The sequence below is a fragment of the Micromonospora citrea genome (assembly GCF_900090315.1).
GTDB lineage: Bacteria > Actinomycetota > Actinomycetes > Mycobacteriales > Micromonosporaceae > Micromonospora > Micromonospora citrea.
Map to the genome: position 1 here is coordinate 2,855,656 of NZ_FMHZ01000002.1, position 57,671 is coordinate 2,913,326.

47 protein-coding genes and 1 riboswitch (2 of these 48 only partly in view) are annotated in these 57,671 nt (G+C 74.5%); of the genes, 21 read left to right on the forward strand and 26 right to left on the reverse strand.

Annotated features, from left to right (window positions below; all coding sequences use genetic code 11):
• From GA0070606_RS13060 to GA0070606_RS13080, 5 genes are all read right to left on the reverse strand, one after another.
• Window positions 1–71 carry the 5' end (the start) of an ABC transporter substrate-binding protein gene (locus tag GA0070606_RS13060; protein ID WP_091098615.1) on the reverse strand. The gene continues 1,522 nt to the left of window position 1, outside the view, so only the first 71 of its 1,593 coding nucleotides appear in the window; its start codon is at window positions 69–71; its stop codon lies beyond the left edge, outside the window.
• 337 nt (window positions 72–408) lie between these two features.
• Window positions 409–1,167 carry an SRPBCC family protein gene (locus GA0070606_RS13065; RefSeq protein WP_091098619.1) on the reverse strand — a complete coding sequence of 253 codons (759 nt, stop codon included), beginning with the start codon at window positions 1,165–1,167 and terminating at the stop codon, window positions 409–411.
• Between the two features lies 1 nt (window position 1,168).
• Window positions 1,169–1,798: an ArsR/SmtB family transcription factor gene (locus tag GA0070606_RS13070; RefSeq protein WP_091098623.1), complete on the reverse strand. Its 630-nt coding sequence runs from the start codon at window positions 1,796–1,798 to the stop codon at window positions 1,169–1,171.
• A gap of 208 nt (window positions 1,799–2,006) precedes the next feature.
• Window positions 2,007–3,251 carry a hypothetical protein gene (locus GA0070606_RS32490; protein ID WP_176737311.1) on the reverse strand — a complete coding sequence of 415 codons (1,245 nt, stop codon included), beginning with the start codon at window positions 3,249–3,251 and terminating at the stop codon, window positions 2,007–2,009.
• Window positions 3,252–3,375: 124 nt separating this feature from the next.
• Window positions 3,376–3,783 (reverse strand): four-helix bundle copper-binding protein, encoded by a 408-nt coding sequence (locus GA0070606_RS13080; protein ID WP_218106011.1) that lies wholly within the window; start codon window positions 3,781–3,783, stop codon window positions 3,376–3,378.
• A 115-nt stretch (window positions 3,784–3,898) separates the two neighbouring features.
• On the opposite strand from GA0070606_RS13080, the gene yidD reads away from it, so the two are divergent.
• From yidD to GA0070606_RS13115, 7 genes are all read left to right on the forward strand, one after another.
• Window positions 3,899–4,291: a membrane protein insertion efficiency factor YidD gene (gene yidD, locus GA0070606_RS13085; protein WP_245724674.1), complete on the forward strand. Its 393-nt coding sequence runs from the start codon at window positions 3,899–3,901 to the stop codon at window positions 4,289–4,291.
• A 48-nt stretch (window positions 4,292–4,339) separates the two neighbouring features.
• Complete coding sequence (locus GA0070606_RS13090) at window positions 4,340–4,795, forward strand: ATP-binding protein (RefSeq protein WP_091098630.1); 456 nt, start codon at window positions 4,340–4,342, stop codon at window positions 4,793–4,795.
• Window positions 4,796–4,861: 66 nt separating this feature from the next.
• Window positions 4,862–5,695 carry an MEDS domain-containing protein gene (locus tag GA0070606_RS13095; protein WP_091098634.1) on the forward strand — a complete coding sequence of 278 codons (834 nt, stop codon included), beginning with the start codon at window positions 4,862–4,864 and terminating at the stop codon, window positions 5,693–5,695.
• Entirely contained in the window at window positions 5,692–6,657 is a 966-nt protein-coding gene (locus tag GA0070606_RS13100) for a sensor histidine kinase (protein ID WP_091098637.1), read from the forward strand. The genes GA0070606_RS13095 and GA0070606_RS13100 overlap by 4 nt, the downstream gene beginning before the upstream one ends.
• A 220-nt stretch (window positions 6,658–6,877) precedes the next feature.
• Window positions 6,878–8,116, forward strand: a complete 1,239-nt coding sequence (locus GA0070606_RS13105) for a DUF2786 domain-containing protein (RefSeq protein ID WP_091098640.1) — start codon at window positions 6,878–6,880, stop codon at window positions 8,114–8,116.
• A 97-nt stretch (window positions 8,117–8,213) separates the two neighbouring features.
• Window positions 8,214–8,582: a YciI family protein gene (locus GA0070606_RS13110; RefSeq protein WP_091098644.1), complete on the forward strand. Its 369-nt coding sequence runs from the start codon at window positions 8,214–8,216 to the stop codon at window positions 8,580–8,582.
• Entirely contained in the window at window positions 8,579–9,823 is a 1,245-nt protein-coding gene (locus GA0070606_RS13115) for an RNA polymerase sigma factor (protein ID WP_091098647.1), read from the forward strand. The genes GA0070606_RS13110 and GA0070606_RS13115 overlap by 4 nt, the downstream gene beginning before the upstream one ends.
• A 118-nt stretch (window positions 9,824–9,941) precedes the next feature.
• On the opposite strand, the gene GA0070606_RS13120 is transcribed toward GA0070606_RS13115, so the two are convergent.
• The 8 genes from GA0070606_RS13120 to GA0070606_RS13155 all read right to left on the reverse strand — a co-directional run bounded on the left by GA0070606_RS13120 (window position 9,942) and on the right by GA0070606_RS13155 (window position 17,188).
• Window positions 9,942–11,402, reverse strand: a complete 1,461-nt coding sequence (locus GA0070606_RS13120; RefSeq protein ID WP_091107680.1) for an alpha/beta hydrolase — start codon at window positions 11,400–11,402, stop codon at window positions 9,942–9,944.
• A 202-nt stretch (window positions 11,403–11,604) separates the two neighbouring features.
• Window positions 11,605–11,874, reverse strand: a complete 270-nt coding sequence (locus GA0070606_RS13125) for a hypothetical protein (RefSeq protein WP_091098651.1) — start codon at window positions 11,872–11,874, stop codon at window positions 11,605–11,607.
• A 5-nt stretch (window positions 11,875–11,879) separates the two neighbouring features.
• Window positions 11,880–12,233, reverse strand: coding sequence for an ArsR/SmtB family transcription factor (locus GA0070606_RS13130; protein WP_091098655.1), 354 nt, complete (start codon window positions 12,231–12,233; stop codon window positions 11,880–11,882).
• Between the two features lie 368 nt (window positions 12,234–12,601).
• Window positions 12,602–13,102: a hypothetical protein gene (locus tag GA0070606_RS13135; RefSeq protein ID WP_091098659.1), complete on the reverse strand. Its 501-nt coding sequence runs from the start codon at window positions 13,100–13,102 to the stop codon at window positions 12,602–12,604.
• A gap of 183 nt (window positions 13,103–13,285) precedes the next feature.
• Window positions 13,286–13,459: a CsbD family protein gene (locus GA0070606_RS13140; RefSeq protein ID WP_091098663.1), complete on the reverse strand. Its 174-nt coding sequence runs from the start codon at window positions 13,457–13,459 to the stop codon at window positions 13,286–13,288.
• Between the two features lie 225 nt (window positions 13,460–13,684).
• Window positions 13,685–15,934: a heavy metal translocating P-type ATPase gene (locus tag GA0070606_RS13145; protein WP_091098667.1), complete on the reverse strand. Its 2,250-nt coding sequence runs from the start codon at window positions 15,932–15,934 to the stop codon at window positions 13,685–13,687.
• A gap of 11 nt (window positions 15,935–15,945) precedes the next feature.
• Window positions 15,946–16,950, reverse strand: coding sequence for a hypothetical protein (locus GA0070606_RS13150; protein ID WP_091098671.1), 1,005 nt, complete (start codon window positions 16,948–16,950; stop codon window positions 15,946–15,948).
• A 28-nt stretch (window positions 16,951–16,978) separates the two neighbouring features.
• Window positions 16,979–17,188 carry a heavy-metal-associated domain-containing protein gene (locus GA0070606_RS13155; RefSeq protein WP_091098675.1) on the reverse strand — a complete coding sequence of 70 codons (210 nt, stop codon included), beginning with the start codon at window positions 17,186–17,188 and terminating at the stop codon, window positions 16,979–16,981.
• A 149-nt stretch (window positions 17,189–17,337) separates the two neighbouring features.
• Between GA0070606_RS13155 and GA0070606_RS13160 the strand changes: the two genes are divergently transcribed.
• A complete protein-coding gene (locus GA0070606_RS13160; RefSeq protein ID WP_091098681.1) occupies window positions 17,338–17,640 on the forward strand; it encodes a metal-sensitive transcriptional regulator in 303 nt (100 codons plus the stop codon).
• 146 nt (window positions 17,641–17,786) lie between these two features.
• Here the strand turns inward: GA0070606_RS13160 and GA0070606_RS13165 are convergent, their stop codons facing one another.
• Together GA0070606_RS13165 and GA0070606_RS13170 are read right to left on the reverse strand one after the other, a co-directional pair.
• Complete coding sequence (locus GA0070606_RS13165; protein ID WP_091107682.1) at window positions 17,787–18,410, reverse strand: DUF305 domain-containing protein; 624 nt, start codon at window positions 18,408–18,410, stop codon at window positions 17,787–17,789.
• A gap of 82 nt (window positions 18,411–18,492) precedes the next feature.
• Window positions 18,493–19,170, reverse strand: a complete 678-nt coding sequence (locus tag GA0070606_RS13170; RefSeq protein ID WP_091098685.1) for a hypothetical protein — start codon at window positions 19,168–19,170, stop codon at window positions 18,493–18,495.
• Window positions 19,171–19,496: 326 nt separating this feature from the next.
• Between GA0070606_RS13170 and GA0070606_RS13175 the strand changes: the two genes are divergently transcribed.
• The gene (locus GA0070606_RS13175) at window positions 19,497–20,849 is read left to right on the forward strand and encodes a YibE/F family protein (protein ID WP_091098688.1); all 1,353 of its coding nucleotides are present in this window, start codon (window positions 19,497–19,499) and stop codon (window positions 20,847–20,849) included.
• A 166-nt stretch (window positions 20,850–21,015) separates the two neighbouring features.
• Window positions 21,016–21,146, forward strand: a riboswitch (cyclic di-AMP (ydaO/yuaA leader).
• Between the two features lie 4 nt (window positions 21,147–21,150).
• Window positions 21,151–22,170, forward strand: a complete 1,020-nt coding sequence (locus GA0070606_RS13180; RefSeq protein ID WP_091098692.1) for a coiled-coil domain-containing protein — start codon at window positions 21,151–21,153, stop codon at window positions 22,168–22,170.
• Window positions 22,171–22,234: 64 nt separating this feature from the next.
• On the opposite strand, the gene GA0070606_RS13185 is transcribed toward GA0070606_RS13180, so the two are convergent.
• Window positions 22,235–23,014, reverse strand: a complete 780-nt coding sequence (locus GA0070606_RS13185) for a carbonic anhydrase (RefSeq protein WP_091098695.1) — start codon at window positions 23,012–23,014, stop codon at window positions 22,235–22,237.
• A 195-nt stretch (window positions 23,015–23,209) separates the two neighbouring features.
• Here GA0070606_RS13185 and GA0070606_RS13190 point away from each other — a divergent pair, with 195 nt between their 5' ends.
• Window positions 23,210–23,548, forward strand: a complete 339-nt coding sequence (locus GA0070606_RS13190) for a helix-turn-helix transcriptional regulator (RefSeq protein ID WP_091098700.1) — start codon at window positions 23,210–23,212, stop codon at window positions 23,546–23,548.
• Window positions 23,549–23,623: 75 nt separating this feature from the next.
• Here GA0070606_RS13190 and GA0070606_RS13195 read toward each other — a convergent pair whose 3' ends face one another.
• The 3 genes from GA0070606_RS13195 to GA0070606_RS13205 form a co-directional block, all read right to left on the reverse strand.
• Window positions 23,624–24,316 (reverse strand): hypothetical protein, encoded by a 693-nt coding sequence (locus GA0070606_RS13195; RefSeq protein WP_091098703.1) that lies wholly within the window; start codon window positions 24,314–24,316, stop codon window positions 23,624–23,626.
• Window positions 24,313–25,740: a type VII secretion protein EccE gene (eccE, locus tag GA0070606_RS13200; RefSeq protein ID WP_141721670.1), complete on the reverse strand. Its 1,428-nt coding sequence runs from the start codon at window positions 25,738–25,740 to the stop codon at window positions 24,313–24,315. The genes GA0070606_RS13195 and eccE overlap by 4 nt, the downstream gene beginning before the upstream one ends.
• Window positions 25,741–25,894: 154 nt before the next feature.
• Window positions 25,895–27,574: a right-handed parallel beta-helix repeat-containing protein gene (locus tag GA0070606_RS13205; protein ID WP_091098709.1), complete on the reverse strand. Its 1,680-nt coding sequence runs from the start codon at window positions 27,572–27,574 to the stop codon at window positions 25,895–25,897.
• 283 nt (window positions 27,575–27,857) lie between these two features.
• On the opposite strand from GA0070606_RS13205, the gene GA0070606_RS13210 reads away from it, so the two are divergent.
• Genes GA0070606_RS13210 through GA0070606_RS13220 form a run of 3 tightly spaced genes read left to right on the forward strand, consistent with a single transcriptional unit; the run spans window position 27,858 to window position 29,979 of the window.
• On the forward strand, window positions 27,858–28,241 hold the full coding sequence (locus tag GA0070606_RS13210) for a YwqJ-related putative deaminase (protein ID WP_245724676.1): 384 nt from the start codon (window positions 27,858–27,860) through the stop codon (window positions 28,239–28,241).
• The gene (locus GA0070606_RS13215; RefSeq protein ID WP_091098717.1) at window positions 28,238–28,723 is read left to right on the forward strand and encodes an SUKH-3 domain-containing protein; all 486 of its coding nucleotides are present in this window, start codon (window positions 28,238–28,240) and stop codon (window positions 28,721–28,723) included. The genes GA0070606_RS13210 and GA0070606_RS13215 overlap by 4 nt, the downstream gene beginning before the upstream one ends.
• The gene (locus GA0070606_RS13220) at window positions 28,717–29,979 is read left to right on the forward strand and encodes an SseB family protein (RefSeq protein ID WP_091107684.1); all 1,263 of its coding nucleotides are present in this window, start codon (window positions 28,717–28,719) and stop codon (window positions 29,977–29,979) included. Before GA0070606_RS13215 ends, GA0070606_RS13220 begins: the two co-directional genes overlap by 7 nt.
• A gap of 69 nt (window positions 29,980–30,048) precedes the next feature.
• On the opposite strand, the gene GA0070606_RS13225 is transcribed toward GA0070606_RS13220, so the two are convergent.
• The 5 genes from GA0070606_RS13225 to eccCa all read right to left on the reverse strand — a co-directional run bounded on the left by GA0070606_RS13225 (window position 30,049) and on the right by eccCa (window position 38,515).
• Complete coding sequence (locus tag GA0070606_RS13225; RefSeq protein ID WP_091098720.1) at window positions 30,049–30,480, reverse strand: hypothetical protein; 432 nt, start codon at window positions 30,478–30,480, stop codon at window positions 30,049–30,051.
• Window positions 30,481–30,576: 96 nt separating this feature from the next.
• Window positions 30,577–31,932 carry a type VII secretion-associated serine protease mycosin gene (mycP, locus tag GA0070606_RS13230; protein ID WP_091098724.1) on the reverse strand — a complete coding sequence of 452 codons (1,356 nt, stop codon included), beginning with the start codon at window positions 31,930–31,932 and terminating at the stop codon, window positions 30,577–30,579.
• A 100-nt stretch (window positions 31,933–32,032) separates the two neighbouring features.
• Window positions 32,033–33,799, reverse strand: coding sequence for a WXG100 family type VII secretion target (locus GA0070606_RS13235; protein WP_091098727.1), 1,767 nt, complete (start codon window positions 33,797–33,799; stop codon window positions 32,033–32,035).
• A gap of 35 nt (window positions 33,800–33,834) precedes the next feature.
• Window positions 33,835–34,449 (reverse strand): hypothetical protein, encoded by a 615-nt coding sequence (locus GA0070606_RS13240; RefSeq protein ID WP_091098731.1) that lies wholly within the window; start codon window positions 34,447–34,449, stop codon window positions 33,835–33,837.
• 109 nt (window positions 34,450–34,558) lie between these two features.
• On the reverse strand, window positions 34,559–38,515 hold the full coding sequence (gene eccCa / locus GA0070606_RS13245) for a type VII secretion protein EccCa (protein WP_091098736.1): 3,957 nt from the start codon (window positions 38,513–38,515) through the stop codon (window positions 34,559–34,561).
• Between the two features lie 141 nt (window positions 38,516–38,656).
• On the opposite strand from eccCa, the gene eccD reads away from it, so the two are divergent.
• On the forward strand, window positions 38,657–40,045 hold the full coding sequence (eccD, locus tag GA0070606_RS13250; protein ID WP_091098740.1) for a type VII secretion integral membrane protein EccD: 1,389 nt from the start codon (window positions 38,657–38,659) through the stop codon (window positions 40,043–40,045).
• Between the two features lie 49 nt (window positions 40,046–40,094).
• Here the strand turns inward: eccD and GA0070606_RS13255 are convergent, their stop codons facing one another.
• Entirely contained in the window at window positions 40,095–40,841 is a 747-nt protein-coding gene (locus tag GA0070606_RS13255; RefSeq protein WP_091098743.1) for an SUKH-3 domain-containing protein, read from the reverse strand.
• A gap of 140 nt (window positions 40,842–40,981) precedes the next feature.
• Between GA0070606_RS13255 and eccB the strand changes: the two genes are divergently transcribed.
• The 3 genes from eccB (at window position 40,982) to GA0070606_RS13270 (ending at window position 43,210) form a co-directional block, all read left to right on the forward strand.
• Window positions 40,982–42,409: a type VII secretion protein EccB gene (gene eccB, locus GA0070606_RS13260; RefSeq protein ID WP_091098745.1), complete on the forward strand. Its 1,428-nt coding sequence runs from the start codon at window positions 40,982–40,984 to the stop codon at window positions 42,407–42,409.
• A gap of 166 nt (window positions 42,410–42,575) precedes the next feature.
• A complete protein-coding gene (locus GA0070606_RS13265; RefSeq protein WP_091098749.1) occupies window positions 42,576–42,905 on the forward strand; it encodes a WXG100 family type VII secretion target in 330 nt (109 codons plus the stop codon).
• A gap of 17 nt (window positions 42,906–42,922) precedes the next feature.
• Window positions 42,923–43,210, forward strand: coding sequence for a WXG100 family type VII secretion target (locus GA0070606_RS13270; RefSeq protein ID WP_091098753.1), 288 nt, complete (start codon window positions 42,923–42,925; stop codon window positions 43,208–43,210).
• A 121-nt stretch (window positions 43,211–43,331) separates the two neighbouring features.
• Here the strand turns inward: GA0070606_RS13270 and mycP (GA0070606_RS13275) are convergent, their stop codons facing one another.
• Entirely contained in the window at window positions 43,332–44,624 is a 1,293-nt protein-coding gene (mycP, locus tag GA0070606_RS13275) for a type VII secretion-associated serine protease mycosin (RefSeq protein WP_091098757.1), read from the reverse strand.
• A gap of 153 nt (window positions 44,625–44,777) precedes the next feature.
• On the opposite strand from mycP (GA0070606_RS13275), the gene GA0070606_RS13280 reads away from it, so the two are divergent.
• The 3 genes in view from GA0070606_RS13280 to GA0070606_RS32495 are tightly spaced (at most 45 nt apart) and all read left to right on the forward strand, a layout consistent with a single transcriptional unit that may run on beyond the window.
• The gene (locus GA0070606_RS13280; protein ID WP_091107685.1) at window positions 44,778–45,170 is read left to right on the forward strand and encodes a YbaB/EbfC family nucleoid-associated protein; all 393 of its coding nucleotides are present in this window, start codon (window positions 44,778–44,780) and stop codon (window positions 45,168–45,170) included.
• Window positions 45,167–45,508: a hypothetical protein gene (locus tag GA0070606_RS13285; RefSeq protein WP_091098761.1), complete on the forward strand. Its 342-nt coding sequence runs from the start codon at window positions 45,167–45,169 to the stop codon at window positions 45,506–45,508. The genes GA0070606_RS13280 and GA0070606_RS13285 overlap by 4 nt, the downstream gene beginning before the upstream one ends.
• A gap of 45 nt (window positions 45,509–45,553) precedes the next feature.
• Window positions 45,554–57,671 carry the 5' portion of a YwqJ-related putative deaminase gene (locus tag GA0070606_RS32495; protein ID WP_091098765.1) on the forward strand. The gene runs 1,814 nt beyond the window's last position, so 12,118 of the gene's 13,932 nt are visible here — the first part of the coding sequence; the start codon lies at window positions 45,554–45,556; the stop codon falls past the right edge of the window.

Here is a 57,671-nt window from a genome sequence, read left to right on the forward strand (position 1 = left end):
GCGCAGCCGGCCACGGCCAGGACAGCGCCGACGGCCAGCGCCGTCACGCGCACGGACACGGGCGTACCCATCACATGCTCCCGGGGTCGGTCGTCGCGCGGCCCCGACGCTTCCGGCGCCGACGTCGTGCGGTGGGTCGGCCGTGGTCGCCGCCGATGGCGGCCGGCCGGGCGGCGACCGGATCGACTCCGCGCGGCGCGGGCCAGCCCTCGCCGCGCGGAACAGACGATCTTCAGCCGCCGCTAACGCCAGCATTCCGTAGTTGCCAAAGATATGCAAGAAGCCGCCCGGCCGACGGACGGAGGCGGCCCCCGGAAGTTCCGGGGGCCGCCTCCGCCACCCACGGGCGACGAGGGGCCGGCGCGGCGCCGGTCGGGCCGGTGACCCGGGCCGGGCGCCGCCGGCGGCTCAGCCGATGGGCAGCGCCGTCACCCACTCCTGCCAGGCCCGCTCCGCCCGGGCCGGGTCCTGGTCGTCGGCGAAGAGGTGGTGGCCGAGGACCAGGGCGTCGCCCCGCTCCGCCCCGGAGTAGAGGAACCGGTAGAGACCGTCGGCGGTGCGCACGCCGACGTACGTCGGGAGGCCGGCGAGGTCGACGACGCCCTCGATCGGCGGCAGGCCGTCGACGGCGAGCCGGACCGACTGCCCCTCGGCGACCGGGCCGGCGAGGCCGAAGGCCCGGGTCACCGCCGCCCACACCGCGTCCGGCCCGCCGGCACCGGGACGGAACGCCGAGACCGGGGCGGCCGTCCGGCCCGGGAAGTGGGCGAGGTACGCGGCGAGCGTCCCCAGGTACATGTCCCAACCGACCTTCATCGCCTCGTACTCGGTCTCCCAGTTGTCCCCGAGCACCCCGCTCTGGACGAGGCGCAACACCGCGCCGCCCTGGTCGCGGCCCTCGATGAGGTATTCCATCGCCGTGAAGGTGCCGTCCGGCCCCGGCTCGGTGCGGTCCGCGAACCGCTTCCCGGGCTCCCACGCCGTGATCGTCGCCTCCTCGACGTGCCCGGCCATCGTCAGGCGGGTCCGCCCGCCCTCGCCGGGCTCGATCTCGCTGCGACCCATGAACCAGGAGTCGATGCCCGGGCCGGTGGCGATGGCCTCCCACACCTGCTCGGGGGTGGCGGCCAGCTCGACGTCCTTGTGCAGCTCGAAGCGGTGTCCCATGTCAGTGTCCTTCGGTCGGTGTGTCGGTGTCGGTGTCGGACGAGGTCGGGGCGGGGTCGGCGCCGGGGTGCAGCGCGAGGACGACACGGTGGTCGCGCCCGCCGGGGGTGCTCTCGTCGTGGTACCTGGCGACGAGGCTGGTGATGGTGGCGGCAAGCTCGTTGGCGAAGGCGGCGCGGTCGGCGGCGGTGGCGAAGCGGACGGTGGCGTCGACGGCGAAGGTCGCGACGCGCTTGTCGGCGCGGTCGGCGCCGGTGACGAGGGAGCCGACGTCCTGGACGAGGCGCGCGGCGAGGGCGAGCAGCCATCGCGCGGAGAGCCGGTCGGGGGCATGGGAGGGGTCGGGGCGCACGGCGGCCAGGGCGGTCGGCGAGATGACGTAGGAGGCCGCGGTGGCGCGCATGACGCGTTCGGTGACGTTGCCCTTGCGGCGCTCCTCGACGAGTTCGACGAGGCCGTGCTGCTCGAGTGCGCGCAGGTGGTAGTTGACCTTCTGCCGGGGCAGACCGACGCGTGCGGCGAGCATGGTCGCCGAGGCGGGCTCGGCGAGCGCGGCGAGCAGCCGGGCCCGGGTCGGGTCCAGCGACGCCTCGGCCGCCGCCGCGTCCTCGATCACTGCGATGTCGAACATGACCCGACCCTGTCACCGACAATTCTTTTTGTCAAGACAGAAAATATCGTCGGTGGCGTGCGGGCGGACCGGGCCGGACCCGGGGCGGCGCGCCGGTCCTTGGAGCGGTCACCGGGGCCGGCGGGCACGAGCGGGGCGATCAGCGGGATCGCCGAGGCGGGTGGGTCAGCCGGGGCGACGAGTCGAGCCGCCGGGCGGGAGGCGTCGCTCAGGGACCGGTCGGCGGGCAGAGGAGCCGATCCACCAGGGGCAGCCGCAGGAGGTCCAGGCAGAGGCCAACCGCGGAGGGCTCGGGTGCGGGTGACGCGGTGGTCGGCGCCGGCGCGACGGGGGCCGGCGGCCCGGTGGTCGGCGCCGGAGCGGCTGGGGCGGCCGGCGCGGTGCTCGGCACCGGGGCGGCCTGTGGCGGCGCCGGAGCCGTCCCCGGGAGCGGCCCGCCCGGACCCGCCGCCTCCTGCCGCAGGACCGGCGTCCGCGCACCGGCGGCGAGGCGGGCACGGGGAACCGCCGTCACGCCGGCGTCCGGCCCGACCGCCTCCGGCGGCGCCGGCTCCCGGACGGTGGGCGGGGTGGTGGCCGCGTCGACGGCCGGTTCCGCCGTGGTGGCGGGGACCTTCCCCGGGCCCCCGTCCGCCCGGTACGGCGGGCCGGCCCGCTCCGGCCCGAAGGCGCCGGCGGTCAGCGTCGCGTACGCCAGGGTGGCGACGGCGGCGGCGAGCGCCGTCCGGCGGTCGGGCCGCAGCGCGGTCAGCGGGGCCTGGGCCGGCACGACCGGCGGCGGCGGTGCCGGCCGCGCCCGCCGGTGCGCGGCGAGCAGTGCGTCGAGTTGCGCTTCGACGACCGCGCGTTCGCCGGTCGCGGCGGCCAGGGCGAGCGTGAGGTAGAAGCGGAAGTTCACCGTGGCGGTGACCGGCACCCGCAGCCCGGCGAGCCGGCCGCCGTCGCCGGTGTGCAGCAGGGCCACCGGCGCGTCGGGGTGGTGCGCGACGCCCAGCATGTCCGCGTACGCCCACTCGCGCCGTCCCGCGCGGCCGGCGAACGCCACCCTCCGGTCGGTCACGACGGCCAGGCCGACGTCGACGGGCCGCAGCCCCTTCGGCAGCGCTCGACCGTCCCCCACCACCTCGGTCGCGGCCACGTCGAGCCCCGGCGCGGGCAGTCCGGGCACGTGCCGGGCGTCGGCCTCGACCAGCTCCGCCGCCGGCAGCACCCGGAACACGACCTCGTCGACACCGAGGTCGACCGGCAGGCCGGTACGCGGCTGCGCGCACCCGAGGAACCCGGCCGCCTCGATCCGCAGCCGGATCAGGTGGTCGTCGCGCCGGCGCCAGGCGTCGACGTCTGCGTCGTACGCGCGTGAGCGCCGCCCACTCTCACGCTCCGCCCACCGGACCCGCCAGCCCGGGCACGCCGCCGCCGGGCTCATGATGTTGGTGCGTGATTCCGCCGTCACGCCCGGTACAACCGTCGCCCTCCGGCACAGGACACGCACGGCGATCGATACTTCCGATTGTTCCCGACTGATGGGGATTGGCCCGGGACGGCCGGCCGGGCATACCCCCCACACTTCCCCGTCGTCAGCTCATCGTGGCGAGCAGCTCCCGGCAGGCCCGCTCGCAGGCGCGGCAGGCGTCGGCGCAGACCCGGCAGTGCTCGTGCTCGTCGGCGTGGCCGCCGCACTCGTCACCGCAGGACCTGCAGGCGGTGGCGCACGCCTCCAGCAGGCCACGGCTGATGTTGGCGTCGTAGCCGGTGTGCCGGGACAGCACCCGGGCGGTCGTCGTGCAGATGTCCGCGCAGTCCAGGTTCGTCCGTACGCACCTGGTCAGCTCGCCCACCATGTCCTCGCTCAGGCAGGCGTCGGCGCACGCCGTACAGGCCTGGGCGCAGTCGTTCAGGGCGTCGATGACGGCGGCCAACCGGGCCCGGTCCAGGTTGATCGACTTCGGGTACGTGTCGAGCATCGGCTTGGTGGTGCTGGGCACGGCAGTCTCCTCTCGGTCGTCGCTACCGCCCTACCCGCGACGGTGGCGGGCATGCGTCGGTCCACCGGCCGGGGCACCGGCGCGCCGGTTGCGGCACCCGGCCATGATCGAGCGCGTGTTCAGGCGGATGTGGGAGACGGCCCGCGAGAACCGGCGGGAACAGGACCGGATGTTCAAGTCCGGGGCGGCGAGGTCCAGGAACCCGGAGGGCTGCTGCGACTGCTGCGACCTCGGGCTCTTCTCCACACTGCTGATGCTGGGGTCGGCCACGGCCGCCGCGACCCGTGCGCCGGCGCTGGACCGGGCCGGGGTGGCGGCCATCCGGGGCTACCGCCGGTGGCTGTCGCCGCACTGGCCGGGCCGGTGCCGGTTCACGCCGACCTGCGGGGCGTACGGGCTGACGGCGGTCGAGCGGTACGGCCTGGCGCTCGGCGGCCGGATGGCCGCCGAGCGGGTGCGTCGATGCCGGCCCGGCGTGCCACGCGGCACGCATGATCCGGTGCGCTGACCGGTATGTCCGAGCTTGAGCCGGGCGGAGATCGGGTACAACGAAGCCATGGGCCGACTGAGCAGCTCGCCACCCCCGCCGCAGTCCGTCGAGCTGCGGCGGTGGACGTTGTCCGAGGCGGTACACCTGCGCGGCCTGCGCGCGTCCCTGCACGAGGAGCTGACCGGCGACGTGCTCGGCGAGGGTGAGGCCCTGGAGGAGGTCCCCGAGCTCGTCGTCCTGATCGCCACGGAACTCGCCACGAACGCCCTGCGGCACGGGATCCCGCCGACCATCGTCCGGCTGCTCGCCACCGAGGACTGCCTCATCCTCGACGTCGCCGACCACGACCTCGGCTCGCTACCGGAGCTGACCGACGCCCAGCCCGACGGCGCCGGCGGCCGCGGTCTGCAACTCGCCCGCGCCCTCTCCCTCGACGTCGGGTGGTACGCGACCGACCGGACCAAGAACATCTGGGCGTCCTTCCCCCGCACCGCGCGACTGAGCGGCTCCCGGCCCTCCTGACCGGGCGCTCGCCGGGCCGGGGCGGGTATCGCGGCGGCCTACACTCGTAGCCATGAGGCAGTCAGCGTGATCATCAGACAGCGGCAGGTCGCGGCGCAGGGTCACCTCTGCTGGTCGTACGACGACCCCGGGTCGCTCGCCACCCAGGCGGAGCGCTACCTGCTCGCGGGCCTCGCCGCCGGTGCACGCGTCTGGTACGTCACGCCACAGCCCGCCGACCCGGTGGCCGACCGGCTGCACGCCCTGCCCGGCTTCGCGGCGGCCGTGCGCCGGGGCGCCGCCGCCGTGATACCCCTCTTCTCGACGTACTCGCACGGTGACGTCGTCGACCCGCCGACGCAGGTCGCCGCCTACGCGGCGGCCACCGACGAGGCGCTCGCCGCCGGTCACACCGGGCTGCGGGTGGTCGCCGAGGCCACCGAGATGGTCCGCACCCAGGCCCAGTTGGAGAGCTTCGCCCGCTACGAGCACCTCGTCGACCGCTACATGCGGACCCGACCGTTCTCGGCGCTGTGCGCCTACCACCGGTCCGAGCTGGGCGACCGGGCGGTCGCCGAACTGGCCTGCATGCACCCGGAGACGAACGCCGAGGACGTGCTGTTCCGGCTGTACGCCGCGCCACCCGGCGACGGGCACGCCGCGCTGACCGGCGAGCTGGACCTGTCCAACCACGAGCTGTTCCGCACCGCCCTCGACCGCGCCGACCTGCGCCCCACCGACGGCGAGCTGGTCCTGTCGGCGACCGGGCTGCGCTTCCTGGACCACCGCGCCCTGGCCCACCTGGGCGAGTACGCGCGCCGTCGCGGCGCGACCGCCGTGCTGCACACCGCCCGCCCGACCGCGGCGCGCCTGGTCGACCTGCTGGACCTGCCCGGCATCCGGGTGGAGGTCGCGCGATGAGGACCGGCGCGCCCGCCCAGCACCACGGTTACTACCACGAGGCCGTGCGGTACGACCGCGACGACGAACTGCTCGCCGTGGTGGTGCCGTTCCTGCTCGGCGGCGTCGATGCCGGCGAGCCCACCTACGTGGCCCTGGGGGAGCACACCGCCGCGCTGGTCCGCGCGGCGCTGCCGGCCCGGTGCGGGGTCGAGTTCCTGCCCGGCGGCGAGATGTACGCCCGGCCCGCCTCCGCGATCCGGTCCTACCGCCAGCTCCTCGCCGAACAGGTGGCCGCCGGCGCCCGGCAGATCCGGATCATCGGCGAGGTGCCCCGGAGCGCGTTCGGCGCGACCTGGGACTGGTGGGCCCGTTACGAGTCGGCGATCAACCACGCGTACGACGACTTCCCGCTGTGGAGCATGTGCGCGTACGACGCCCGGGTCACGCCGCCGGAGGTGCTGGCGGACGTGGCGCGGACCCATCCCCGCTTCGCGACCGCCGACGGTCGGCACGTGCCGAGTTCGGCCTGGACGCCGCCCACGGCGTACCTGCGGGAGAACCGGGCGATCGTGCCCGACCCCCTCCAGGCGGGACCGCCGACGATCGAGTTGGCCGACCCGACGGCGGCTGCGGCGCGCGCCGCCGTCCACCTGGCCGACCGGGGTCAGGTGCCGGCCGACGACCTGGACGACCTCGTCGTCGCGGTCAGCGAGACCGTCACGAACGCGCTGCGTCACGGCCGGCCGCCGGTCCGGCTGCGGGTCTGGTCCGGCGCCGACCGCATCGTGGCGACCGTCGGCGACGGCGGCGACGGCCCGGCGGACCCGTTCTGCGGGCTGCTTCCCGCCTCCCACGACGACGCCCCGGGCGGGCTCGGCCTGTGGATCACCTACCAGTCGTGCAGCCACGTGACCTGGCACCGGGACGACGACGGTTACACGCTGCGGCTGACGGTGGGAAACCTGCCCACCGGCGGCTGACCGCCCGGCCGGCGACCGCCCCCACGGCGACGGGCCGGTCGGCCCTCACCGCCCGGCGGGTCGCCGCGCGGCGACGGGACGGCCCGCCGCGCCGTCGCCGAGGGCGGACCGGTGGCGACCGTCACGACCGGCGGGTCGGCGGGCGGGCCCGGAGGTACCTTCGGCGGGCCGGCGACGAACGTTTCGCCGCGCGCCTGAACAGACCCGGGAGGACGCGGCCGTGCCGGACGCCGAGGAACTGATCAGCGACGCCCTGGCGGCGGCGCGCGGCACCGACGTACGCCTCGCGGAGCGACAGCTGGACCGGCTGATGATCGGCACGGGCGCGGCGGAGAGCGCGGCGGCCGTCGACGCCGCGCTGCTGCGTCGCCTCGCCCGCGGTGTCGGCCGGCTCACGTCGCGCGGCTGGCAGCCGGTGGACCTGGTCCGGCTCGCCACCCGCCGGCTGGGCGCCCGGTCGGCGGGGCTGGTGGCCGACGCGCTCGCCGCACACCGCCGCGACCTGGCCGGGCCGGTGCCGCCGTGGTGGGACGACCAGCTCCGCGACCTGGACGCGCGGGTGTGGTGGGACGGCGACGGGGGCCACCTGGCCGCCCGGTCGGCCCGCGCCGGATGGGACCGGTTCACGGCCCTGCGCGCGGCGGTCGACGCGCTGGCCCTGGTCGAGGGGCTCCCGCCGATCGCCGTGCTGCGCCCGCCGCCCGGCGCGACCGGGGCGGGCGCCGCGCGGGGCGCGTCGACCGGCGGGTCCCGGATGCTCGACCGGGTGCGGGCGCTGCTGGCCAAGGCGGAGTCGACCACCTACCCGGCCGAGGCGGAGGCGCTGACCGGCAAGGCCCAGGAGCTGATCGCCCGGCACAGCATCGACCAGGCCCTGCTGGCGGGCGTCGCCGAACGCGCCGACCAGCCCGGCGGGGTGCGGCTCGACACCGACCCCCCGTACGCGGGCGCGAAGGCGCTGCTGGTGCAGGAGGTGGCGGCGGCGAACCGGTGCGAGGCGGTCTGGTCCGACGACCTCGGCTTCACCACGGTGCTGGGCTGGCCGGCCGACCTGGAGGCGGTCGAGCTGCTCTACACCTCGCTGCTGGTGCAGGCCACCGCCGCGATGCTGCGCGGTCGGGGCGAGCGGCGGGCCCGGGGTGCCGGCCGGCGCACCCGCGACTACGACGAGTCCTTCCTGAACGCGTTCGCGCTGCGGATCGGCGAGCGGCTGCGGGCCGCCACCGAGGACGCGGACCGGCGGGCGGCCGCGGAGACCGGGCCGGAGCGTCTGCTGCCGGTGCTCGCCAGCCGCGCCGAGGCCGTACGGGAACGCCTCGACACGCTCTTTCCCGGCGTCACGCGGGCGCGGCTCACCGTCCGCGACGCCGACGGCTGGTCGTCGGGCACCTCCGCCGCCGACCGCGCCACGCTCGGCCCCGCCCCCGCCCCGGAGCGCCAGGTCCGCGGCCGGCGCTGAGATTTCTCCCCGGCGCTGTCGGAACCGGCCGGTCGGCTCCGACCCCTCACCGGAACCGCGCCATCATGGGCGCGACCGAGCAGACGAGGAGCGCCCGATGAAGTACATGCTGCTGATCTGGAACCGTCCCGGGTTCGTCGAGGAGCTGTCCGAGCAGGAGCGCACCGCGCTCTTCGGCGAGGTCGACGAGATCATGCGGGAGTTGACCGAGTCCGGCGAGCTGGTCGGCGGCCAGGCCCTGGCCGACCCGTCGCAGGCCCGCACGGTCCGGCCGGCGGGCGACCGGCCGGAGGTGACCGACGGGCCGTTCATGGAGAGCAAGGAGCAGTTCGCCGGCTATCTGATGGTCGACTGCGACAGCCTCGAACGGGCCGCCGAGATCGCCGCCCGCTGGCCGGACGTACGGCGTGGCTTCGGCGCCCTGGAGGTGCGGGCGGTCATGGACGAGTCCGGGACGGACGTGTGAGCGGACGGCACATCGAGGACCTGCTGCGCGACCTGGCGCCGCAGGTCCTCGGCCTGCTCGTGCGCCGGCACGGCCAGTTCGACGCGGCCGAGGACGCCGTGCAGGAGGCGCTGCTCGCCGGCGCGACGCAGTGGCCCGGGCAGGGCGTGCCGGACAACCCGCGCGCCTGGCTGCTGACCGTCGCCGGCCGCCGGCTGACCGACGAGTGGCGCAGCGAGCGGGCCCGCCGGGACCGGGAGGCCGCGGTGGCCGTCCGCGAGCCGGCGTACGCGACGGTCGCCCCCGCCGCCGACGAGCAGCCGCCGGCCGGCGACGACACGCTGACGCTGCTCTTCCTCTGCTGCCACCCGGCGCTGGCCCGGTCCGCGCAGGTCGCGCTGACGCTGCGCGCGGTCGGCGGCCTGACCACCGCGCAGATCGCCAGGGCGCACCTGGTGCCCGAGGCGACCATGAGCCAGCGCATCCGCCGCGCCAAGCAGCGGATCGAGGCGGCCGGCGCGCGGTTCACCATGCCGGCGCCCCGGGAGCGGGACGAGCGGCTGCGGGCCGTGCTCCAGGTGCTCTACCTGATCTTCAATGAGGGCTACACCACCTCCGGCGGGCCGGAGCTGCACCGGGCCGACCTGACCGCCGAGGCCATCCGGCTGGCCCGCATGCTGCGCCGGCTGCTCCCGGACGACGGCGAGGTGGCCGGGCTGCTGGCGCTGATGCTGCTCACCGACGCGCACCGGGCGGCCCGGACCGGGCCGGCCGGGGAGCTGGTCCCGCTCGCCGAGCAGGACCGCGACCGCTGGGACCGCGCCGCCATCGCCGAGGGGATCGCCCTGGTCACCGAGGCGTTGACCTGGTCACCGCCCGGTCCGTACCAGCTCCAGGCGGCGATCGCCGCGGTGCACGCCGAGGCGCCGTCGGCGGACCGGACGGACTGGCCGCAGATCCTGGCGCTCTACCGGTTGCTCGCCCGGATCGCCCCGAACCCGATGGTCACCCTCAACCAGGCGGTCGCCGTGGCGATGGTGGACGGCCCACGCGCCGGCCTGGCCCTGCTCGCCCCCCTCGACGCCGACGACCGCACCGCCGGGCACCACCGGCTCGCCGCCGTCCGCGCCCACCTGCTGGAGCTGGCCGGCGAGCCGCGGGCGGCGCGGGCGGCGTACCTGGCGGCGGCCCGGGGCACGACGAGCCTGCCGGAGCAGCGTTACCTGGAGCTGCGCGCCACCCGGCTGGCCGGGCACCGATGAGTTCCGGCCGCGACGGGAGTCTCTTTCATCATGAGCGGGCTGGGCGGCCCGGGTGCCGCCCTGACCGACGCGCCGGCCGGCGTGCGACACGGGGACGCACGCCGGCCGCCTCCTCACGTCACCCGCTGGTCGCCGGCACCGCCGGGCAGCTGGTGCCGTCGGCGGGCACGTCGACCGAGATCAGGTAGCGGTCGACCGCGTCCCGTACGCAGTCGCTGCGGGTGTAGTTGCCGTGCCCCCAGCCCTCGTAGGTCAGCAGCACCCCCGAGCGGCCGAGCTGCCGCGCCACGTTCGTCGCCCAGTTGTGCCCGCTGGCCGGGTCGTACCGGCTGTTGGCGAGCAGCAGCGGCACGTCGGTACGGACCCGGAGGCGGTGCTGCGGGTTGGCGACCGGGGCCGGCGTGCCGAGGCAGGTCGCGATCGCCGGCAGCGCCTGCGGGTAGCGCACGTCCGGCGCGATCCGGGCCATCCGTCGCAGGTGGGCGGCGTACTCCCGATGGTCGCGGACCGGCAGGTGCCAGTCGGCGCAGAACACCGCGAAGGGATGCGGCCGCACGGCGTCGACGTCGACGTCGGCGGCGCGGGGCCCGGCGGCGGGCGGGCTCGCCCGCAGGGCGACGATCTGCGTGGCCAGGCCGGCCCAGTCCGGGCCGTACAGCCTGCGCTGGGCCAACCGGCTGAGGCCGTACGGGGTCAGCGTCGCGCCGGGACGGTCGGGGTCCGCCAGCTCGCCCCGCTCCGCCCGGGCGAGCAGACCGGCCCAGACCGCGCGGACGTCCTCGCCGTGCAGCGCGCAGGCCGGCGTACGGGCGCACCAGGCGACGAACTCGTCGAACGAGTCCTGCGCGGCGGCGGCCTGCGTGTCGAGGAACGCCCGGGTGTCGAGGCTGTGGTCGACCACGCTCTCCAGCACCACGGCCCGGACCCGGTGCGGGAACTGTTCGGCGTACTGGGCGCCGAGCAGGGTGCCGTACGAGCTGCCGTGGAAGGTGAGCCGGGTCTCGCCGAGCGCCGCCCGGACGGCGTCCAGGTCGCGGGCGGCGCTGCGGGTGTCGACGTGGTCGTAGAGCGGCCCGGTCCGCTGCCGGCAGTCGGCCCGCAGCAGCGCGTTGTCGGCCACGGCGGCGTCGAACCGGGCCTGGTCGGCGATGACCTGCGGCTGCCGGTCGAGCAGCGCCGCCGAGCAGAGCACGGGGTTGCTCCGGCCGATGCCGCGCGGGTCGAAGCTGACGACGTCGAACCGGCGGCGCAGGTCGTCGCTGAACCGGTCGTTCAGCAGGATCCGCCGGACGCCGGAGTCCCCCGGCCCGCCCGGACCGAACACCAGCGAGCCGATCCGGGCGGCGGGGTCGGTGGCGGCGCGGCGGGCCAGGTGGAGGGTGAACCGTTCGCCCTCCGGCCGGTCCCAGTCGACCGGGAGCGACAGGGTGCCGCACTCGGCGGTGCGGTCCTCCTCGCACGGTTGCCAGGCGATGCCCGGCGTGGGTACGGGCGCGGGCCGGCCGGCCGAGGCCGGCGCGGGCGTCGACACGCCGGTCGCCAGCAGCGCGGCGGTCGCCCCGACCGCCAGTGCCCGCATCCGGGCGGGGGGCCGGCCTCGGCCCTCCCGGCCCGGACGGGCCGGGTCGCCGCCGCGAGGGGCGGACTTGCGTACGCGCAGCACGAGATGCTGTCCTCTCCTTCGAAGGAGCGTTGCGGTGAGAACTCGCCCGTGGGCGAGGTGATGCTGCTTCCACCCGGGCCGTCGAGTTGGCGCTCGACGGCCCGGGGCCTTGCCGGCGCTAGTCGACGTCCTTGAGGACGCGTTCCAGCGAGACCAGCCGGGTCTCCATCCCGCCGAGCCGGGCGTCGAGGGCCGCCAGCACCCGGGCCGCGGATTCCTGTGCCTCGACGGCGTTGCGGGCGAGTTGTCGGTACTCCTCCTCGCGAGCCCCGGCCACCCGGGCCCGCCGGGTCTTGGCGACCTGCACGATCGTCACCGTGATCACGCTGACGAGCAGGGCGAAGATCCCGATCGCCCCGACCACCTCGGTCCAGTCGTGCTCGCTCATGCCCCTCATTTCCCGTCCTCGTCCCCGTCCGGCCCCGCGCCCGGTCCGGCGGTGAGCGTCTCGGCCGCCGCCGCGACGGCGCCGGGCGTGAGCGTGTACGCGAACGGATTCACCTCGTAGAACTTCATCGCCTTCCCGTCCTCCGACAACTCCAGGTGTGCGGACACGAGGCCGGCCGCCGCGAGCTTGCGCAGGTGCACCTGCACCAGCGCGCGGCTGATGCCCAGCTCGCGGGCGAGTTGGCTGACGTACGCGCGTCGTCGCGCCAGCACGGCGACCACCCGCATGCGGTGCGGGTTGGCAAGCGTGGCCAGTACGCGCACCAGTTCGTCGCCGGTGACCGTCGGACCAGCGCTCATGACCAGCCCTTGCACATGCAAACGGACGTTAGCGGGTGCCGGCGCGGACGTCACCAGTGGACGGTCGATCTCAGGGGCCGGTGGGGGAATTCCCCGGCCCCTCCCTGAGCGTGCGGAACGCCCTCGGACGTGGGCAGGGGGCGGCAACCGTGGATCAGGCGCGGCGGTCGCGGGGCCGTACGCCTCGCGGGCCGGGAGCGGAAGCGCCGGTCAGGCGCGGCAGTCGCGGGGCCGGACGTCCCGCGGGGCTGCGGGCGGCGCTCGCGGGTCAGGCGCGGCAGTCGCGGGTCAGGCGCGGCGCTCGCGGGTCAGGCGCGGCGCTCGCGGGTCAGGCGCGGCGCTCGCGGGTCAGGCGCGGCGCTCGCGGGTCAGGCGCGGCAGTCGCGGGTCAGGCGGGGCGGGATGGCGGTGAAGGTGGAGTTCATCCAGGCGGCCGGGCGGGACGCGCGGGAGCCGGCGTCGATCTGGTCGGCGGTCTCCTCGATCAGTGCGCGGATCTCCGGGTCGGCGGCCCGGCGGGCCTGGGCGCGCACGTCGTCGGCGAGCTCGGCGAGGTTGCGCCGGAGCTGCTCGGCGACCTGTTCGCCGGTGAGGTCCCAGCTGACCGAGGCCGCCGAGTCGGTGGCGATCCGTCGGCTGCCGGCGACGATGACGCGGTCCACCTCCCGGCAGACCTCGGCGGTGTTGGCGGCCGTCGTGGCCACCGGCGACGGGCTCGGGACGGCGCTCGCCGTCGCCGTCGGTCCCGGGGCCGACGTGCCGGCAGTTGCGCCGGCCTCCTCCGGCGAGGTGTCCTGGCAGCCCATCGCCAGCACCCCGAGCGCCACTGCGGCGGCGGCGCGCCGCGCGTAGACGACGGATCGGGACATCGGGACCTCCCGTTCGCGGATCTCGGCCGTCGGCGGGACGGCACGGCTCGACCGACGCCGGGCGGCGGGACGTCGTCCTGGCAACGAGCGGGGTGGGCCCCGGGTCACGTCGGCCGTCGCGGCCCGACACGCGGGCCGCCGGGCCGGCGAGGGGGCCGGCCCGGCGGGTCCGCGTACGCGAAATCAGCTCTTGAAGGCGTCCTTGACCTTCTCGCCGGCCTGCTTCAGCTTGGCGCCGGCCTGCTCGTTGCGCCCCTCGGCCTCGAGGCGCTCGTTGTCGGTGGCCCGGCCGGCGCCCTCCTTCAGCTTGCCGGCGGCGTCCTCGCTCGCGTTGTTGATCTTGTCGTCGAAACCCATGTCAACCTCCGATTGGGCAGTGCCGGTACGCCCCCGCAGTACCCCGCCCGACCACGACCCAACCGTGCGGCCGACGGCTCGCCGCGGACGTGATGACGATGAACGGCCTCGACGACCGGCTCCAGACCGGCGAGCTGATGGCGGACGCGGTCGGTGCGGAACGCGCTGAGCCCGGACGCACCGCGCCGCCGGGCCCGGGAGGGGTCCGGCGGCGCGGTGCGGCGGTCAGGCGACCGGGCGGAAGCCGCGCAGCCGCAGGCTGTTGGCGACGACGAAGACCGAGGAGAAGGCCATCGCGGCGCCGGCGATCATCGGGTTGAGCAGCCCGGCGGCGGCCAGCGGCAGGGCCGCCACGTTGTAGGCGAAGGCCCAGAACAGGTTGCCCTTGATGATGCCGAGGGTGCGCCGGGAGAGCCGGATCGCGTCCACGGCGGCCATCAGGTCGCCCCGCACCAGGGTCAGGTCGGACGCCTCGATCGCCACGTCGGTGCCGGTGCCCATGGCCAGGCCCAGGTCGGCCTGCGCGAGGGCGGCGGCGTCGTTCACCCCGTCGCCGACCATCGCCACGGTCCGCCCGTCGCCCTGGAGCCGCCGCACCACGTCGACCTTGTCGGCGGGCAGCACCTCCGCGATCACCTCGTCGATGCCCACCTCGGCGGCCACCGCCTTGGCGACGGTGGCGTTGTCGCCGGTCAGCAGCACCGGCGTCAGGCCGAGGGCGCGCAGCCCGGCGACCGCCGCCCGGCTCGTCGGCTTGACCACGTCGGCCACCGCGAGCACGCCCCGGGCCCGCCCGTCCCAGCCGGCCAGCACCGCCGTCCGCCCCTCGGCCTCCGCCGCGGTGGCGGCCCGTGCCACCTCCTCCGGTACGTCGAGACCGTGCTCGCGCAGCAGTCGGAGCCGGCCGACCAGCACCTCGCGGCCCTCGACCGACCCGGTCACGCCGAGCCCCTCGACGTTGGCGAAGCCGGTGACCGGCGGCAGTGCGCCCGCCTCCGCCGCGCCCGCGGCGACCGCCTGGGCGATCGGGTGCTCGGACGCGGCCTCCAGCGCCCCGGCCAGCCGGAGCAGCTCCGCGCGGTCCTCACCGGCCGCCGGGAGCACGTCCACCAGGGTCATCCGGCCGGTGGTGACGGTGCCGGTCTTGTCCAGCACCACGGTGTCCACCTGCTTCGTGGACTCCAGCACCTCCGGGCCCTTGATCAGGATGCCGAGCTGGGCGCCCCGGCCGGTGCCGACGAGCAGGGCGGTCGGCGTGGCCAGCCCGAGGGCGCACGGGCAGGCGATGATCAGCACCGCCACGGCGGCCGTGAACGCGGCGGTCGCGCCCGCCCCGGTGCCGAGCCACCAGCCGAGGGTGCCCGCCGCGAGGGCGATCACGATCGGCACGAAGACCCCGGAGATCCGGTCTGCGAGGCGCTGCACCGCCGCCTTGCCGGTCTGCGCCTGCTCGACCAGCCGGGCCATCTGGGCCAGTTGGGTGTCGCCGCCGATCCGGGTGGCGGTCACCACCAGCCGGCCGCCGGCGTTGACCGTCGCGCCGACCACGGTGTCGCCCGGCCCGACCTCGACCGGGACGGACTCGCCGGTCAGCATGCTCGCGTCGACCGCCGAGGTGCCCTCGTCGACCACCCCGTCCGTGGCGATCTTCTCGCCGGGACGGACCACGAACCGGTCGCCCACGGCGAGCTGGTCGACCGGGATCCGGGTCTCCGCGCCGCCGCGCAGCACCGCGACGTCCTTCGCGCCCAGTTCCAGCAGGGCGCGCAGGGCCGCCCCGGCGGTCCGCTTCGCGCGGGCCTCGAAGTAGCGGCCGGCGAGGATGAACACCGTCACCCCGGCCGCCGCCTCCAGGTAGATGTTGCCGGCCCCGTCGGTGCGGCTGATGTCGAAGCTGAAGGGGTGGGTCATCCCCGGTTCCCCGGCGGTGCCGAGGAAGAGCGCCCACACCGACCAGCCGAACGCGGCCAGGGTGCCGAGCGAGACCAGGGTGTCCATGGTCGCCGCGCCGTGCCGCAGGTTGATCCAGGCGGCCCGGTGGAAGGGCAGGCCGCCGTAGACGACGACCGGGGCGGCCAGGGTCAGCGACAGCCACTGCCAGTACTCGAACTGCCAGGCCGGCACCATGGCCAGCGCGATCACGGGCACGGTCAGCACGAGCGAGACCCACAGCCGGGTACGCAGGCCGCGCAGCTCGTCCACCGGCTCGGCGGCCGGCTCGGCCCCGGCGGGCGTGGGCGGGGGCGGCAGGACGGCGGTGTAGCCGGTCTTCTCCACCGTGGCGATCAGGTCGTCCGGGGTGACGTCGTCGACGTACCGGACGGTGGCCTTCTCCGTGGCGTAGTTGACCGTGGCGGTGACCCCGTCCATCCGGTTCAGCTTCTTCTCGATGCGGGCGGCGCAGGACGCGCAGGTCATGCCGCCGATCGCCAGCTCGATCTGGTTCGGCGCGGTCAGCAGGGGTTTGGTGGTCATCACGGGTCCCGTCAGTCGTGCCCGTGGCCGGGGACGCCGTGGTCGGCGTCGGCGGTCGGGGAGATCGGGGCGGCGGGGGTGCCCGGCGCCGCCGGGGTGCCCGTCGCGGCCGGGGCGGTGCCCGGGCCGGTCGGGGCGCCGGCGACGACGGTGAACTCGGCGGTCCGCACCACGCCGTCGTGCTTGAAGTCCAGGTAGAGGCGGTAGGCGCCGGCCGACGGCACCTCGGCGAGGAACCTCACCTCGGGGCCGGGCCTGGTCCGCCCGTCGCCCGGCTCGCCGTCGGGGTGCACGTGCAGGTACGCCAGGTCGCCCTGGCGCAGCGCCACCAGGTGACCGTACGCCCCGAGGTAGGGCTCCAGGTCGGTGACCGGCGTGCCGTCGCGGCTGACCGTCAGGGCCAGCTCGGCGGTGCGGCCGGGCTCCGGGGCGCCGGCGAGGGTGACGGTGTAGCCGTCGACGGTGGTGCTGGTCGCCGGGGCGGGCAGCGGCCGCTCGGTCAACGCGCCGGGGACGGTCACGTCGACCCCGAGGGTCAGCGCCTCGCCCCCGGTGGGGGTGAAGTCGGCGAAGGCCCGCCAGACGCCCGGCCCACCCAGCGGCGAGTCGACGTGCCAGGTGCCGTCCGGCGTCATCTCCGGGTGCACGTGCCGGAAGCCGGAGAGGTCGCGGCGGGCGACGATCAGGTGCATGCGCTTGTCGTGAGCCACGTCGTAGCCGGTGACCGGCCGGCCGTCCGGGCCGGTGACCCGGAAGGCGAACTGCCCGGCCGGGGCGTCCACGGGGCGGAGGGTGTAGCCGCGGTCGGAGACGAGCAGCCCGCCGGGCAGATGGGCCGCCCCGCCTTCGTCGCCGCCGTGTCCGGCGTCACCGGCGGCTCCGTGGCCGTCGCCGGCGTCGTGGCGGGTGTCGGCGGCCGGGGCGACGGGGCCGGCCACCTGGCCGACCCCGTACGCCGCGCCGAACACCGCCGCGAGGCCGAGGGCGAAACCGCTCAGCTTCGTCGCCGTGTTCATGGTGTACCTCGGTTTCCCCGTGCCGCCGTCAGGCGCCGACGAGGTCGTAGCCGGCCTCGTCGACGGCGGCGCGCACGGTGTCGGTGTCCAGTGGGCTCTCGCTGGTGACGGTGACCTTGCCCGCGGCGAGGTCGACCTGGACGTCGCTGACGCCCGGGATCGCGCCGACCTCGGCGCTGACCGAGCTGACGCAGTGCCCGCAGGTCATGCCCTGCACCTGGTACGTGGTGGTGACCATCGAACTCTCCTCTCGACGCCTCCAGCCTATACCCCCCTGGGGTAATGCGGAGGCAGACGGGTCCTTCGGTTTGTACCGGTACCCGGTGGGGGTATCCCGGTCACGAAGGACCGTACCATACCCCCGAGGGGTACGCTATCCTCGATCCCATGACCACACCGACGCCTGCCCCGACCAGGGGCTACACCGCCACCAAGGACCAGCTGCTCGCGCGGCTGCGCCGCGTCGAGGGGCAGGTCCGGGGCATCGAGAAGATGGTCGACGACGACCGCTACTGCATCGACGTGCTCACCCAGATCTCCGCGATCCAGGCCGCGCTGGACAAGGTCGCGCTAGGCCTGCTCGACGGGCACGCCCGGCACTGCATGCACGAGGGGGCCGCCGAGGGCCGGGCCGACGAGATGGCCACCGAGATGATGGCCGCCGTCGGCCGCCTCATGAAGCGCGGCTGACCCGCCCCGACACCGATCGGGCCGCCTGCGTCGACCGGCCCGGCACCGATCGGCCCGCCGGAGCCGACTCCCGGGCCGCCGGAGCCGGCCCTGGGCCGGTCCGGCGCCCCGGCGCCCCCGGGTGGGAGCGCCGGGGTGGGCCCGGATCACAGCCGGCCGAGGATCCTGCGCATCGTGTCGATCTCGGCCTGCTGGGTGGCGACTATCTGCCCGGCCAGGGCCTTGGCCTCCGCGTTCACGCCCCGGGAGAGCTCGTCGCGGGCCATGGTGACGGCCCCCTCGTGGTGGGCGATCATCATGGTCAGGAACTGCCGGTCGAATTCCCGCCCGGAGGCCGCCGCCAGCTTCGTCATCTCGGCGTCGGTCATCATGCCGGGCATGCCGTGGTCCATGTGCGGCATCTCGGCGCCGGGCGACGGCACCGGCCGGCCCCAGGCCGACAGCCAGCCGCTCATGGTCGCGATCTCGGGCGCCTGGGCGGCCTTGATCTCTGCGGCGAGCCGCTTGACCTCCGGGTCCGCCGCCCGCGTCGCGGCCAGGTCCGCCATCTCGACCGCCTGCCGGTGGTGCGGGATCATCATCTGGGCGAACATCGCGTCGGCGTCGCCGAACGCGGCCGCACCGGACGCGGAGGCCGCCGGGCCGGTGGTGCCGGGCGTGCCGTGCATCCCCGGGGACGGGTGTCCGTCGTCGCCACAGGCGGTCAGGGCGAGGGCGGCGGTGACGGCCACGCCGGCCAGGGCGGCACGGCGCGCGAGGGTACCAGTGATCACTTCTGAGCCTTTCGGTGTCGGAACGTACGCAGCACGACGGGGGCGCGGACCCGGGGAGACCGGGTCGCGCCGGGGCGTCCTATCTGCGCAGCACCGAGACCGTGGCGAGCCGCAGGCCGACCGGCCGGGTCGGCGGGGCGCGGGGCGACCGGTCCGGCCCGCCCGGCGCCCGGCCCGCCGGTCCGCCGGCCCGTACGCCCGCCAGCAGCACGGCCAGCAGCAGCGGCACGGCCAGCGCGCCCAGCACCGCCAGGCACACGCCCCACCACGGCAGCCCGCCGCCCGCCCCGCCGTACGGCAGGAGTTGCTCGCGCGGGCAGTCGCCCGGGCAGCCCCCGCCCCCGGCGACGGTATGGCGAGCCGGGCTTCCGGGCGGCGCCGCCACGGCGGCGTACGGGATGGCGGTGTGCCGCTCGGTCGGCACGCGGCCGCGCGGGCCGGCGTCGGCGTGCGTCACGGCACCGGCGGCGCGCGTCACGGCATCTGCGGCGTGCGTCACGGCATCTGCGGTCCGCGTCGCGGCGTCGGCGGGGTGCGGCACGGCGATGGCGGGGTGCGGCACGGCAATGGCGGGGTGCGGCACGGCGATGGCGGGGTGCGGCACGGCGATGGCGGGGTCGGCCCGGGTGGTGGCGGCGGAGTGGCCCACCCCGTGCGTGCCGTGACCGAGGGTGTGCATCGCGGCGAGCCCGAACAGCGTGCCGACGAGCAGCAGGATCCGGGCCCACCGCCCCGCCGTCGCCGTCGCCGTCCGCACACCCCCACGCTAGCCCTCCGCGGCCCCCGGCTCCGGGGCGACCGGCGTTTCCGGCGGCGTCCACGCCCCGACATCAGCCCTCACGACCTGCGTCCGGATGTCGGGATGGCTACCATTCGGCCGGTGGCCCTCCGAAATCCGCACCGCCCGCGTCGGCTCCCGGGTCCGGCGGCGGCACCCACCGCCCGGTCCCGTACGCGCCGGGCGAGCGCGGTGCGTGACCGCTCCGCCACGCCGGAGAGATCCGGCGCGGCGATCGGCCGGGGACGCTGAACCGACCGGCACGCCGGCACGTAACCCGCCCTGGAATCGTTGGGAGACACTCGATGGGCGCCGACCACACCCGTCCCGCACCGTCCGCCCCGCCCGGGGTGCGACGGATCCTCGTCGCGACGGTGGTGCCCCTCTTCGTCGCCACCCTGATCGCGGCCCTGGCGCTCTGGCCGTGGGACGCCCCCGAGGCGGCGCCCGGCACCGACCCGCCCCGCCACCACGGCACGGTGACGCGGGTGGTGACCGAGCCGTGTCCACCCGCTCCCGAGGTCCCGGAGGGGGCCCCGGGCGCGGCGGCGGGCCCCTGTGGCACCGTCACGGTGCGGGTGGACGACGGCCCCGACGCCGGGCAGCAGGTGGAGACGCCGGTGCCGGCCGGGCCCGGCGCGCCGAAGGTCGCGGTCGGCGACGAGATCGTCCTGGTCCAGCTCACCGACCCCGCCGACCCTTCGGTGAGCACCTACAACATCGCCGAGCACCAGCGCGGCGAGCCGTTGCTCTGGCTGGTGGCGCTCTTCGCCGCGGCGATCGTCGCGTTCGGGCGCTGGCGCGGGCTAGCCGCGCTGGCCGGCCTGGCGGCGAGCTTCGCCATCCTGCTCACCTTCGTGCTGCCCGGCATCAGCGCCGGCCGCTCGCCGCTGCTGGTCGCGGTCGTCGGCGCGGCACTGATCATGTTCGTGGTGCTCTACCTGACGCACGGGGTGACGGCACAGACCTCGGTCGCCGTGCTCGGCACGCTCGGCAGCCTGGTGCTGACCGGGCTCCTCGGCACGATCGCCACCGCGGCGACCCACCTGACCGGCTTCGGCACCGAGGACGCCACCACGCTGTCGATGTTCCAGGCCGACGTCGACCTGCACGGCCTGCTGCTCGCCGGGATCATCATCGGCTCCCTCGGTGTGCTCGACGACGTCACGGTGACCCAGGCCGCGACGGTCAGCGAGCTGGCGCACGCCAACCCCGGGCTGTCCCGGGCGCAGCTCTACCGGGCGGCGACGCGGGTCGGTCGCGCCCACATCGCCTCGACGGTCAACACCATCGTGCTGGCGTACGCCGGCGCCTCGCTGCCGGTGCTGCTCCTGCTGACCGCCGACTCCCGGGCGGTGACCCAGATCCTGACCAGCGAGTTCCTGGCCCAGGAGATCGTCCGCAGCGCGGTCGCCACCCTGGGCCTGATCGCCGCCGTGCCGCTGACCACCGGCCTCGCGGCCCTGGTGACCACGGCGGGCCGGCGCGCCGGCGGGTCCGCCGACGACGGCGCCTCCCCGACCCCGCCGGCTCCCCGGCCGGCGGCCGACCGCTCCGAGGCGCTCGAGGCCCTCAGCGGGCCGCGCGCCGGCAACGCCCCCTCCGCCGCCCCCTCCGGGTGGCCCGACCGAGACGGGAGCACGGACACCGCATGGTGACACTCCTCAGCGTGACGGATCAGGACCCCTCGCCTGATAAACGCGTCACTGGTCACCCTCCGCCCTTACGAAATAACGCATTTAGTCGGCTTAGGGACGTAGATCCCCGGGAGGGCTGTCGGGTAACCTCGCTGCCGGTCACCGCCGAAGGCGCGCAGCGGCGCCTGCGGTGCCGCCGCCCAATCGCCACCAGGCGAGCCGGGGACCCAGGTACGTGGGGTGAATCCGCGACAGCGGTAGGGGCCACTTCCGCCCCGAACCCGTCAGCTAACCCGGTCGGCGGTCGACGGAAGGGAACACTGTGACGGCACCCCTACGCCGCTGGTTGACGCCTGTGGTGGCCGTGATCGCCGCCCTGGCCGTCTTCGCCGGACCCCTCCCGGCGGCGGCCGAACCCACCTCACCGCCCCAGCCCTCCGGACACGGAGACGACGAGCCCAAACTGCTCAACGACCTGATCGAGTCGCGGAACCGCAGCTACGTCCAGGCCAAGTCGAAGCTGGCGAAGTCGAAGAAGCGCCAGCTCGAGCTGGCCCTGGAGGTCGACCGGGCGCAGGCCGAACTGGCGGCGCTGGCCCCCCAGGTGAGCCAGATCGCCGCCCAGTCCTACCGGACGGGGCGCATCGGCGCGGTGTCGATGCTGCTGGACACCGCCAGCCCCGACTCGTTCGTCCGACGCGCCGCCGCGCTCGACGAGCTGAACCTGGTCAACTCCAAGAAGCTCGCCGAGGTCAACGCGGTCAAGAACCGCGCCGAGCAGGCCAAGCTGGCCCTCGACGCCGAGGTCCGCGAGCAGCAGAAGCTGACCAACGAGATGGCCCGCGGCAAGCGCGAGGCGGAGAAGGCTCTCGCGCTGGTCGGCGGCAGAGGGCTGACCGGCGGCAAGGTGGTCGCCACGTCGCCGGTGGCCCGGATCGCGCCGGGGCGTACCGCCGACGGTGACTGGAAGCCCCTGTCGTGCACGGAGGACGACCCCACGACCTCCGGCTGCATCACGGCGCGCACCCTGCACATGTACAAGGAGGTGAAGCGGGCCGGGTTCAACCGGTTCGTCGGCTGTTACCGCTCCGGCGGGCCGTACGAGCATCCGAAGGGCCGGGCCTGCGACTGGTCGTTGCAGCGGAGCGGCTTCTCCCCCTGGCACAACGACGACACCTACATGTACGGCAACAACCTGACCGCGTTCCTGGTGCGGAACGCCGACCGACTCGGCATCTACTACGTGATCTGGAACCGGCAGATCTGGTTCCCGGCGACCGGCTGGAAGTCGTACAGCGGCCCGTCGAACCACACGGACCACGTGCACGTGTCACTGCTCTGACGCCGTACGACACAGGGCCGCCCCGCGTCCGCGGGGCGGCCCTGTCGCTTCGTGCGGGAGCGGGTCAGGCGACGGCGGCAGCGGCGGCCGGCGCGTGAGCGCCGTCGGTGGCGGCCCGCGCCCCGTCGACCGCGTCCAGGTGGGCCGGCACGGAGGCCACCACCCGCGCCTCACCGGCGGCCAGCCGGTAGGACATGCCGACCACGGCGCACCGCCCGGCGGCCACCTCGGCGGCGAGCACGGCCGAACGGTCCAGCATCGCCTCGACGGTGCACCCGATGTGGATGTCGACGATGCGGTCGATGTCGTCCACCCCCTCGGCCGCGGCGCGGCGCAGGCTGGGCACCACGGCGTCGACCACGGCCGGCAGGTGCCCCGGCGGAGGGGTGCCGGTGGCGTCCGCGGCACGGGCGGCCTGGACGGCCCCGCAGGAGTCGTGCCCGAGCACCACCACCAGCGGCGTGCCCAGGATCGTCACCGCGTACTCCACGCTGCCCAGCACCTCGGGCCCGACCGTGTGCCCGGCGGTGCGGACGACGAAGAGGTCGCCGAGGCCGCGATCGAAGATGATCTCGGCGGCGAGCCGGGAGTCGGAGCAGCCGACGATGACCGCGAACGGGTGCTGCCCGTCGGCCACCGCGGCGCGGTGCCCGGCGTCCTGGTTGGGGTGGTGCGGGGCGCCGGTCACGAACCTCCGGTTGCCGGCGTGCAGCTCGGCGAGCGCCTGCGCGGGGTCGGCCGGGGTGGCCGACGCGGCCCGTACGGCAGCGGCGGCTGCCGTGGCCGGCTGCGCGGAATCCTGTTCCGGGCCCGGCTGAGTGCCGGGGGATCCGGGACGGCTCATCTCCCTCACCTCGCCCTTTACGCGAAAGACCTGGTCATCCCGGCCGACGCTGGGCGCGGGCTGCCCCCACGTTCACACGCACCCGAAGGTACGTCAAGGGATGCGTGATATGTGCTTCATATGTTTGTCGGCACCCGGCGGGGACGGGGCGAGGGCCTGGCGGAAGACCCGAAGGGTGCGCCATACGATGGCCACATGGCGACGACAGGGGAGAACGGGAGCACCCGGAACTGGACGTTCCTCACCAACCACGGTCACGTGCTGCTCGCCATCGCCCGTAACCCCACCGCCCGGCTGCGCGACGTCGCGGACGAGGTGGGCGTCACCGAACGCGCCGCCCAGGCGATCGTCGCGGACCTGGAGGCCGGCGGTTACCTGCACCGCACCCGGGTGGGCCGACGCAACGAGTACACGCTCAACCCGGCCGGGCGGTTCCGGCACCCCGCCGAGGCGGACCGACAGGTCGGCGCGCTGCTGGCCCTCTTCGCGGACGACGACGCAGAGGGCTCCGACACACCTGAGGCCGCGGGCTGACGCGGCCCGAGCTGGCGGGCCTGCTCGTCCCAGAACCCCTGGTCGTGGTCCGGATCCGGCCGACGGGCCGGACGGTCAGCCGGCGCGGGCGACGGGGCCGATCAGCTGGCGTTCGGTGGGGGTCATGCTGAGCATCACCCACTGCACCTTGCCCTTGGTGATCAGGCCGACCATCTCGGGGTGCAGCTGGGTGAACCAACTCTGCACACTCGCCAGGCCCAGCGCGCTCGCCGCCGTCGCGGCCTCCGTCTCCACCAACCGCTGGAGCAGCACGATGTCGCTGCGTACCAGCGCCTCGACATCCCAGCCGGCCAGGTCGTCGCGGACCACCAGGGTGGCCCGCCACGGCGCGCTGAGGCCCGAGTCAGGGCCGGTGACCGGGCCGGTGTCGATCACGATGAGCTGCGGCTCGGTCGGGCTGGCCGCAGTCGGTGGCGGAACGCCCGGCGGCAGGAACGAGGCGACGTCCCGGCCGATGACGCAGCGCCGCAGGAAGGAGTCCCACTCCTGCTCGCGGGCGGTCTGGATGAACAGCCGAGCACCGATCGCGAGGGCGCGGAAGGCGAGCAGTTCGGCGCAGCGTACGCCGCCGGTCAGCAGCAGCCGCGTCGGTTCGGCCCGGAACAGGCGCAGCCCCACCGGCTCCTGCTGCCGACTGCGCCCGACGACCAGGCCGCCGCCCCCGGCAACCAGGTTCAGACCGCCGACCGTGGCGGTGTCGGCGATGTGCGACCCCATCCGGCTGCCGGGGAAGGCGACGCTCTTCACGGCAGGAAACCTCCGAGCGGAAGCGTGGCGGCCACGCCGTGCGCGTGCTCGCCGTCGAGTCGTTGCAGCCGACCGCCGTAGCTGCGGATCGCCTCGTGCAGGGCCTGGTCGGCGGCGGCCAGTGCGGTCGGATCAGTGCCCATCAGGCGGAACGCCACCTCCACGGCGACGTCGTCGCCGGCGGTGCGGCTGGCCGCGATCGACACCACGCTGGCGGCGGGCAGTCCCCGCAGCAACGGGTCGACCTCCCACGGCCGGCGGGGCCAGGCCAGCATCCGGTGACAGCTCTGCGGGGCGCCCTGGGTCGACCAGCCCCGCCAGGTCTCCCGGGCCAGCGGTTGCTCCCCCGCGGCGCCGGGCGCCCCACCGGTCAGGTGGGTGAGGGCGACGACGGCAGCGAGCACCTCGTCCCGGTTGAGCATCCGGGCGGTCACCCGCTCCTGCCGAAGCTGCCGCCGCGTCCGCCGAATCGCCGCGGTGAGCGTCGGGCGCAGGTCACGGTCGGCGTGGAAGTCGGGGGTCCGCGCGGCCTGGAGCACCACCCAGGCTTGCCGGCTGGCCGGCACGTCCCCGTTGGTCAACTCCCGGTATGCCCGGTCCACCGCCACCGCGCCGGAGCGGGCGCGCGGTGCCGGCGTCACCTGGATCAGCAACTGCACCGCCACCGGGGGCGCCTTCTCGTCGGCCGCCGGCAGGAGCGAGGCCGGGGACGGCAGAGCCTGGGGCGCGCTCATCAGCAGGGCGCCCTCGGTCGGATCGACCTCGAAGACGGCGCTCAGCCCGCCCCGATGGGTCAGCAGGACGGCCGGCTGGTCGTCGACCTCGATGGTTTCCAGCTCGACGCCGCGCTCCAGCTGGGCCAGCAGCTGCACGGCGGCGTCCCTGTCCGCGGCGGTGAGCTGCCGGCGTCGGCCTCGGTAACCCCACCAGACCGAGATCCACTGGTACAGCCACCGGTTGCGGAATCGGATCATCGTCGGGGTGAGCAGCAGCACCGCCACGGTGGCCACCGTGGCGGTGAGCGGCACGCCGTGCGGGGAGGCGGCGAGCACCGCCGCCGCACCGGCCTGCCATGCCACCAGTTGGGCGACGTTGATGCCGCCGATCCCGAGGGCGGCCTGGTGTGGTCGTACCGCTCGAGTGGCCCCGGCCCCGACCGCCTCGTCGGCGGCGGCAGCGGCGGACTGGGGGGCGGCGGGAGCGGCGGCGGCCTGCGGGGGTGGCGCGGCCTGAGCCTGCGCCGTGGTGCCGGCCTGAGCCTGCGCCGTGGTGCCGGCCTGTGCGGCCGTCGCCGCCCGTGCCGTACCGGCCGCCTGGCTCACGTACGCGGTGCCGACGGTTGCCCGGCCCTGCCCGCGCTGTGCCACCACGTCCTGCCGCGGGCCGGCGCCGGCCCGGCTCACCGTCGGCGCGGGCGCCGGCACGCCGGCCTGCTGCGGTGGTGCCACCCGTGGCGCGGGCGGCACCTGCCGAGCCGGTTGAGCGGCCGCACCCGGATGATGCTGCCAACCCGGTTCGCCCGGCCGTGCCGCACCCGGATGCGTCACCTCGCGTCCCTCCTCACCTGGGTCGGCCCGCTCAACGACCGATCGCGGCGCGGATGTCTGCCACCGTCACGGTACGCAGGTCGTCGAGGCTGGGCCGCTGACCGGACTGACGGAGCCGTTGCGCCTGAGCCTTGCGGACGCCCTCGAAGAGCTTGCGGGCCTCGCGGGCGTTGCCGAAGTTCTGGTCCCGCTCGATGGTGCCGAAGTGCGCCTGGAGCAGATCGGGGACCCCGTCGGCGAGCAGATACTCGTCGCGCCGGGCCATCCGCTCCACGATGACGACCAGTTGCTCGGGGCTGTAGTTGCCGAACTCGATGGTCTTCGCGAAACGGGACGCCAGACCCGGGTTGGCGTCGAGGAACTGGAGCATCTCCCCGGTGTAGCCGGCGGCGATGACGGCCACCTCGTCGCGGTGATCCTCCATCAGCTTGACCAGCGTGTCGATGGCCTCCTGCCCGAAGTCGCCACCGCTGCCGAAGGAGCGGGAGAGGGTGTACGCCTCGTCGATGAAGAGCACCCCGCCCCGGGCCAGGTCGAAGGCGGCAGCCGTCTTCTCGGCCGTGTGGCCGAGGTACTGGCCGACGAGGTCCCGCCGGGACACCTCCCGGAACGGGCCACCGGGAAGCGCGCCGAGCGCCGCCAGCAGCTCGCCGTAGATGCGGGCCACGGTGGTCTTGCCGGTGCCGGGCGCGCCCGCGAAGATCAGGTGGTGGCTGACCGCGCCGACCGGCAGGCCGGCGCTGCGCCGCCACTCGTTCACCTGGAGCTCGTCGATGAGCGCGCGGACCTCCGCCTTCACCGACTCCAGGCCGACCATCGCCTCGAGTTCGGCGAGCAGCTTCTCCGTGCGTGCGGTGTCCTGCTGCTTCACGGCCTGGGCCGCCTCGGCCCCGAAGGTGGCACGCTGGCTGACGGTCCCCTCCACGATGGTCGGCGTGGCGCCGTCGGCCACGTCGATCGCCGGCAGTCCGGTGTTCTCGGTGGTGCACTCCTCGACCGTGCCGTGGCAGCCGCGGGCGAAGGAGATGGCCGGGCCGCGGGTGTCGCGGATCCGGCAGCGGCGCAGCACCGGGGCGCTCTGGTGCACCACGGCCACGCCGGCGTAGCCGGTCTGGGAGATGTCACAGGCCTCGATGGTCGGGCGGCCGTACTGATAGACGTAGATGCCACGGTTGCCGCAGCGGGTGACCGTGCTGGTGCGGATCGTCGGGGTGGCGCCGATGCGGACGATGATCCCGTCCTCGGTCAGGTCGCTGAACTCGCACCCCTCCACGGTGCCGTCGGAATCGTCGACGACGAGCCCGTAGCGGGCGCCGGTGACCCGGCAGCGGGTCAGCGTGAACTCCGACCGGCTGGCCACCGAGACGGCCGGGCCGAAACCGGCGCTCAGCTCGCACCCGGTCATGCTGAGCGTCGCCCGGTCGACCGTCACGACCGGTGCGTCTCCGGCCTTGAGGACCAGGTCACGCAGCTCCAGGCGGCCGGAGTTGCAGGACACCGTGGGGTACGCCCCGGACGAGGCGTCGATGGTGACCGTGCCGGCGCCCTCCGCGGCCACGATGGTGGCTCCGCGATCGTTGACGAACAACGCCTCGTAGTAGGTGCCGGGGCTGACCGAGACGACGGCGTCGTCGTCCGCCGCCGCGAGCGCGTCACCGATGGACGGATAGGCGCCGGGCTGGTCCGGGGAGACGGTAAGGGTGCGCGTCATGGCTCCGGTCTTCGTGCGGCGGAAGGGTCACGCCGACGATATCCCAGGCGGTCGACACGGCGGGAGCCCCGTCGCCGCCAGCCGTACCGTCCCATTGGAAGCGGTGCGGGGCGGCGGGACCGGGTGCGTCGGCTGCCGGCGGGACCTGTCGGCGGTGCCGGAAGAGGGCTCGGCGCGGTCAGGTCGACGGCGGGCCGGCAGCCCGGTGCCGGCCCCGGCAGCACGGCGACGGGCCGCTAGGCTCGAGCCCGGACCGATGGCTGTACCGGGAGCGGGAGGACGGATGGCGGAACCCCGGATGTTGCCGCTCGCGGCAGGCGGGCTGCTGGTCGACGGCACCGTCCACACGCACACCTCGATCCGCGGCGACCTCGCGCCCGACCTGCACCCGATGATCCGGCGCTTCCTGCACGAGCTGCCGAGCGGCCAGCGGGAGCGCTTCGCCGGCTGGTGCGCCGAGTCGGTCCTGCTCTCCGACCGGCTGTACGCGGCCGAGGCCGGCGGGGGGCCGCTGAGCCCGGCCCGGGCCCGGTCGCTGCTGTGGGGCGCGAAGGTGCGGGTGACCCGGGTCCGGGAGGAGGGCGACCCCCGCCACGGTGAGGTGCAGCCGCCCTGCCGCTCGTGCGCGGCCCTGCTCGACTGGTTCGGCGTGGAGGCGCTGGCATGACCTCACGCTTCCCGCCCCTGGTGGCCGAGACGCTCCAGGTCGCCGGCTGGGTTCCCGGCCGCCGCGACGACGAACGGGCCCGGCAGTGGGCGCTGAGACTGGCCGCCCTCGCGACGCCGGACGGCCGACAACACACCGTCGTCCGCGCCGCCGTCGAGGCGTACGCCGAATTCGGCGGCCTGCTGGTGCGCCCGCAGGGCGACGGAGAAGAGATCGCTCCCAGCACGTTCCACCTGGACCCGTTCCTGGTGAGCCACTCGGTGGCCACCCTCGCCGCGCTCGCCGCTGCCATCGGCGCGCCACTCACGCCGCTCGGCGAGGAGGGCGACGGCACCGGCATCCTCGCGGTCGACGAACCGGGGCGCGTGTTCGTGCTGGACCACAGCGGCGACTGGTATCTCGGCGAGCGCCTCGACGAGGCGATCACCGCGCTGGTGCTCGGCCGGCAGCCCCGCCGGATACGCCAGGACGGCAGCTGGTGACCGACTGGGGGCCCGCGACCCCGACCGAGGAGGCGCTGCTGGCCGCCGCCGAGGCCGAGGACCGGGACACGCTCCTGGCGACGCTGGCCACCGCGCCGCTGCTGCTGCCGGTGTCCCCCGAGGCGGCAGCCGGCCGCGCGCCGGTGGCGTGGCCCACGGCCCGGCACGACGGGCGGACCCACGTCATCGCGTTCACCTCGCCCGGGGCGATAGCCGCCTGCCTGCCCGGGCAGTCGGTCACCTACCACGTGTTCGCCCTCGCGGACCTGGCCGCCGACTGGCCGGACGACGACTGGCTGCTCACGATCGACGCCGGGCTGCCGATCGGCGTCCGGCTCACCGCCGCGGAGGTGCGTGCGATCGCCGCGCCCGCCCTCGACGCTGAACGGGAGCTACGCGAGGCGATCGGCCGGCAGGAGCCGGACGCCCTGATGGCGGCCCTGCTCCGGGCGGAGCTGCTGCTGCCGCTGCGACCGGGCGGGTCCGGGTCGCGGGACCTGTCCGATCCGGACTTTCCGTGGTGGTGCCTCCCGGATGAGCAGGGACAGCCCTGCCTGCCGGTCTTCACCGCCGAGGCCCGCCTTCGACAGGCCCTCGGCGACCACGACCTGGTCGCGGTCAGCAGTCTCCAGTTGGCCGAGCAGTGGCCGGACCCGTCGTGGCAGCTCGTGCTGAACCCTGGCACTCCGCTGGCGGCGGCGCTGCCCGGCGAGGCCGTGCGGACCCTGCGCGACTGGCTCGGTCAGCTACGCCAGGCGGTCACCGACGCCACCGACGAGGAGCGTCGGCGCCTGGCGACGGCCGCGTACGCCGAGCCGGCCACGGTGGGCGTACCGGCGCAACGGACGGCGCCGGACGAGGACGACGCCGAGTACGAGCCGGACCCGGACCTGCCGGTGCGGCTGCAGGTGGTGATCCCGCACCGGTACCTGCCGTCGTATCTGGAGGACGGCTATCAGCGGGCCGCCGGGCTGGTGCACGCCTGGGCCGGGCCGGGCCGGGACACGCCCACCCGGCTCTACCGGCGCCTCGGCCTGCTCGGCGAGGGTTCTCCGTTCGCGGAGTCCGACGAGTGGGTGGCCGTGCTGCGTTGGGAACCCGACGAGGACACGCCCGAAGAATGGGGGCGCGGCCGGCCGCGGATGGAGTCGGTGGTGGTACCCGACGGGACGGGCCTGCACTGCCTGCACCACGACGGCCGCGACGAGTTGCTGGCCCGCTTCGACGCGGCCAGCGGGCGCTGGCTGCCGGCCTGACCGTCGGCCGGCTCGTGGCCCTGGCGCAGCCGCGGCCCGGGACGGCCAGGGCTGCGCCGGTGGCGCGCGTCAGCGCCGGTCGCCGCCGGACCAGTCCCTGGCCGACCGGCTCTTGAGCAGGGCGAGTGCCACCCCGGAGAGCCCGCCCACGACCAGCGGCGTGACCATCGTCGGTTGGAAGTCGAGCTTGCCCTGCACGAGCAGGCCGACCAGGGCGACGACGAAGAGCCCGAAGGTGAACGTGGCCGGTGTCCGCAGCCCCGCGGTGCCCGCCCGACGCCAGGCGAGGACCATCCCACCCACCGTCATGGCCACCAGCAGCAGGCAGAGCGCGAGGATCAGCACGGCGAAAACGATCAGGAAGACCTTGCCGTCTCCGTCGCTCCTCGCCATCGCCACGAAGAAGGCGACGCCCGCGACGAGCCAGGTGAGGGCCGTGGGCACCATCAGCAGAATCGCCGCGACCACCGTGATCGGCCGCCGGGCGGCCGTGGGCGGCACCGGCGCACCGGACGGCCCGGCATGCGGAGGTACGGCGCCGGGCGGTGACGGGGGGCCGGTGCCGGGGAATTGGGCCGGCATCTCGCCTCCTGTCCGTCAGGTGCCTGGCCGGCGCCAGCCGGCGTCACCCGTCGGGTCCGCGGAGTGGGTCGGCTGCCCGCCTGCCGGGCCCGACGGCGGCACGCCAGGCCTGCCCGGATGCGCTCCCGGCACCGGCCGGTACGGCTCGCCTGGTGCCGGCGGGTACGGGGTTTCGCTCCCGGCGGGACCGGCGACCGGAGTGCGGACCTCCTTCGAGGATGCCGCGGTCCTCCGACGGAGGCGTCGCCGCACAAGCAGGACCACCGTCGCCACGAGGCCGAGGAAGACGACCACGACCGCCAACGAGAGCACCCATTCGACGGCCTTGTTCGATGTCCCTGAGTTCTCCGCGCGCGCACGGGCGAGGGTCGGGTCGACCTCCGGCTCCTGAGCCGCCTGGCTTCGGCTGCCTCGGCCGTCCGGCTCCCCGGTCAACGCCTGGCGAAGATCGAGCTGGCCGTAGCCGTAGTCGAGGTCCTTACCCGGTTTGCCGGCGTCGCGGGTCGTCTCCACCATCCGCTTGAACAGGTCGTACGAGCTGAGGTTCGGGTACTTCGACTTCACCAGGGCGACCGCGCCGGAGACGAGCGCGGCGGAGCCGCTGCTCCCGGTGCTCATCGTGTACCGCCCGTCGGGCAGCGCGGCGAACAGGTCGTCGCCGGGCGCGGCGAGGTCGGTCTCCTCGGCGGGGATGGCGGCGATCCGGCTGGGGCGACCGTTGCGGTCGGTGCCGGTCACCGCCAGCGCGCCGGGGTGGTTGGCCGGGCTACCGATTATCGCGTCCTGCTTGTTGCCGACAGCGGCGACGACGATCACGTTCTTCTGGTAGGCCCGTTTCACCGCCCGATCCAGATCGACGTCGGTCGAGCTACCCAGGGAGACGTTGATGACGTCGGCGCCGTGGTCCACCGCCCAGTCGATCCCGGCCGCGAGCGCGTCCGGCGCGATGATCGCCTTGCCCTTGGCGCCCTGCACGGTCACCGGCAGGAGCTTGGCCTTCGGGGCGACGCCGAGCACGCCCTCGCGGCCACCCGGGCCGTGCCCGTGGCCGGCGATCAGGGACGCCATCGCGGTGCCGTGCCCCTGCCGGTCCTGGTGTCCCTTGCTCCGTTCGTCGTAGAGATCCACGCCGGGGAGCACGTTGTTCTTCAGGTCCGGGTGCCGGGCGTCCACTCCGGTGTCGACGACCGCGACCGTGATGCCCTCACCCTGGCTGATCTTGTGCAGCTCGGTCAGTTCAAGGGCGTCGAGGTGCCAGGCGTCCTTGCGGCCGTCGGCGGCCTGGGCCGGCGTGCCCGCCAAGGCCAGGGCCGCCAGGACGCTCAGCGCGGCCGTGGCCAGCGTGGCCGCCGGGCGAGGGGCGAGACGCATCTGCGCTACCTTCCTCTGTGGGTCGTCGATCGGCCGGAAACACGATCACCGCATGGTACGGGCCGGCCACCCATGGTGTGGTGACCGGCCCGTCCGCGTGTCAGCCCTGACCGAGCGCCTTGCCCTGCTGCTGCGGTCGATGCTCCGCCGGCGCCTCGATGTTGCCGACCGCGACCGGCTCGGTGGTCCAGAGCTCGTCGTCGCCCTCGCCGTACTCCCAGGTCTCCGGCTCGTCCTCAGCCGGGCGTGCGGCGCTGCGCGAGCCTGGGACGGCCGGGCCTCCCCGGCGTCCACCCAACGACGGCGCCGGCCCCGTGGTGGGGGCCGGACGCGGCGCACCCCCCGCGCCACGGCCCGAGAGATCCGGACGGGCACCCGCGCCAGGGGTGGGCGGGCCACCCGCACGGGTGCCGCCGACGCTCGGCGTGGCCGGGCGAGCGGCACTCGGCGGCGTGCCGGGACGGCCGGCGGTCGGGGAGCCGGCGCGCGGGCCGGACGTGGCGGGCGTGGCCGGACCGGTGCCGCGCTGGCCGCCGAGGCTCGGCGGCGGCGACGCCGGCCGACCCGGAGTGCCCCCCGCGTGCCTGGGACCGGCGGTGCTGCCCGGCAGGCGCGGGGTCGACGGCGGGGTGGCCGGGCCGGTCGGCCGAGTGCCGAGGCCCGGCGCGCCGGAGCGGAGGCCACCCGGCCGGCCGGTGCCGGTGTTGCCGGGCAGGGTGGGTCGGTTCGGCGGGGCGCCGCGACTCGCCGGGTTCCCGCCGGGGTTGCCGGCACCCGGCAGGGTGGGCCGGTTCGGCGCCGGGCCGCGGGTGCCCGGGGTGGGTGCCCCGGCACCCGGCAGGGTGGTGCGCGGTGTACCCGGCCGGCTGTTGATGTTCGGCGCGTTCGGACGCGGGGTGCCCTGGCCGCCGGTCACCGGCAGCACCGGGGTGGGCGGAGGCGGAGTTCCCGGCGCGTGGGTGACCGGCGGCGGGGCGGGCGGGGGCCCGGGCGGCGCGGGAGGTGTGATCGTGGTGCCGGCGAGCCTGACGCCGTCGGGCAGGCCGGGCGGCGGCGGTGGCGTGGGCGTGGTGGGCGTGTCGGGCGTGTCGGGGCGGTTGGGCATGTCCGGCCTGGTCGGCCGGTCGCCGGACATGGTCGGGGCGACCGGCTTCGGCCCGGCCGGTGCGCCGGGTCGAGTGGGCCGCGGGGCCAGCGAGGGGGTGTGCACGACCGCGTTCGTCGGCCCCTTGTACATGCCGCCGCGCGTGATGTTCGAGATGTAGACGTCGATGTAGAGGTCCGCGAGCGGCTTGACGATGTTCTTCGCCCGCTCGTGGAATTCTTTCTGCACGTCCTCGTACGACTTGGCGTTGTTGATCCCGAACAGGTCGCCGAACTGCACGCCCTCGTCGTCCTTGGCCTTCTTGGCCTGGTGCTCCTGCTCGGCCTTGTATTCCAGCCAGAGCTCGCGCATGTCCCGCTGGGTCTTCTCGATCTTGTCGGCGAGCTGCTCCAGACCGCTGGCCGACTTGTCGGCGACGCTCTTCCACTCGTCAAGCGAGTGAAGGGCCGCGCCCACCTTCTCCATGAAGACCCGGCCCGCCGGCGACCGCCACTTGGCGTCCAGCGCGTCGGCGTGCCGCTTGAGGTTCTCCCGCGTGGTCTGCAGCAGGCTGCTGGTCCGCCGCCAGGTTTCGGCGAGGGCGACGGTGCGCTCGTCGCTCTCCTTGCGGGCGTACTCCCACATCTGCTCGATGGTGACCCCGTCCCAATTCGTGGGCTCGTAGGGTTCGGCCTGGGCAGACCGCTCGGCGGCGTAGTCGTCGACGACACCGGCGTAACTCGGAATGTACGGTGGCGTCCACCCGTAGTATTTGTCGCTCATCCCCGCTCCTCAGCGTTCCCGTCCCCTGCCCACCGTCAGGACCGCACGTCCGGGCGTGCCACATCGTCGCCGTACATCCGATCGTCGTCGCCCTGGACCCGGTAGGAGCCGGGGCCCTCGCCGATGGTGTCAGGCTTGTCCATGTCCGGCGTCTCCTCCGGGTCGTCCGCGGTGCAGACCTCCGGGCCGTAGTAGGTCGCCGGGTTCGTGGCCTCCGGCGGGACCGTGCTGGCCGGGTTCTGCTGCTCGTCCCCGCCCTGCTGCCAGTAGTCGTTGAGCGTCTTCTGCCCGTCGACACCGTTGAAGGCGTTGTAGACGTCGTCGTTGGTGGCCTGGGCCAGCGCGTCCCCGGTGAGGTACTCGGCGGAGATCGACGCCGCGGCCGTGCTGAGCGAGACCAGGCCCTTCATCGCGTCGCCGAGCATCTGCGCCACCGCCGAGCGACTCTCGTCGTGCCGGCCCCGGAAGAACTTGCCCTCCTTGAGCCCACCTCCGCCGAACGGCGCCTGCACGGTGAGCATGGGGCGTACGCCGTTCTCGAAGCTGGGCCGGAAATTGATCTCCAGCTCGTCCTGGATGGCCTTCGCGAAGTCCTTCAGCTGCTGGATGTCGACGTCGATGTTCTCGTCGACGAGCCACTCGTCGCCCATCTGCCTCCCCGTTCGCTCACAGGCTGACAGCGCGGCTGTGTCCCCCAGCCGCGACGCCATGGTTCCACTCTGGTGGACGATAGCCTCATCGGGCAACCCCGCGTGGTACTCACGTCCGTGGCGGCAGGTGCACCAACTGCACGAGGCGGGTGCCCTCCCGCCGCGTGACCAGCCAGCCCCGGCCCGGCGGCAGCGGCCCGGGGCGGACGGTGCCGAGCAGCACACCCTCGTCCCGGTTGCCGGACATCACGATGCCCGGCGTGCTGATCTCCCGCAGCCGCATCAGCACCGGCTCGTACAGCGCTCGGCTCGCACCGCCGGTGCGGCGGGCGATGACCAGGTGCAGACCGATGTCCCGGGCCTGCGGCAGGAACTCCAGCAACGGGGCCAGCGGGTTGCTGCCCGCGCCCGCCACCAGGTCGTAGTCGTCGACCAGGACGTACAGGTCCGGCCCCTTCCACCAACTGCGGGCGCGCAGTTGGTCGGGCGTCACGTCGTTGGGCGGCAGCCGGTCCCGCATCACCCCGGCGACCTCGGCGATGATGCCCTCGGTGAGCTGGGCCGACGAGCCGTACCCGATCAGGTGCGGAGTGTTGATGTCGCCGAGCATGCTGCGGCGGTAGTCGACGATGACCAGCCGGGCCTCGGTCAGCTGGTTGCGGTCGACGATCGTCTGCGCCAGCGCCCGCAGGAACGTGCTCTTGCCCGACTCGCCGTCGCCGAAGAGCAGGAAGTGCGGGTCGGCGGCGAAGTCCAGGTGCACCGGCTGGAGGTCCACCTCGGCGATACCGATCGGCACCCCGGGCCGTCCGGTGGCCGGCAGGCTGCCGTACGGAACCACCGCCGGAAGCAGCCGGATCGGCGGAGCGCCCGGCCCTTGCCAGGCGCCGGCCAGGTCGTTGACCAGCTTGCGGCCTCCCTCAGGCAGCGTGTCCGTCTCCTGCGCGCCGTCGGTGCGGGGCAGGGCGGCGAGAAACTGCTGCCCATCGGCGGTGATACCCCGGCCGGGTGACTTCTCCGGCACGTTCATCGCGGCCCGACGGTCCAGAAGGGAATCTCCCGCGTCGGCCAGCCGGAGCTCCAGCCGGGTACCGAAGACGTCCCGCACGGCAGGGCGCAGGTCCATCCAGCGACCGGCGGTGACGATCAGGTGGATGCCGAAGGAGAGACCCCGGTTGGCGATGTCGTTGATGGTCGACTCAAGGTCCTCGAACTCGGCACGGATGGTGGACCAGCCGTCGATGACCAGGAAGACGTCACCGAACGGATCGTCGGTGTGCTGGCCGTGCCGGCGGGCCCGCCGGTACTCGGCCATCGAGTCGATGCCGCGCTCGCCGAACCGCCGCTCCCGCTCGCCCATCAGCAGTTGCATCTCGGCGACGGTCCGGCGGACCAGACCGCCGTCGAGCCGGGTCGCGACCGCGCCGACGTGCGGCAGGTCGCGCAGCGAGGAGAGCGCGCTGCTGCCCAGGTCGAGGCAGTAGACCTGAGCCTCCCGGGGAGTGTGGGTCAGCGCCAACGAGGTGACGATCGTGCGCAGCAGGGTGCTCTTGCCGCTCTGCGGGCCGCCGACGACCACCGTGTGGCCGGCCGCGCCGGCCAGGTCGAACCAGAGCACGTCCCGGCGCTGGTCGAACGGCTTGTCGACGACGCCGACGGCCACCTGCAGCTCGCCCACCAGGCCGGCGTGCGCCACCGTCACGCCCCGGGCCGGGTCCGCCGTCAGCGGCGGCAGCAGCTGGTCCAGCGTCGGCGGCTCCGCCAGCGGGGGCAGCCACACCTGGTGGGCCGGCGCACCCCGGCCGGCGAGCCGGCCGACCAGGATGTCCAGCACGCTCTCGCCGCCCGTGTCGGCCGGTTCCGGTGTCGGCTCCTGGACCGTACGCGTCACCGGCGGCGCGACGTAGGCGGTGCTGTACTCCCGCACACGCTCCTCCCCGTCACCGGCGGCGACCGCCTCGGCCGTCTTGCTGCGGTAGGTGCCGGAGACGTACGCGGCCTTGAAGCGGACCAGTGGTTCGGTGCCGAAGCGCAGGTAGCCGTGGCCCGGCGACCGGGGCAGCTCGTACGCGTCGGTGGCGCCGAGCACCACCCGGCTCTCCATCGCCGAGAACGTCCGCAGACCGATCCGGTACGACAGGTGGGTGTCCAGGCCGCGCAGCCGGCCCTCCTCCAGCCGCTGCGAGGCGAGCAGCAGGTGCACGCCGAGCGACCGGCCGACCCGGCCGATCTGCACGAACATGTCGATGAAGTCCGGCTTGGCGGTGAGCAGCTCGGAGAACTCGTCGCAGATGATGAGCAGGCTCGGCAGCGGCGCCAACGGGGCGCCCGCCGCCCGGGCCTTCTCGTAGTCGCGTTGCGAGGCGTAGTTGCCGGCCGCGCGCAGCAACTCCTGCCGGCGCACCAGCTCACCGTTGATCGCGTCGGTCATCCGGTCGACCAGCGGCAGCTCGTCGGCCAGGTTGGTGATCACCGCGCTGGTGTGCGGCAGGGCGTCCAGCCGGGTGAAGGTCGCACCACCCTTGAAGTCGATCAGGACGAAGTTCAGGTTCTCCGAGCTGTGCGTGGCGGCGAGCGCCAGCACCAGCGTGCGCAGCAGCTCGGACTTGCCCGAGCCGGTGGCGCCGATCAGCAGGCCGTGCGGACCCATGCCGTCCTGCGCGGACTCCTTGAGGTCCAGCTCGACCGGTGCGCCGTCGGCGCCCACACCGATCGGAACCCGCAGCCGGTCCCGGTTCGGCCGGGGCTGCCAGGCCCGGTCCACCTCGAAGTCGTACGGGTCGCCGAGGTTGAGCAGTTCGGCCAGACCCAGCTCGGCGGTGAGCGGGGCATCGCCTCCTCGGGACGCGGCCGAGAGGCGCAGCGGCGCCAGCTGCATGGCGAGCGTCTCGATCTCGTCGATCCGGCAGTCGTCGGCCCGCCCGATCTCCGCCGAACCGTCCACGGTGGTGCTGTGCAGCCGCCGGTCGGCGGTCACGTCGAGCACCAGCCGGGCCCGGTCCAGCACCCGTGGCGCCGGGTGGGAGAGGTCGAGCAGGGTGACCCCCTCAACACCACCCTCGGTCATCAGGTGGTCCGATCCGGCGGTGTCACCGCCGTCGATGACGACCAGGACATGGGGCCCGCCCACCTGGGGCGCGCCGCCGGAGGAGTTGAACCGCGGGCGGCTCGCCAGCACGTCGTCGAGCATCGCCTCGAGCCCGGTGACCGAGGGCGCGACCAGCCGGAGCTGACCGAGCGCGTCGGTGCGGGTCGGGTGCAGCGCGTGCGGCAGCCACTTGGTCCACTCCCACGCGGCCCGCCGGTCGGCGGCGACGCAGACCGCGACGAGCATGTCGTCCGGCGCGTGGAACGCGGTGGCCTGGGCGAGCACCGACGTGACGAGCCCACGCACCGCGTCGTCGTCGCCGCGCAGGTGCACCCGGGCGAAGCCGTTGAGCGCCATCGTCACCGGCAGGTCCGGCACCTCGCCGTAGGTGGTCAGGAAGCGACGCAGCGCCAGCGCGCACATCGGCTCCAGCTTCTCCAGCGAGGTCGCCGGCGGCGGGACCAGGGGCGTGGCCAGCTCCTGCGGGCCGAGACCGATGCGCACGGTGGCGAAGTCCACGTCGCCGCGCCGGCGCTCCCACAGCCGCGGCCCGAGCGGGACGGACCAGAGCGCCTCCGGATCCGGGTGCCGGTAGAACGCCGCCTCCCGCTGCTTGCGGATCGTCTTGAGCACCCGGCGGCGCTGCCGCGACAGGTGCGTCATGTACTCGCGCCGCTTCTGCAACATCTCCTGCTTGCCCGGGCCGCCGGAGTTGTTGGCGAGCTGGGAGCCGAGCATGCCGATCGCGGAGAGCCCGAAGAGGCCTCCCATGACGTAACCGAGTGTGCTGCCGCCACGGCCGGCGAACATCAGCGCCATCGCGAACGAGCCGGCGAGCATCGGCAGCACCATCAGCATCTGGCCCCAGGCACGCCCACTCGGCGCGGGCACCTCGGGTGGCGCCTCCAGCAGGACCTCGCCGGACGGGTAATCCGGCTCCGGCTGCCGGGCCGGACGTTTCACGACGACCGTGCTCACCTATCAGACCTCCCCGCTGGCGCGCCCGGACCCGATCGGACCGAACCGGCGCCCACGCCACCGGCACATGGTAGGTAGCCTTCTCTCGTCATGACAGCCGCGGGCCCTATCCGGTCCGCTCCCCGTCCCGAGGGGTCATCAGTGGTCACCCAGGCCGGAACCGGTCTCGTGCGCATCGCCGTCGTCGCCCCGAACCGACGGCTCGATCTCGCCCTGCCCGAGCATCTGCCGCTCGTCAGGCTGCTTCCCGCCGTGCTGCGGCAGGCGGAGGAGCACCCGTCGGACGGGACGTCACACGGTGGCTGGACGCTGCGCCGCACCGACGGCAACGCCGTCGACCTGAACCGCACGCTCGCCGTGCAGAACGTCCGGGACGGCGAGACGCTGCACCTGGTGCCGCGCCGCACCGAGTGGCCCGAGCTGGCGTACGACGATCTGATGGAGGCTGTCGCCGACGGCGCGCGCCGGCGCGGGGTGGCCTGGAACCCGTTCGCGACCCGGCTGACCGGTCTGATCGTCGGCGGCGCGCTGCTGCTGCTCGGCCTGGCCGTCATCGTCGCATCCGACGAGCCCGGCTGGCTCGGTGGCGTGATCGCCCTCGGCACCGCCGCGGTGCTGCTGCTGGTCGGGATCGTGTTGTCCCGGGCGATGGCCGACTCCCTCGCCGGGGCCGTGGTCGCCGCCGCCGGTCTGCCGTACGCCTTCGTCGGCGGCACCCTGGTGATCGGCACCGGGGAGTCCGTCTGGGCGCTCGGCGCGCCGCACGTGCTGCTCGGTTCCGCCGTCCTGCTCCTCGCCGGCCTGCTCGGCTTCCTCGGTGTCGGCGACGCGACCCGGGTCTTCGTGGCGGCGGTCTTCGCCGGGTTCTGGGGCATGCTCGGCGGCCTCTTCGCCCTCGGCTCGATGGACGCGGCGCAGGGCGCGGCGATCGTGGTCAGCGTCGTGACCCTGCTGCTGCCGGCGATGCCGCTGCTCGCCGTACGGCTCGGGAAGATTCCGATGCCGGCGCTGCCCCGCACCGCCGAGGACCTGCTGCGCGACGAGCCGCAACCCCGGCGCGAGTTGGTCTATCAGGCCACCGCCCGGGCCGACGAGGTGCTCACCGGCATGATCTTCGGCTCGTTCGTGGTCACCGTCGGCGGCCTGATCGTGCTCACCGCGCACGGCTCGGTCGCCGCCCTGCTGCTGACCGGAGTGGTCGCACTCGGTCACCTGCTGCGTGCCCGGCTGGTGCCGACCGTCCGGCACCGCGTGCCGCTGCTCGCCGTGGGCCTGGTCGGGCTGGCCCTGCTGCCCCTGGTCGGCGCGGCAGACGCCGAAACGGTGCTGCGGGTGCTGGCGGTGCTGCCGGTGGCGGTGGTCGCGGCCGGGTTCTCGGTCAGCGCCGGGCTCGCCTACAGCCGGCGCGCCCCGTCGCCCCGACTGGCCCGCCTGGGCGACATGCTCGACATCCTGCTGCAACTGGCCGTGGTGCCGGTGGCCTGCAGCGTGCTGGGCCTGTACGCGTTCATGCGCGCGCTGAACGGCTGACGCCGGGTGCCAGCCGTCGGTCCGTCGAGGTCTCCGGAGCCCCGGACGCTCACAGCGTGACGTCGCTGACCGCCGGCGATCTGCCACCGCGGATGAGCGCGATGATCGCGGTGTCGATGTCCGGGCCGATGAAGAAGTCGTCGGCCCAGTGCAACTGGAAGACCCGTCCCCGAGCGTCGATGACGAGTTCCGAGGGCCCGTCGGCGTTGTTGCCGAGCGGAAAGACCGGGATGCCGTACTCCTCGGCGAAGACCTCGGAGCCCTCCGCCAACACACCGCCCCGGGTGGGATGGAGGGCGCTTCCGAAGCCGCCTCCCGGCTCGCCGTGCCCGCCGAACTGGGGCAGGCGCAGGCCGCCGAATTCGACCAGGGCGGCGCGTGCCGCCGGGAAGAACTCCAGCCCGGCCAGTTCGTCGGCGAAACGGGTCAGCCACAGGTCGACGGCGGCCGTCATGTCCCGGCCGGGAAACCAGCCGGCCTTCTCCAGCACCTCGCGGACGTCCGGCGGGAAGCGGCCCTCGGCGGCGCGGTGCTTCGCGTACCGTTCGGCGATCGCCGGGGCGGGCAGCGACGGCCACTGGGACAGCTCCCCGGTCTCCCGGTCGATGACCGCTGTGGGTTGTCCGGTTGCCGACGGTGGCCGGGGCGGCCCGTTCGCCGTCTCCGGCTCGGGCTCCCGGCGAGAGGCGATGAAGCCAAGATCGAACTCGTGGAGGTCGACCTCCGGCGGCGGGCCGGGGTGGCCGGCGGCGGCCCACTCCCGGGCGCGGGCCAGCGCCTCGTCACGACTGATCATCGGAACTCCCTCGGGCCGTGGTCGTTCTGGTCGCCGGCTGCGACCGGGTGCCGGCACCACGGTGTTCGGCGCGGTGCCTATCGTAGGCACCGCGGTCCGGCGCTTCTGTCCGCGCCGACCGTACGCCAGGGGAGGATGCCATGCCGTCGCGGCGGGACCAGGTCCAGTCGTACCAGTTCTTCGTCCAGCGGATGACGTCCGCGCTCGTGGCGCGCGAGCCTGATCCGGAGAGCGCGCCGTTCCGGCGGCTCGGTGGCGCCGGCTTCGCGGGCATCATGGTCGCGGTGCTCTGCCTCGCCGCGGTGGGCGTCTACGGCCTGCTGCGTCCCGGCGGCGCCACCAAGTGGAAGGCGGGCGGGGCGGTCGTCCTCGAGAAGGAGACCGGCACTCGGTACGTCTACCGGGAGGGTCGGCTGCACCCGGTGGTCAACTACTCGTCCGCGCTGTTGGCGATGGAGTCGGCGGTGCCCACCGTCTCCGTCTCCCGGAACTCGCTGGTCGGCACGCCGCGCGGCCCCCGGATCGGCATTCCGGACGCACCGGACGCCCTGCCCGACCCGAAGCGGATCCTCTCCGGGCCGTGGACGCTCTGCACCCAGCCGGCCCGGAACCAGGCCGGTGGGACCGTGGCCACCACCGTGCTCACCGTCGGCAGGGCACCCAGCGGCGGACGCGAGATGGGCGACACCGCGCTGCTGGCCCGGGACACCAAGACGAGCCGGTTGCACCTGATCTGGCACGACCACCGGTACGAGATCCGCAACCAGAAGATCGTCCTCGAAGGGCTCATCATGACCGCGGAGCCGGTGGTCGAGGTGGGCGGGGCGTGGCTCAACGCACTGCCCGCCGGCGAGCCGATCGGCACCCGGACGGTGGCCGGCCGGGGTGAGCCGTCCGACGCGCTGCAGAATGCCAGGGTCGGCCAGATCTTCGTCGTGGAGAGTCAGAACGGCAGCCGCCAGTACTACCTCGCCGACCGGGAGCGGCTGGCTCCGCTGACCCCGCTGCAGGCCGACGTGTTGCTGGCCGATCCGGAGACGCGGCGGTCGTATCCGGGCGGATCGACGCCCCGGGCGGTACCGCTCGCGGCCGGCACCGCCGCAGCCGCTCCCAAGGCGTCGGTCCCTGCGGCGGGGCGTCACCGCGCGCCCGACGAACGCCCCGAGGTCGCTCGGCTGACCGGTGACCAGCCGGCCGTCTGCGCCGGCTACCAACCGGGGCAGGACGAGCCGACCCTGCTGTTGGACGCCCAGGTGCAGCCGGTGAAGGAGCCGGTACGCACCCGCGAGCAGACGGGCGACGGCATCCCGCTCGCCGACCGGGTGGTCATCGAACCGGGGTACGGCGTGCTGGTCGCCGCCATGCCGTCGCCGGACGCCCCGGCCGGCACCCTGAATCTGGTCACCGACCTGGGTTACCGGTATCCGTTGGCCTCCGAGGATGTGCCGGGGATGCTCGGCTACCAGAGTGTGCGGCCCGTCGAACTGCCGGCGAGCCTGGTCGTCCGGCTACCGGCCGGTCCCGCGCTCGACCCGGCGAGTGCGAAACGGGCGCTGGACCCGGAGTGACCGCACCCGCCACAGTGGCGCACGTTTGCGGGTCCCAACGCCGACCGGCCTAGCGTCGGCTGGACGCGACCCGTTACGGTTCGTACGAGAGATGGTGCACGAGCGCCGTAACAATGGCTGCCCCCGGCGACGCGGGGCGATCGACGAGGACGGGGGTGACTCCACCATGACGATGCGTACCGACACCGGCCTTATGGTGAAGACCGAGGGTGACGTAGATGCCGTCGCCGACCGGCTCACCAGCAACCTGAACGGGCTGATGGACCAGCTCACGCCGCTGTACGACCAGTGGAAGGGCGCTGGTGCGGGCTCGTTCCAGCAGGTTCGCGAGCGGTTCGACCAGGACATGGCCCGGCTGAACGTGGCACTGCGGGCCATCGCCGAGGCCGTCGGGTCCGCCGGTAAGGACTACGACGTCAGCGACGACGAGATCCGGTCCGACATGGACTCTGCCGGTGCCACCGCCGGCCAGATCACCGCCGCGCTCAAGCTCTGACGGGGAGGGGTTCCGAGATGGAGATCCGTTACAACTTCGGTGCGTTGAACGCCGCGGCGGACAGCTGCGGCGGTGCCATGAGAAACCTGACCGGCGAGCTCGACGGGCTCAAGTCCGGCATCGCGCCGCTGCTCGCGACCTGGGACGGTGACGCCCGCGAGGCGTACTTCCGTCGGCAGAGCGACTGGGAGTCGGCCGCCAACGACCTGCGTGACCTGCTCGGCCGGATCGAGAAGGCGCTGCGCGAGTCGGCGGCCAAGATGCAGGCCCGCGAGGCCGCGAACCGGGCGAAGTTCGGCGACTGAGCCCCACCGTTACGACGATGGCCCGGCCCCGTGCCGGGCCATCGTCGTTCCCCCATCTGACGACGCGGGCCCGTCCCAGGGCGCGTGCCCTGACCACGCAGGCTCCGCCTCGGGGTCGTCCTCAGCCGCGGGGCAGCGAGGTGGGCACCCGGAAGAACGCCTCCTCGGGCTCGTCGACCACTCGGTCCGGGGGTGGCGGCATCGTCGGCCGGGTCGGCCGCCACCGCAGGCGCCGTCCGCGCGGCAGCAACGAGGCCACCGAGCCGATGGCGAGCGCGATCGCCGCCACCACCAGCCCGCCCCAGAGCGCCACCCGGCCGAAGACGCCCCACCGCTGCGCGCGCTCCTGCGCCACCGGGTCGTACGACGGATCGGGCAGCGGGGGCTGGGCCACCGGAGCCCCCTTGGTCAGCCGCTCGGTGACCGCCCGGTACGGGTTCAGCACGCCCCGTCCGTAGCCCTGCTCCGGATTCCCGCGCGCCGGGTCCACCGTCGCGACCAGCCGGCGGGTGACCTCCTCCGCCGACAGGCCCGGCTCGGCGGCGCGGATCAGGGCGGCCGTCGCGCTCACCAGCGGGGTCGCGAAGCTGGTGCCGCTCCAGACCGCGTGGCCGGAAAGACGGGTCGCCGCCACCACCGCGCCGCCGGGCGCCACGAGATCGACGTACGGCCCGACCTGCGACTGCTTCACCCGCGCGCCCTGCTGGTCGATCGCGCCGACCCCGATCACACCCTCGTAGGCGGCGGGATAGGGCACCGGGTCGGGACGCTCGCCGTCCTGGTGCAGGTTGCCGGCGGCGGCGATCAGCACCACGTCCTTCTCCCGCGCATAGCGGATCGCGCTCTCGACGGCGGGGTCGGGGCGGTAGAGCGTCACGGACATGTTCACCACGTCCGCGCCATCGTCGACCGCCCGGCGGATGGCCTGCGCGAAGACCGCCGTGGAGGCGCTCTCGCCCTGGCCCCCGCCCTCGTTGCCGGCCCGTTCGCTGACCCGGATCGGGACGATCGTGGCGTCCGGGGCCAAGCCGTGGAAGCCGACGCCGTCCTGCGGACGGGCGGCGATGAGGCTGGCGACCGCCGTACCGTGCGAGACGCAGTCGACGTCGCCGCCGGCGGTGCCGCGCAGCGCGTCGAAGCCCCTGGCCACCCGGCCACTCAACTGGGCGTGGTTGCTGTCGGAGCCGGAGTCGATGACCGCCACCCGCACCCTCGCGCCCGTGCTGAACGGCCAGACCCGTTGCGGCGCGAGCCACTGCTGGTGCCACGGGGTCTCTCTGATGACCTGCCCCGGATCGCTCGGGTTGTCGCAGACCGCCGGGGCCGCCACGGCCCGCGCCGGCGTGCCGAGGATGCTCGTGCCCGTCAGCGCCACCGCCAGGGCAACTGCGGACGTACGACGGCCGAGGGCCATTCCGCGCTCACCTCCCGTCTGCACGGCGTCGGTGCATGGTAGCGAGCCTCGAACCTGGGACGGATACCCGATGTCGCGCCGGTTCAGTATGGTCGACCTGTCACGCCGTCGGTCGGATCGCGGCGGCACATGGACGTGCAGGGGGAGGACGTCATGGACACGCAGGCGCTGCGCGCCCGGGCCGACGAGCTGATGGCCCAGTTCGAGCGGATGCGTTCGGGCGTGGGTGACCTCCAGCAACGACTCAAGGCCGTGAACGCCACCGTCACCTCCGACGACGGGTTCGTCACCGTCACCGTGGGCCCCCGGGGCCAGGTGGTCAAGGTGGAGTTCGACCCACGCATCTACCGGCGGCCCAACTCGAAGGAACTCTCCGCCACGGTCACCGACACGATCCGGCGGGCGACCGAGAAGGCGATGGCCGACGTCGAGGAGCTGTTGCGGCCCTTCGTGCCGGACAGCCAGTTCCAGGCGTACATGGACCACGACCTGGACGGCATCTTCCGCCAGTTGGACAGCGATCTTCCGAAGGAGGACGACCGATGAGTGACCCGAACGAGACCTTCGTCAATCCCGACGGCGCGCGGGACGGCGCCCGTCAGCTCGCTGCCGCCGGCTCGACGCTGGCCAGCCGCTGGGCGCGGCACGCGGCCACGATCTCCTCGCTCAACGCCTCGGCCCCCTGGGGCACGGACGAGCCGGGCAAGGAGTTCAACAAGCACTACCTGAACGGCGACGACGCCCCCGCCACCAACGTCCTCACCGGCGGCAAGACCATCGTCGACCTGGTCAAGGTGCTGGGTCCCGACGTGACCAACGCCGTCGACGGCACCGTCGAGGTCGACGACACGGTCGACAAGTGGTTCGGCGGCAAGGACAAGTAACCTCCCACTTCCGGTCGGTCAGGTCAGGGCAGAGAGGCACAACGGGTGGCGGTACCGAATCCCAAGAACTCGCTCGGCGAGTACGGGTGGGTCTGGGACGCCATCTGCTGGGTCAGTGCCGGTGAGGCGTGGCCCACCGGCGACGAGGACCGGATGCGCGACCTCGCCGAAGCGTGGAACGGCCTCGCCGAGACGATCAACGACGCCCTCGCCGACGCCGACCCGGCCGCCATGAAGATCCTCCAGAACTGGGGCGGCGGCGCCGGCGAGGCGTTCGGCCAGCTCTGGAACCAGGTCGGCGTCGATCCGGGCACCGGCCTGCCGCTGATCCAGGAGGCGGCGTCCGCCTTCGCCAGCGGCTGCGACAACGCGGCCATGGAGATCGAGTACGCGAAGCTGACGGTCCTCATCGCCGTAATGATCACCGTGATCGCGGTCTTCGTGGCGCTGCTGATGGCCTGGCTGGGCGGGGTGTCGGCCGGAGCGATCCCCGGCATCCTCGCCGCCGGCCGGCAGGCCGTGACGGTCGCGTTCCGGCGGCTGATCGCGCAGATGGGCCGGCAACTCCTCACCCGCGCCGGGATGCAGGCGGCCCTGCGCACCGCCGGCACCCAGATCAGTCGGCGGCTCACCAGCGAGGCGCTACGCAACGCCGGCCGGCGGGTTGCTCTTGAATTTGCCAAGGAGGTTGGCGAGGAACTCATCATCGACATCGGCGCCCAGGCATACCAGATGAACGCCGGCACGCGGACGGAGTGGGACGTCCGCCGCACCGCCACCGCGGGCGTCGGTGGCGCCATCGGCGCGGTCCTCGGCACCGGCCTGAACGCCGGCACCCGCTTCGCCCGCAACAACGTGGCGCCCCGGATGCCGGTCTCGTTCAGCCCTCCCTCGATGAACTTCCGTGGCGCCGGGGTCGTCCGCTGGGGTGGCAACTCGCTCGCCGCCGGTGCGCAGAACGCCGTCATCTCGCCCGCCGCCAGCGTCCTGGCCAACGGCCTCGTGAACCAGCAGTGGAGCATGCCGGGAGCCGACGCGTTCCTCGGCGGCTTCGCCAGCGGCGCCGGTCGCGGCGGGGCCACGATGGCGGCCAGCAACCTCGGCAGCGGCATGGCGAACCTGCACAACCGGCTCGCCGGCTTCGACCCCGGCACCGGGCCGGGTGCGGGGACCGGGACTGGCAACGGCACCGGGAACCCGGCAGTTGGCGGGGCGAACCTCGGCAACCTCGGCAACGGCGCGGGGGCCGGCGCCGGCACGGGAACGGGCAGCGGCGCCGGCGCGGGAACCGGCAGCGGCACGGGAACCGGCAGCGGCGGCGCGGGTTCGACCTCGGGTTCCGGTTCGGGTTCGGGCAGCGGGTCCGGCTCGGGTTCCGGTTCCGGCAGCGGGACCGGCTCGAGTTCGGGGTCGGGCTCGGGCTCCGGTTCGGGTTCGGGCAGCGGGTCCGGCTCGGGCTCCGGTTCGGGTTCGGGCAGCGGGTCCGGCTCGGGCAGCGGGTCCGGCTCGGGTTCGGGCAGCGGTTCGAGCGGCAGCAGTCAGGGCGACGGGAGCGCCGACGCCGGCCCGAGCAACGCTCCGACCACCGGGTCCGGGTCGATCTCGCTCGCCCCACCGACGGCCGACGCCGGCGCCCCGCCGGCCGCGGACACGTCCGACACGTCGACCACGGGCACCAGCCAGGGCACCGATCCGGGCACGAACGGCGGTACGCCGGCCGCCGGTACCCCGGTCGCCGCCGATGCATCGGGCACTGGCCTGGTCACCGACCAGGGCTCCGTCGGCGCCGGTACGGGCACGGGCTCCGACTCGGCCTCCTCGACCAGCAGCGACACCCGGGACGGGGCGTCCACGACCAACGTCGGCAACTCCACGGGGCCGTCCTCCGAGTCCACGGTGGATGTTCCGTCGTCGCAGACCACCGACCACTTCGGAACGAGCGACACCACGTCGGACTCCACGGCTGATCCACTCGCCGGCGACCAGGCGCCCGCGGTCGTACCTGGCACGACGGCGGGCACCTCCGTAGCCGGTGGGCCTCCCGGCACCGTGCCGGCGACGCCGAGCAGCGGCGGCACCGCCACGAACCCGGCCGTTGTCGGGTCGACGACAACGACGACCGCACAGCCCACCGCCAGCACGAACGCTCCCGCCGCGAACGCGTCGACCACGAACGCGCCCGCTGCGAACGCGCCAGGCACGGGCACGAGCAGCCAGACCGGGACGGGCACCCAGGCCGCGCCGGCGACCAACACCGGTACGAACACGCAGCCGACCACGGGCCGCCCGACACCCACCGTCAACCCGACCACGGCGAACTCGGCCGGCTCCATCTCGCTGGGGCCCGCCACCACGCCGTCGACCAGCGCCCCGACGACGAGCACCGCGCCGACCGACACCAACCAGGGCACCCCGAACCAGCCGGACGCAGCGAACCAGCCGGGCATTCCGGCGCAGCAGGGCACCCCGGCGCAGCAGGGCACGACCAGCCCGCCCGGCACCAGCCAGGCCGACCCGTCCGGACGGCCGGAGGGGCTCGCCCCGCGGGTCGGTGTCGGGCCCACGGACGTCGCCGCAGCGCCGGACGGCTCGACCCGCTCGGACGCCGCGCCGGCCGTCCCCGACGCGACCGGGACCAACCCGTCGAGCACGCCTGACCCGTCGGCAGCCCAGCAGGCCGACACCGACGCGACGACGGACCCGACGACGGATGCCGTTCCGGCCCAGCCGACTTCCGCCGACGGCGTGGTGCTCGTCCCGGTGTCGACCAACAATGATCCGAACAGCGGCACCCCGACCGCGCCGAACGCCAACAACGGGACGGTCGACCCCACCACGCTGACCCGCTCCACCGGCCCGACCGGTCGTGGCACCTACAGCTGGCACCTCGACCCGATCACCGTCCCCGGCGACCCGACCGGCCCGGACGCCGAGCGGATGCTCATCGAGGCGTCCCGGACGCTGGCCGAGACCGTCCGGACGTCGGTCAAGGCCAAGACGATCTCCAAGGGCAAGATGCCGGGCATGGCCGGCGCGCTGATGATGCCGAACGGCGACATCACCACCCACACCAGCATGAGGCCCGACAAGGGCACCAAGCCGCCAACCCAGCCGGCGGTACACCCGCTCGCTCAGGCTGCCCTCGGCCGAACCCAAGCTGCCCTGGGCAACGACGTCGGCGCCGGCCACGGCCAGTGCGCCGAGGTCGCGCTGGTGTCGGATCAGCTCTACCGGCTTGAGCAGCAATGGCGGAAGGCTGGCGAGCCGGGGGCCTTCGAACAGTTCGCCCTGGACGCCTTCCGGGGGTCGAAGATTGTCACACACCAGGTCGCCACCGGCTTCGATGACGCCGGGGTTCGATACGACCTGGGCCACTACCGGTCCCCGTGCCGTTCCTGCGAACACTTCCTGCCACAGTTCAACGTCGATCCGGTCGAGGACACGGAGCGTTTGCCGGCGAACTACCAGCCGCCGGTGCCTGGGGTGGTGGGCAACGGGCGACCCCTGAGCGACTCCCGCCCGTACGGGGATCCGCAGGGCTTGGTGCCGCCGGAGCAGGCCGACCAGCAGGCGCTGGACGATGCCGTGCCCCGCGACCCGGACACCGGCCGGCCGAAGGTGCACCCTGACCCCCGCGTGGGCAACTGGGCGGGTCTGGTCAATGACGGCGGGCCGACGGTTCCCGGCCGGGACCGGAACTGCGCCGACGCCGGTCTCTCCTTCCTGTCCACCTGGTTCGGCCGGCCCGAGGTGGCAGCGGCCACGGCGGACGCGGCGACCGTCGAGCGCGACAGCACCGCCCGGCAGGAACAGGCGTTGCGCACCACCTTCAGCCACCGCGGCACCGGCACGTCCGGGCTGGCCGAGGTCGCCGCCGCTCTTCGGGACGCGGGCCACGGCTCGGCTGCCCTCATCATCACCACCTCCACGGACGCCAGCGGCCGGGCGCACACCTGGAACGCGGTGAACCACAACGGGACGATCGTGTGGGTCGACGTTCAGGCGCGAACGGTCTCCGACACCGGCCCGATCTACAGCGACGGTGTCGACAACGTCTGGTCCATCACGCTCGATGCCCAGGGTGACCCGGTCACGCCGGGCGTCACCCGGAGCGACACCGACGCCCCGACCGCCGGGCCGGACCCGGTGCCGCCGCACTCCACCGCACCGGCTGACCAGAACTCCGAGCCGGGCGCCGCTGACACCACGGCTGCCCAGGACCAGCCGGCCGCCGCCTCCGCTGCCGACGGAAGCGGGGTTGACGGGGATCTGCCGCCAGGCGGCCCGACCATCGACGACCCAGCGGCCGACACGTCGACCACCGCGGGCTCGGACGCCGCGCAGAGCGGCGGCGCGATCCGCCCGCGCAACGTGCTCGACGTGACAGCCCAGGATCGCTGGGCGGCCCGCGCGTACGAGGTGTTCCGGTCCGATCCGACCGACGTCGCGCAGATGGCGGAGAACCTTGCGCAGGTGCCGCGCGACGATGGCTCGGTCGGCTTCAGCGCGGCCGAGATCCAACAGATCAAACAGCATCTGTTCGTCAACGAGCATCTGTTGAACGTCTACGACGACAACGGGGACGTGGTCGGCCACCAGCTCGGCCGCTTCGAGCCGGACGCGGACATCGCCGAGGCGTGGATCCGCCTCCGCGGCGGCGAGCCGCTGCCCCAGGACGTGGTGCTGCTCGAGCACGAACTGCGCGAGTCGCGCTACGAGCGCGAACACCCGAATGCGACGTACGCTGAGGCGCACGCGTACGCGAACGAGCGGTTCAACTGGGAACAGAACGTCCCCGAGCGCACCGGGGAGGATCTTGATAATTGGGGACACCGGGATGGCGATACTGCAACGCTTCCGCAAGGCCGAGGAGACCGACCAGGAGGTGCGCTACCTCTTCGGACACCCGACGATGGACCGGCAGTTGACCATCAACAAGCTGGACCGGACGTACCGGGTGGCGGACCAGCGGGAAGACATGGCCTTCCGGGCGGTGCTACGACGGATCATGGCCCGCGAGGCGGACGAGAAGGCCTGGCCAGCGGGGGGCGGGATCCAGTCCTAGACGGCCATCTGCCGCCAGATGACCCGACCGTCGACGACCCGTCGACCGAGGAGACAGCCGGCGAGCAGACCGTCAAGGAGGTGCAACCGAGCGATGCCGATGACCAGGGAGGAAGCCCGGCAACTGATGACCCGCCTGCTGGGGACCAGCAACCCGGTCGCGGTGTTCCCGTTCGAGTTCGGCTGGGCGGCCCAGGAGACGCTCTCTCCGCAGGACCGGGCGCAGGGCAGGCATCTGGGCCAGGGGGTCTTCATCATCGACGAGACGGGAGTGGTGACGGCCCATCCCAGCCTGCCGCCACCCCTGGTGATGAAGCGGTACGCGGCGGCACGCCGGCAGGGCCGGGTGACCGGGCGGCAGGTGTGGCCGAAGGTGGACCAGCCGGACTGACCTCGACCGACGCCGACGCCGACGCCGACGCAGATGTCGACGTCGACGCCAACGCAGATGTCGACGTCGACACGGCCGCACCGGGCCTCGACACCGACACCGACCAGACCGCGCGGCCGGCAACCGTGGACGGCACCGACACGTCCACCGACGGCAGCGCGGCGACGAGCGGACCGATCACCGCGAGCGCGCTGCCCGGCACGGCCTTCCATGGCGAGGGGCGGGCGCAGGCCGATCCTGACGCCGTCCTCGACCGGGCGCGGGCCGCGTTGCCCGACGTGGCCGCCCACGCCGGCGTGCAGGCCGTGACCGCACTGACCGACGGGACGTACCAGGTCACCCGCGCCGACGGCAGTCAGTTCAACCTCCGGGTGACCAGCGCCCCGGTGCCCGACCGTGCGGTCGCCGCCAGCGTGTTCGACACCGACGGCACGGCCGTGGTGACGGTCTCCGACCGGGCTGCCGACGCGGTCATCGAGCGTGCGCTGGCGCACGAGGTCGCCGAGCTGGCCACCCTCGGGCAGCCGCTGGCGGAGGGCGCATCGGTCGTCACGCCGCTCACCCCCGCCGACGCGGCCGAACTGGTGACGGCCGCGCACCAGGTCCGGACCGCGGACAAGTGGTCCCGGTCGGCTGCGCGACGCGAGCTGGCCGCCCTCGTGGACCGGCTGGGCCTGCGTGACGGCATGCTCGGCGCCGAGCAGCGGATCGCGGCCCTACCCGCCGAGGCGCGGGCCGCGCTGGCCGACGCGACCAGCCAGCGCTCGGCCCGGACGAGCGAGCGCTCCCGGCTGCGCGCCGACCGCCGCGCCGCCGAAGCGGAATCGAACGCCCGCCCCACCGGTCTCCCCCGAATGCGGACGTACCTGGTCACGCATTTCACCGTGAACTCTCTCCTGGCCGCGCTGGCGGCGAAGCTCACCCTGGATGCCGGCGGCCGGCCGGAGGTCGCCCTGATGCTGGGCGCCGGCGCGGTCGTCGGGGCGATCGCCACCGGGCCGGCGAAGTGGCTGGGCAAGCGGGCCGGCCTGGCCGCCGAGGACCGGCGGGCGCGGTACGACGCCCGTCAGGACGCCCGCAGCGCCGCGGAGACGGACACCACCACCGGGGGGTCGCTCGCAGCCCGCACCGACGACGCGACCTCGGCGCTCCAGGAGTTGGGCGAGGCGGTGACCGGGCTCGGCGAGCAGGCCGCGGCCGTCCAGGAGCAACTCCGCCAGGGCGAGCGCCGGCACCGGCTGCTGGGCCGGCCCCGCCGGTTCCCGCCAGTCGGCGCGGACCCCTCGGCGCCGGCAGGCCGCGATCCCGGCAGCGGTACGCCGACCTCGCCCGACGGTCAGAGTGTTCCGCCCGTCGTCGGGTTGACCCCGCACGAGCACGGACGGCTCGCCGAGTTGCGCAGTCTTGTCGCCCGTCACGACGGGGCGCGGCCCTGGTCCCGGCTCAGCACGGGCCGGGAGATCCGGGCGCTGCTCGACAACCTCGGGCTGCGGCAGGGGACGCCGGGTGCGAGCCAGCGCCGAGACCTGCTGCCGGCCGACGTGCGGCCGCTCGTCGACCGGTTCGGCGACTCGCGGACGGCCGCTGTCCGGGAGCGGGCCCAGGTCGTTCTCGGCCGTCAGGCGGCCGATGGGCAGCGGCCGGGCACGGTCGCGCCCTGGTGGATGTCGGTGGTGGAGACCGCGCCGAACCTGCTGACGGCCGCCACCATCGTGGAGGTCGGTAACCTCCTCGGCCAGCTGAAGTTCGGCTGGTTCGGCATCGCGGGCGCGCTGGCCGCGGTGGCGACCGGCGTGGCGGTCGATCCGGTGATCAGCCGCAAGGAGGCCGCCGCCAGCGACGCCCGAAAAACCTGGGACACGGAACACCCGGCGCTGCCGGCGGATGCGCTGCTGTCCCAGGCGGCAGAGGCGCTCGCCGACCCGATCAGCGCAGTGGCCGACCGCACCGCGGCCGCCGCCCGACGGACGGCCGACCTGGAGCAGCGCCTGGCCGACCTGGAACGCCGGCTCGCCGAGTCGCAGCGCCGCAGCGGCCTCGCCGACTCGCTCCGCCGCCTGCTTGTCGGTGACCCGGCCTGGGCGGGGCTGGCCGCGCCGGACGTCACGACGGCCCCCGAGCCCCGCGCGTCGACCGATCCGACGACGTCGACCGACCCGGCCGCTGCCGCATCCCGCGACCCACGCGACACGGCATCGCTGCGACGGCTTGCCGAGCTTGCCGCGCGGCACGAGGCCGCGGGCCCGCTGGCCCGCCCGTCGGTGGCCCGGCAGCTGCGGGTCCTGGTCGACCAGCTCGGTCTGCGGGAGGGCACGCCGGGCGCGGATCAGCGCCGTGAGCTGGTGCCGGCGGAGCTGCGACCGGTGGTCGAGCGGCACGGGCGTCCGGGCCTGACCGACCGGGCGGCACGGCTGCTCACCCGCCCGCCGGCACACGCGACGGACAGCGCCCAGCGGCCGAGCGACGTGCCGAGCATCGGGGTCTACGCCGTCGAACAGACGCCCGGCCCTCTGGTTCAGGCCGGGACGACGGTCGGGCTGGCCAGAGCCCTCCAGGTCGCCCCCGGGGCCGGGCCGGTCAACATGCTGGCCGGTGGGCTCGCCGGTCCGCTCCGTGACCTGCTGCTCAAGCGCGTCGAGGCCCGGATCAAGGACGCCCGCCGGGCCTGGGACCTGGCCAGACCCAACCCGGCGACGGACCCCACGTCACGGGTGGAAGGGATCGCCGGCCCGTCGGCGACGGCCCTGACCGACGCCGCTCGGCAACTCGACGCGGCCTCGCGGCGCCTCGACGACATCAACGCGACCATGGACCGGCTGGCGCAGAGGCACACCGCGTCGACCGGGTCGGCCGAAACGTCGACCACGCCCGGTAGCACGACCCCCGACCCGGCCGTTGCCGCGCCGGATCCGGCAGCCACACCGGACCCGGGCGGTACGCCCGATGCGACCGGTCCGGGACGGCCGAGCAGGGCCGACGCCTGGGAGTTGCAGACGGCCGCGCACCAGGTGCGTACCGCTGATCCCGTCTCGCTGAAGCCTGCCCTGCGCGAGCTGCACGCGGTGATCGACCGGCTGGGGCTGCGGGACGGCATGCTCGGGGCACCGGACCGGGTCGCGCAGCTGCCCCCCGAGGCCCAGCAGGTGGTCGCGGAGTTCGGCGGCGACCGCGCCGGCCGGACAGGGCAGCTCCGCACGCTCCGGGCCGAACGGCGGACCGCCGAGGACGCTCGTCCACCGGGCATTCCCCGCCTGCGCACCTACCTCGCGTCGAGTGTGCTGACCACCGGGGTGACCGCCGCCGCGGTGACCGCGGTCGCCGTGGCGGTGGCCAGTCCGCTGGCGCCGGTGATCCCCGCCGCCGCGGTGATCGCGGCGCCGGTGATCGGGCTGGCCAAGTGGCACGCCAAGCGGCAGGGCCTCGCAACCGACGACGTACGCAGCCGGTTCGACGCGCGCAGCGACGCCCGGGACGCCGCCGACCGGGTGGACCAGGTCATCGACCGGTTGAACGAGCCGATCGCCGAACTGGAGCAGGCCGCCGACCGGCTCGAGGGCCGCCTGAGCGCCGCCGAGTCGGCCACCGACCGGCTGGCCGAGCGGCTGGCGGAGACCCACCGCCGCTCCGGCCTCCTCTCCCGCCTCTTCGGTACCCCCGACAACGGGCAGACCGACCCGACCGCGACCAACCCGGCGAACGGCACCGACCCGGGGGCCGGCCCGAACCCGCAGGGCAGCGGCGACCCCGGCAACGGCACCGACCCGGGCCGCATCACGGCGGCGGCCGTACCGAACTCCGGTTTCCACGGTCTGGGGCGGCCGACGGCCGACCCGGCCGCGGTGCTGGACACGGCCCGCGCCGCGTTGCCGCAGGTGGCCCCGTACGCCGGGGTGGACGAGGTCGCCGCGGTCGCGCCGGACCGCTTCGAGGTGCGCGCGGTCGGCCTGTTCCCGCTGTGGGTGGAGCTGACCGTCGGCCCGCTGACCGACGGGGTGGTGGCCCAGTCGACGCGCAATCCCGACGGGTCCTTCACGGTGACCGTCTCCGACCGGGCCGTGGACGGCGTGATCGCCCGGGCGCTCGCGCACGAGGTCGCCGAGCTGGTGGCGCTGCACGAGTCCGGGCAGGCCCTGGTCGGCCCGCTCGACCCGGGCAACGTCGACGGGCTGATCGACCCGGCCGGGCTCACCGCGCACGACCGGGGCCGGATGGCCGAGATCCGCCTGCTCGCCGCCGAGTACGAGACCGGCGACCAGGCCACCCGGCTCGCCGTACGCGCCGAGATCGACGCCCTCGTCGACCATCTCGGCCTACGGGTGGGCGATCCGGCCGCACCTGCGAGGTGGGCCGCCATGCCGCGGGACGCGGTCGCGCACCTGATGCGCCTGAGCGTGCCGTCGGTGACGTCAGAGTCGGTCGCCCGGGTGCTGCAGGGCGGTCCGGCGCTCACCGACGTCGAGCGGTTCCGGATGATCGACTATCGGGCCCGACTCGCCCCGGACTTCCAGGTGCCCTCGACCGGCGATCTCGACGCGCGGCTGCGCGAGCTTGCGGTGCAGGGCGAGCAGGCCCAAACCAGCCTGCCGCGGATGCCGGCGTACGCCGGGCAGATCATCGTCATGCCGCCGGCACAGCTGGACGCGATCCGGCAGGTGGATCCGCAGCTCGCCGACCGGATCGCCGCCCAGGGTGTGTACGTCGACCTGACCGGCCAGTTCGACCTGCGGCCGTACGCGGCGGACAGCCAGCCCGAAATCGACCTGGGTGACGGCCGGGCGGCGTTCGACCTGGGGACGCCGGCGGGCCGGCAGGCGCTGCTCGTCGAGGACCGGGTCCGGGCACACGCCGCGCTACGCGGTCTCGCTGGTGGCCAACCGGTCCCGCTGCTCGCCACCCACGACTTCCACTACCTGGGCGCGGGTCGGGTGATGGGCCTGGTGCCGGACGCGCTGACCCGGGTGCTGCGCGCGTTCAGCCCGATCGCCGAGGCGACGACCGCGGAGACCACCGCCACCGTCGTCGGCCCGACGGAGACCGCCGTGGTCGCCGACCGGGTCACCCTGCCGACCGCCGAGGCGGGCACCCCGGCCGTGGCGTACGGGCAGGCGCTCGACGGCCAGACCGGCCAGCCGCCGCCGCTGTTCGACGGGTCGCCCAAGCGCGAGGACGTGCAGCAGGGCATGCTCGGCAACTGCGGCATGCTCGCGGTCATCGGCGCGGTGGCCGGTCACCTGCCCACCGCGCTCGCCGACCTGTTCCACGTCAATGCGGACGGGACGGTGGACGTGCTGCTGCACGAGAGCAGCCTGCCCGGCCGCTCGGTGACGCCGACCGGGCGGCGGCTGCGGATCACCGTGCAGCCGGACGTGCCGCTGCGACCCGGCTCGGCCGGCGGGACGGCGTACGCGGACCAGTCGTCGGTGGGCGTGGCCTGGGCGTCACTGCTGGAGAAGGCGATCGGCGCGATCGACCGGACCTGGACGCCGGAACGCCACGACGAGTGGCAGCAACTGTGGACCAGCGGGCCCGACGTGGCCGACACCCAGGCCGCTCCGCTCGGCTACGCACGGCTGAACACCGGCAGCTCGCGACTGCTGCAGGCGGAGCTGCTCACCCAGCTGACCGGACTGCCGACGTCGGTGGACAAGTTGGACACCGCGCCTGGTCAGGAGGCCGTCGCCGAGGCCCGGCTGGCGGAACTGCTGGCCGCCGGCAGTCCGGTGATCATCGGCACCCAGCCGGCGTCGGCGTACCAGACCGCGACGCTTCCGCACGGCCTGTACGCCGGGCACGCCTACGAGGTGGTCGGCGTCGCCAACGGTCAGGTGCAGCTGCGCAACCCGTGGAACAACAGCCACCCCACGCCGATGCCGGTGCGCGCCTTCCTCGACCTGATGCACCCCTGGTACGCGCACGTCGAGCTGGCCCGCACCGCTACCACCGCGGTGCCGAACTCGTCGTTCGACGGGCTCGGGCGGCCGGCGGCTGACGCCGCGGCGGTGGTGGACGCGGCCCGGGCCGCGCTGCCCACGGTGGCCGGCGCCGCGCGGGCGGACCAGATCGTCGCGGTCGCCCCGGACCGGTTCGAGGTGCGGGTGGCCGGCTTGGACCCGCTGTCGCTGGGCGTGGCGGCCGGCCCGCTCGCCGACGGCGTGGTGGCCCAGACGGTGCGTAACCTGGACGGCTCGTTCACGCTCACCGTGTCGGACCGGGCGACCGACGCCGCGGTCACCCGGGCGCTGGCGCACGAGGTGGCGGAGCTGGTGGCGCTGCACGAATCCGGCCAGGCGCTAGTCGGTCAGCTGGACGCCGACCACCGCGACGGGCCGATCGACCCGGCCGGTCTGACCGCGCAGGACCACGGCAGGCTGGCCGAGCTGCGGATCCTCGCCGCGTCGTATGCCGGCGTGGATCCGGCGACCCGGCTCACCCTCCGGACCGAGATCGACGCCCTGGTCGACCATCTCGGGCTGCGCCTGGGCACCCCGGACGCGTACGCCCGCTGGGGCGTCCTCCCCGGCGACGTGGCCACCCACCTGATGCAGTTGAGCGCGCCGCAGGTGACTCCGGAGTCGATCGCCGACGTGCTCAGCGGCAACCCGACGAGCGCCGCCGAGCGCTTCCGCGCGATCGACTACCGCTCCCGGCTGGCTCCGGACTCCCAGGTGCCTTCGGCCACGGCGGTGGACGCCCGGCTGCGGGAGCTGG

Coding starts and splice junctions, on each gene's coding strand:
- GA0070606_RS13065 (WP_091098619.1), bottom strand. CDS start 1,167: ATGGGACACCGCTTCGAGCTGCACAAGGACGTCGAGCTGGCCGCCACC.
- GA0070606_RS13070 (WP_091098623.1), bottom strand. CDS start 1,798: ATGTTCGACATCGCAGTGATCGAGGACGCGGCGGCGGCCGAGGCGTCG.
- GA0070606_RS13090 (WP_091098630.1), top strand. CDS start 4,340: ATGGGCCGACTGAGCAGCTCGCCACCCCCGCCGCAGTCCGTCGAGCTG.
- GA0070606_RS13100 (WP_091098637.1), top strand. CDS start 5,692: ATGAGGACCGGCGCGCCCGCCCAGCACCACGGTTACTACCACGAGGCC.
- GA0070606_RS13110 (WP_091098644.1), top strand. CDS start 8,214: ATGAAGTACATGCTGCTGATCTGGAACCGTCCCGGGTTCGTCGAGGAG.
- GA0070606_RS13120 (WP_091107680.1), bottom strand. CDS start 11,402: ATGCGGGCACTGGCGGTCGGGGCGACCGCCGCGCTGCTGGCGACCGGC.
- GA0070606_RS13125 (WP_091098651.1), bottom strand. CDS start 11,874: ATGAGCGAGCACGACTGGACCGAGGTGGTCGGGGCGATCGGGATCTTC.
- GA0070606_RS13130 (WP_091098655.1), bottom strand. CDS start 12,233: ATGAGCGCTGGTCCGACGGTCACCGGCGACGAACTGGTGCGCGTACTG.
- GA0070606_RS13135 (WP_091098659.1), bottom strand. CDS start 13,102: ATGTCCCGATCCGTCGTCTACGCGCGGCGCGCCGCCGCCGCAGTGGCG.
- GA0070606_RS13140 (WP_091098663.1), bottom strand. CDS start 13,459: ATGGGTTTCGACGACAAGATCAACAACGCGAGCGAGGACGCCGCCGGC.
- GA0070606_RS13145 (WP_091098667.1), bottom strand. CDS start 15,934: ATGACCACCAAACCCCTGCTGACCGCGCCGAACCAGATCGAGCTGGCG.
- GA0070606_RS13150 (WP_091098671.1), bottom strand. CDS start 16,950: ATGAACACGGCGACGAAGCTGAGCGGTTTCGCCCTCGGCCTCGCGGCG.
- GA0070606_RS13155 (WP_091098675.1), bottom strand. CDS start 17,188: ATGGTCACCACCACGTACCAGGTGCAGGGCATGACCTGCGGGCACTGC.
- GA0070606_RS13160 (WP_091098681.1), top strand. CDS start 17,338: ATGACCACACCGACGCCTGCCCCGACCAGGGGCTACACCGCCACCAAG.
- GA0070606_RS13175 (WP_091098688.1), top strand. CDS start 19,497: ATGGGCGCCGACCACACCCGTCCCGCACCGTCCGCCCCGCCCGGGGTG.
- GA0070606_RS13185 (WP_091098695.1), bottom strand. CDS start 23,014: ATGAGCCGTCCCGGATCCCCCGGCACTCAGCCGGGCCCGGAACAGGAT.
- GA0070606_RS13190 (WP_091098700.1), top strand. CDS start 23,210: ATGGCGACGACAGGGGAGAACGGGAGCACCCGGAACTGGACGTTCCTC.
- GA0070606_RS13205 (WP_091098709.1), bottom strand. CDS start 27,574: ATGACGCGCACCCTTACCGTCTCCCCGGACCAGCCCGGCGCCTATCCG.
- GA0070606_RS13210 (WP_245724676.1), top strand. CDS start 27,858: ATGGCGGAACCCCGGATGTTGCCGCTCGCGGCAGGCGGGCTGCTGGTC.
- GA0070606_RS13215 (WP_091098717.1), top strand. CDS start 28,238: ATGACCTCACGCTTCCCGCCCCTGGTGGCCGAGACGCTCCAGGTCGCC.
- mycP (WP_091098724.1), bottom strand. CDS start 31,932: ATGCGTCTCGCCCCTCGCCCGGCGGCCACGCTGGCCACGGCCGCGCTG.
- GA0070606_RS13235 (WP_091098727.1), bottom strand. CDS start 33,799: ATGAGCGACAAATACTACGGGTGGACGCCACCGTACATTCCGAGTTAC.
- GA0070606_RS13240 (WP_091098731.1), bottom strand. CDS start 34,449: ATGGGCGACGAGTGGCTCGTCGACGAGAACATCGACGTCGACATCCAG.
- GA0070606_RS13255 (WP_091098743.1), bottom strand. CDS start 40,841: ATGATCAGTCGTGACGAGGCGCTGGCCCGCGCCCGGGAGTGGGCCGCC.
- eccB (WP_091098745.1), top strand. CDS start 40,982: ATGCCGTCGCGGCGGGACCAGGTCCAGTCGTACCAGTTCTTCGTCCAG.
- GA0070606_RS13265 (WP_091098749.1), top strand. CDS start 42,576: ATGACGATGCGTACCGACACCGGCCTTATGGTGAAGACCGAGGGTGAC.
- GA0070606_RS13270 (WP_091098753.1), top strand. CDS start 42,923: ATGGAGATCCGTTACAACTTCGGTGCGTTGAACGCCGCGGCGGACAGC.
- mycP (WP_091098757.1), bottom strand. CDS start 44,624: ATGGCCCTCGGCCGTCGTACGTCCGCAGTTGCCCTGGCGGTGGCGCTG.
- GA0070606_RS13280 (WP_091107685.1), top strand. CDS start 44,778: ATGGACACGCAGGCGCTGCGCGCCCGGGCCGACGAGCTGATGGCCCAG.
- GA0070606_RS13285 (WP_091098761.1), top strand. CDS start 45,167: ATGAGTGACCCGAACGAGACCTTCGTCAATCCCGACGGCGCGCGGGAC.